We start from the raw sequence: 57,671 nt of genomic DNA on the forward strand, positions 1-57,671 counted from the left end.
AATAGTTTTTGTTAACGTTACTTAATGGGCCCAGATTACGGAAAAAGTCATAACCATCAGGAGTGGTTGAGTCCATGCCTTCAGGCCAATAGGCAAACTGCCCTTCGCGCTGTTTATCGAAAGTATCGAAGAAAATAAATGCCATCGGAGTAGAAAATGCACCATTACGATGAAAATCATCATAAAACCAGTTAGCTATCGGTGCTTGAGGTGAAATCGCTTTAAGTGCTTTATGGCTGTTGATGGCTGCTACCGAGGTATAATACCCTGGGTAAGAGGTGCCCCACATGCCCACTTTTCCATTATTATTTGGAACGTTTTTAACCAACCAGTCGATGGTGTCATAGCTGTCTGTGGCATCATCGGTGGCATTACCACCTTTATCACCGGCGTCTTGTGGACGCATATTAACGTACTCACCTTGTGACATAAATTTGCCGCGCACATCTTGAAAAACAAAAATAAATCCGTCTTTTTCGAAAATTTCACTTGGCCCTAATTTAGTTTTATATTTATCCGCACCATAAGGGGCAACACGGTAGGGTGTGCGTTGCATCATCATGGGATATTGAGTTGATTTGTCGTAGGGGATGTAAACTGCAGTAAATAATTCTACCCCATCACGCATAGGAATTTGATATTCATATTTAGCATAATGAGAACGAATATACTCGGCTCTTTTATCTGGTTCTTTAGTGTCTGCAGCTTGTACGAATGTTGCCAACATGACGCAACAACACAATACGATGAACCCTGATAAGGTTTTCCTATTCATTAAGTGATCCTTTATTATTAAAGTAGCGAATTTTTCGCTATGTAATGAATACTACTATGACTGGTGTTTGTATTCTCAGAAAAAACCAAGAAGTTCATATCAATAACGCACTGAAGGTTGCGTAAAAAGTTTTTATTCAAATGTAGTAGCTTATTCAAGCTTACAGTTTGGGAAAATAGGTTTTAACCTAATCTAACAAACGGCTTTGGGCGAAAAGCGGTCGGTGGGCTAATTAGTTTTTCAACCGTTAATGCCCTTATATTTGCGCTATAAAGTGCCAGCTTACCTCAAAACCGGTCGTTTGGAATATGGCTTTTTGCGAGTACGTTGTGAAGATTGTCATCATGAGCACCTGGTTGCATTCAGTTGTAAACGCAGAGGATTCTAGTCGTGGTCTGCCAGACCCAGCTGTGGTGCGTGGCGAATGGCATAAAGCGCCGCATTGCTGGTTGATGATGTGTTGCCCCATGAGCCCATTAGGCAATGGGTATTGAGCTTCCCTTTTCAACTTAGATTTTTGTTTGCCAGTTATCCTCGCATCATGGGAAAAGTACTGGGTATTGTCTATCGCACACTTGCCACACATATCACTAAAAAAGCAGGCTACAACAAACAGACTGCACAAACGGGTGCGGTAACACTGATCCAACGATTTGGCTCAGCGCTGACAAAATTGCCGGGAGCTATTTTGAACAGCCGGACGCTGGCCTCGGAGGGGCGAAGGGCAGGACGCCCGAAGTAATTTAAATATCCATTTTCATGAAGCACACCCCTGTGCATCACACCTTCGGGCAGCCGCTGGCTGTGTAAATCGGCTATCCTGCCGATTTATCATATGCTCTACCTCGATGGCGTATATGCCGAAGATAACTATGGCAAAACGCGTTTAGATGATAAACATCCGTATTTCTCACCCTACGGGCAACCTTTGGTTGTCCAGCCTGTTTATCTGGAATAAACAGCAACAGCTCTGCTGGCCCTTAGGGTGAATTACATGGATGTGATGAGTAAATTCATTTCCAATAAATTGGTCACCCTATAAAAGCCCCGACAAAAAGTGAACTGAATAGCCTTAATCACCGCATTAGCCAGCGTTGGCGGGTTTTCTTGAGCGCGAGGGGTTATTAGTGAGGGATGATGACAATGACTACCTGGCTTTGGATGGGCTGGAAGACGATCCGATGTTGCAAATTCACGGGTATTCCATTACTTATCGCATCGCTACAGGCAAACAGCAAGGACGAAAGGTCTTTACCTTGCAAACCATTGCACCTATGGAAGAGCAGGGGCTTGCGTCAGGCTGTGCATCAAATATGGCAGGCTTCAGTCTCAATGCAGGTGTCATGAGCAATGCACAGGATAGGGGTAAACTCGAAAGACTGTGCCATTACTTATTTTGAAGAGAGTCCCGCTCTGGGGTATCAGAAAAAAGGTTGGCAATAACACCAGCCTTAAGAAATAAGGCTAAACAAGCATTGCCGACAGGGCAGGAAAAAATACGGACACAAAAGCACCAGTCGATGACCTGGGCGCAAAGACTTAAACGGGTTTTTAACATCGACATTGAAACCTGTGAGCAATGCGGTGGTGGGAGGTTATAGAGAGCATTGACAAATCGGCAGGAAAGCCGATTTGCACAGCGAATGCTGCCCGTAGGGTTAGACACAGGGATGTGTCTAATGAACATCCATTGGTGATCCAAAAGATACTCAGTCACCTGAATACAAAAAATGACGAAGTCGTTGAATTATTGCCCCCACAAAGTCGAGCACCGCCTCAGATAAGTCTGTTTGAATAAAAGCCGTTCATCATCATAAGCAATATTCAGAGCTGGTTTGCACAACAGCGGGAAGCGCTTGTTCTAAATTCTGAATTACTTGGAAACAGCTGATTAATAGATGAAAAATAGCCGACTTTCACTCCCTTAAGCATATAAAATAGATGTCAATATGGAAAGTATGAGGCATCATGTATTTTGATTTTAGGAAAAATGACGTTTTATTTTACCTATACTCTAATAATAAACATGGACTGAACATCAATGAAATATAATCCTGTGGTGCTCTACACCATTATCGTTTCGCTTGGGGGCTTTATATTTGGTTTTGACGCCTCTGTTATTTCAGGAACTATTGGACAAATAAGTGCAGAATTTGGCTTAAGTACCGTTCAACAGGGTTTCGTTGTAGCCGCACCCACTTTGGGCGGCATAGCCGCAACCATTACCGCAGGTTATATTTCCGACACGATAGGTAGGCGTCAAACCCTAATTGGTATTGCGTTACTCTATTTGGTAAGTGCCATATTTTCAGCACTAGCTCCTACTTATGACACCCTTATTGTTGCCCGATTTATTGGCGGATTGGCTTTTTGCTCTTTAATGATCGCACCTATTTATATTGCTGAAATTTGCCCCGCAGAAAGTCGTGGTAAAATGGTCTCCATTAATCAGTTAAATATTGTTGTCGGCATTTCTGCAGCTTACTTCTCAAACTATATGATTTTGCAAATGAGCCAATCAAATACCGATTTAGTTATGCAGTTAGGCATTGCCGATAATACGTGGCGATGGATGTTAGGAATGGAAATAATTCCTGCATTTATTTGGTTAGTCGCTTTATTTTTTGTACCTAAAAGCCCTCGCTGGCTTTTAGTGCAGCAAAAACAAAGGGAAGCTCAGGCATCTTTGAAGCGCCTTTACCCAAAAGCGACTCAAGACGCTCTACTTGCCACAATGACTGAAATAAAAGCCACAACGGGTGACAAAGTGCTACCTGTTGTTACGCGCTTGAAAGAGATTGTAGGGCCTAAAATGCGCTTAGCGCTTGTTATTGGTTTAGTCGTTGGTATTTCTCAACAAGCGACCGGTGTAAACGCGATTTATTTTTATGCTCCTAGCATTTTTGAGCAGAGTGGCGTAGGCACCAATGCGGCGTTTGCACAAGCCATATGGGTCGGGATAACAAACATCATATTTACTATTTTAGCCATGGCCCTTATCGATAAATTAGGCCGTAAACCACTGCTAGTTGTTGGCTTAATAGGCGTTGCTATCAGTATGACCATTTGCACTATTGGTTATAGTATGGCTACTTATCAGTTAACAAGTGCAGACTTAGTTGTGCTTTCAGAGTTATTAAAACATGACTTGCTTAATCCTTTAATTGATCAGGTATTTACTAGCGATGTTGAGTTTAAAAGGGCAGTAATAGGGATTATAGGAGAGCAGGCTTTTCAGACCAATCAGGGCGCGGTTATTCAAGCGGCGGCTACTTTGAATGCCACTTTGATTAAAGTGGGTATACTGGGCTTCGTTGCATCCTTTGCATGTTCACTTGGACCCGTTATGTGGGTTTTGTTTTCTGAGATATTCCCTAACCATTTACGTGGTTTAGCAATTTCAGTTGTGGGTATTGCGAACAGTTTAGTGAGCTTTTTAGTGCAATTAGCATTCCCTTGGGAACTAGCTAACTTAGGCGCTGCGCTTACTTTCGCTATTTATGGCATATTTGCAGTAATTGGACTCCTCTTTGTTATAAAAATCGTGCCAGAGACAAAGGGTAAAAGCTTAGAAGAACTTGAGGTCATTTTGGGCGGGAAAGCAACATAGAACGGTTGGTTTAAGCGAAATGACCTAGCTCAAGAAGCTTAGTAATCATTGCGTGTGCTTTATGTGCAAGCATTATTTACCCGCCGCTTTTATCGCCGCAATTTGTCGTTGAAATGCTCGACTGGCTGTCCATGTCACTTTTTGAGGTTGTAATAGCCCGGTTAAAATTTCACGACTGACATGTTCAACCTGATAGCTAAAACCGGAACAAGGGCGTGGTGCACTGAAATGATCCACACACGTTTCTAGTTTGTAAAGTTTGGCTTCTTTGGCTGCCCAATAGTCAGGAATAGCGATGTATCCTTCGTCACCAATTAAATACAGGTAATTTGGTAACTTACAGCGAAAGGAGGTGGCCAGTTGAGCGCTGGCCGATTGCTTGTGATACTCGTTTAGTATCACCACATCATCTTCTACGCCATTATCAGCCGCGTGAGACCAGACACTCTGTTGATCAGGGTCTTGACCCAGAAATAACCAGGCCATTGCAATGGGATAAATACCCATTTCCAATAAACAGCCGCCGCCTAAACGATTGTCATATTCGCGAAGATCAGGGCGATATGGCAAAGGGTAACCAAAGTCTGCTTTAACATGTATTAACTTGCCAATGCGGCCTGCCTTTATCCAGCTTTGGGCTTTAGCTAGCACCGGCAAAAAATATGACCACATGCCTTCCATAAAGTAGCGCTGTTCTTTTTTGGCTACTTCAATAACCTGTTCAAGCTCATTCAGTGTTACGGTGGCTGGCTTTTCACAAAGTACATGTTTACCTGCCAACATAGCGGCTATGGCCTGCTCTTTGTGCAAGGTATGAGGTGTGGCAATATAGATAGCATCTACCTTGGGGTCTGCAAGAAGCGCAGCATAACTGCCATAAGCAGCCTCAATAGAATACTTAGCTGCAAACGTTTCTGCGCTGGCCAAGTGCCTGGCACCTACGCCATATAGCTTGGCATTTTTTACATGCTGTATATCGCTGGCAAAAGTGTTGGCTATGCGGCCAGTGCCTAAGATCCCCCAATGTAATATTTGCTTATTTTTAGCTGCGTTGCTCATAGGGAAAGCCTTTGAGTCGTAGATTAAATGATCTTGCGTTGATACTTCTCTGACCGCGTCTTGTGGCACTCACATTACTAACATTGCACACCAAGTAACACAGGTCCCTAATAAGGCATGATATTAAGACACGTTCTGAAACTATTAATGCTTATTTAGTCGGTCTTCTATAACTGTGCCAGATGAAAACCGATAACGCATATTTCTATAGACTGCAATATCAGTTATATCGCTAGGCGTGCCTGCAGGACAACAGCGATAATTGGTTGAAACACGATACTTTCCTTTTATATTTAATACTCGATGCCACGTGTGTCCGTGTAATAAAACCAAGGTTCCTTTTTTAGGGCTTAAAACGACTTGATTAGAAAAGTCTTGATTGATATCTCCTACTGTAATGGCACCTTCGAGGTGGGTAGCTGGCATTACCAAAGTTTGCCCGCCAATTTCCTCATTAATGTCCATGGTGTAAACCAATCGATTCAAATTAAACTTAGATTTGTCTTCTGGAGGTGAATCCTGATGCCATGCTTGACCTTTTGAGCCGTGTTTACTAAACATCACCATGGCATAAAGGTTAGACCAATCTTCACCTAAAATTGCTTGAGTTAATGCCTTGAGTCTTTGGTCATTATTTGGAATGTCAAAGTCACCAATGCCCTGCTCTTGAGGAAACCAAGGAATAACATCCGTAGCCGACTTCTTAAGAAATTCTTCATTGTGAACAAAATCAGGATCTTCTCCGAAATGCCTCATGATGTGATGTTGACAGTTATCCATAAGTTCATCTTCAAAAAAATTATCGATAACTAAGTAGCCTTGCTGCCAAAATTCTCTTGCTAGCTTTTCAATATTCATATCTCTACATTAGTCCTATAAAACAGAATTAGTCAGTAGTCCCAAGTGCTGAATATTATGATAAGTTGTTTACCTAGTATTGGTAAGGTAAAATAATATCAATTAGTTATCCAAAACTATCATTTTTTATTCTCAATAATTTTGGTGAGCAACATGGACAACAAAAAGTGGCAGGACAAACTCGAACTAGGTCCTCTGTGCCATGAACAGTTTGTTGATATTGACTCCCTTCCTGAGATAGCGAGGCTGGGCATTCAATTATCGGGTATTTCCACTATGGTCGATACTTTTCATTTACAGCGTTCGGATCCAGATAATCATACAGTAATCTATACGCTAGCCGGTCAAGGCCTGTTAAAGACCCCCGAAGGCGAGTTTTACGCGCAAAAAAATAGCATGATCACTATTCCCGCCCGCTCGCCATTTTCAATTCAAGTGCAGACTTCGCCGTGGAAAATTGTCTGGTTTAATCTCAATAATATAACTCGTTGGCAGTCTCTTTATAATCGCCAGCCGTTGCAGCCTTTCAATTATCGCGCTATGGTTATTTTTCATCTTTTGGGGCTAATTTTTCATGAAAAAAATAAGTCACTAAGTGAAACCTGGCTCAAACAATTAGAAATTTATCTGGATGAAAGCTTAAATAAGGGCGTAACAGCGACCCGCGAACAAGATCGACTAGAGGATCTCTTTCATACAGTAAACAGTCAGCTACACGTCAATTGGACAATTAAAAGACTAAGCGATATGGCCTGTTATTCAGCAGCTCATATGCACCGACTGTGTCAACAACGCTTCGCCCGGAGTCCTATCCAACAGGTCATTTTTTTACGTATGGCACGAGCAAAGTATTTACTCATTTATACTAATTTATCAATATCTCAAATTGCTGAGCAAGTTGGTTATCCAGAACTGAGTAACTTTTCGAAGCGCTTTAAAAAATCGATAGGAATATCTCCTGCGACCTTTCGTAAATCTGTCCTTATCGATCATAAAGTTGATTAAGACCGCTTCCTAATTAAAGAGCCCTGATAATCATCGGCAACATGCCCTCTAAACTTTGTATTAGGCGGCTGTGCATCAGCTATTCAGGATAACAACACCTGATAAGCAATCTACTCTTATAATTACTCGTCAAGTAAGCGAAGTGGGTGTTGTCCATTAACCATTCCCATGAAGGGAGAATGAATAGAATAACCGATTAAAGCACGCAGTTCTGGCGAAAGGACTTTAACCGTTTCTTTATCTAATTCTAACAAGTAGTTTTCCTGTTGCCGCATAAATGCTTCACAATACTGGTGCGTAACAGCAAGTCTGGGAGATTTAGTTCGATTGGCACCGCCGCCATGCCATGTCGTTCCGAGGAAGAATATAACAGAGCCAGCGGGATTGATTGATTGATTTTAGCGCAAAAAATTGGAGTTAACTCATATTATTGTATAATGTTTAGTGCTGGTTGTATGACAAAAACACTAACAACAACCCAGCTAGATAAGTATCAAAATAGGTAAATTTACTAATAGTTAGTATTTTTTTTACGACTAAAATAGAAGACTATCAAGCATCCTCGGTAAAATAAATTGAGTACACATGTTTCGACACATTTAACCCATATTTGTATGCCTACTCTTGCCGTATCTGTTTTTCCAGTAGTTATATCTTAGCTCACGCTTGAGTAGTTTGTCGGTTGGATTACGAGGTGTTTACACGTGGTAGTACATCTCTAAAACTAGCGGTGTTTACAGCACTTTATAAGCGACAATTTTACTTATGGAATAGGCGACTTAATTAGTCATCTTAATTACAGTGGCGCCATAACTGAACGTGACTACTGCATTTCATAAAGTCAAGGATATTTGAATTATTATCTTGCATCAAAGTTTGATGTTTTGGGATGGAGGGATATGATCGATCTAAACGTACTGAAGGCAGCGGTTATGGACTCTCGTGACGGCATAACAATCTCGGACTTTACGCTGCCCGATAATCCGCTGGTCTTTATTAACCCCGCTTTTGAAAGAATGACTGGCTATAGCCTTGAAGAGATTGTTGGTAAAAACTGTCGATATCTCCAAGGAGAAGACAAAGATCAAGAAGACCAGTTGGTCATCATCAGAGCAGCACTCAAAGACAAGCAGCCTTGCCTTGTTACCCTAAGAAACTACAAAAAAGATGGAACCATGTTTTGGAACGAACTGAGCATGTCTCCAATTTTTGAAGAGGATGGGACTCTGACACACTATATTGGCATCCAAAAAGATATTACCGCTAAGGTATTGATTGAAGAACAACTAAAGGGTGATTACAACGAGCTAAAGCGCAGCAAGACTATGCTCGAATATTTAGTCAATGTTGATGCGTTAACCGGCATCAATAATAGACGTTTCCTAGAAGATCAGTTGGATATCCAGTGGAAAATAGCGAAGCGGCAAACGCAACTCGTCACCATCATGATGATAGATATCGATCACTTCAAAAAATATAATGATACCTACGGACACCCTGCAGGAGATCAAGCACTCAAACGTGTAGCTGAAGTTCTAAGTAGCTCGTTTTTAAAATCGACAGATTTTGTGGCTCGCTATGGCGGTGAAGAGTTCATTATTTTGTCTATTGATGGTAAGCCAGAGCAAATAAGACAGTACGCTGACCGAGTAGTAAAAAAAGTAGCCGACTTAGATATACTACATATTGGCTCAGAGCTTGGTAAGCTCAGTGTAAGTTTAGGATTTAGTACCTGGCAGCCAGAGGAACACGAAGCTGCGGCAGACATCATCAAGCAAGCTGACGAAGCGCTGTATCAAGCAAAAAATGCGGGACGAAATCAAGCTATCGCACATGTCGATAGCATAACTTAGTCCACTAGCTTGCCTTAGTCTATAGAAACACGAATCAAAACGGTGCCGGATACATTCTGCAAATACTGTTTATATCAGCCACCGCTATGTCTGCAAATGGCACCTATGCACAGAAGCTAACTATGTATAGTTGTTGTTTTTGAAAATCCAAGACTCTCTATTCTATTGGGCTTCAGGCAAGGCCATGACCCATTAACTTGACATAGTTTTACCCGTATTCTGAAGTGGTAATCCACCCACCTCAGGAGACTGAAATGAACCCCAACTATCACTCAACCACTTGGCTTCTTGAAAGCCAACTGGCGGCATACGTTGACGCTTTCAAGCGTCGCTTTACGGAAGGTCGCTACGTCCCTACAACCGTTGACAATTACTTAGCCAGCATTGCCCACTTCGCTCACTGGTTAACTCAATCTGGAATCGATATTCATGGAATCGATGAACAAATAGTTCATCAGTTTCTTTATGAGCACCTGCCGCATTGCGACTGCGCAAGTCGGGTATACCGTGTTCGCAGAACATTACAAACTGCACTCAACCATCTTCTCAGCGTCCTACGCGCAAATGCAGTCATCGAAAAGCCGGCAATTGGCATGACGCCAGCAGATGAGGAATTACGCCGCTTCGATATGTATATGAGCCATGCTCGAGGGCTTGCGCCAAGTACGTGCCGACAGCGCCTTCGAGTCATTGCGCGTCTGCTGCTTGATAAATTCGCAAATAACACTGTGATAATTTCCGCGATGAATCCCGATGATGTGCGCAAGTTTGTCGCGAAGCAGAGCGAGTTGTGCAGCACCCCACTCAGTATTACTCCCACCATCTCGGCATTGAGTGGGTATTTTCGCTATCGCGCTACGCAAGGCGATCCAGTCCATCATCTAACTGGGGTTCTATGCCGCCCAGCTAAGTGGCAACTTGCTTCGTTGCCAAAGACGCTCAATAGCGTCGAGATCGAATGTTTGATTGGGTCACTTGAGCATGACGGCCCATCTGCACGCAGAGCTGCGGCCATCGTGCATTGTGCGTTGGGTCTTGGGCTGCGAAGTGGCGAAATAGCCAATCTCGGGCTAGATGATATCGACTGGCGTGCTGCCACCATTGCACTGCGAAGAACCAAGGGTTGCCGCGAAGATGTCATGCCTTTACCTGCAGCGATAGGTCGCGCCATTGCCGACTACCTAAGACTTGAACGACCACAAACCTCCAATCGTGCTGTTTTTGTGCGCAACATCGCTCCGCGCGATCAGGCAATTAGTCATCATCTAATCAGTAAAACAATACGACAGGCGTTTGCGCGAGCTGGTCTGCCGCACACACGGCCATACCTTCTGAGACACACGATGGCAAATCGTTTGCTCGAAGGTGGTAGTTCGCTCAAGGAAGTAGCGGATGTTCTGCGACATCGCTCGCTGAATACAACGATGATTTACGCCAAGCTCGACAGTAGAAATCTCGCTGCGGTCGCGCTACCTTGGCCAGGGAGCGCATTATGATTACCCACATTACGATGCAAATGCACGCAACCAATTACCTTGAAGAACGTCGCCGGCTTGGTTTTGATCTGCGCTCGGTAGGCTATTCTGTCAATAGTTTTGCAGGCTATGTTGACTCTCTTAATTTAGAGGGGCCACTGACCATCGAGGTCATGACCGCTTGGGCACAGTGCGACAAAGGAAATAGCGGCAATCCCAAGACATGGGCGCGGCGCCTGGGCAAGTTACGTCCATTTACCCGTTACCTGCAACAATTTGAACCGCTTACAGAAGTGCCTAACGACTTCACCTTTGGCCAAACCGGGCAGAGGCCAGCACCACATATCTATATTGAGCAGGAAGTCATCGAATTGCTGGCTGCAGCACGTAGTCTCGGCCCGTTCCCTGGATTACGAGGTGCAACCTACGAAACACTGTTTGGCTTAATGGCTTCGACAGGACTACGTGTTTCAGAAGCAGTAAATTTACTGGAGACAGATGTTGACCTGAAGGCGGGTATGCTGATTATCCGGATGACCAAGTTCGCCAAATCACGCTATGTGCCGATGCACCCGAGCGTGGTCAACGTACTCAGACGTTATCAATCCTTACGCAATTTACACATTGAATTTACCGAAGAAATGCCTTTCTTTGTGGGCACTCGCGGTCGTCGTAAAGGTCATTGTTTGGGATTGCGCCAGGTACATAGAGTCTTTGCGGGCTTGCGCGATCAATTAAAATGGCTCAATCGCGGCACTAACGATGCCCCTCGCATTCACGACCTGCGACACACATTTATCGTTAATCGCGTGATGCTTTGGCATTCTCAGGGCGTGAATGTCGATCAGCAGATGCTGGCATTGTCCACATATGTGGGGCACGCAAAGGTAACCAATACCTATTGGTATCTCAGCGGTGTACCGCAACTCATGACCGTGGTGGCAAATAAATTTGAAGCGTTTACGCAAATGCAGGGAGGTGAGCCATGTCTGAAATAATAGCGCCACGCTCTGTATCATTTGCATCCTTGATTCAGCAATTTTTTACCGAGTACCTGGTAAAACAGCGTGCAGTGAGTCCACGTACTATTGCTTCTTACCGGGATGCGATGATGTTGTTTCTGGATTTCGCGCATGAACGTTTGGGCAAGTCTCCGACAGCACTTAGCCTGTCGGACTTTGATCCGGATTTGATTCTGGCATTTCTGGATCACTTGGAAATTGACCGACACAATTCGGTTCGTAGTCGAAACCTCCGGCTGACCGCGTTACGTTCATTCCTGAAATTCGCGGCACGGCGTGATGTATCCTCTTTCTACTTCATCGAGAGTGCGCTGGGTGTACCGATGAAACGTTTTGAACGACCGATGCTTGGATTTCTGTCGCGCGAGGAGATGTTGGCAGTGCTGGGTCAGCCAGGCGATACATGGACATCCAAGCGTGACCATTTGTTGTTGACTTTGCTATACAACACCGGAGCGAGAGTCTCGGAAATTATCGGCATACGTGTCTGTGATGTTGTTTTGGATGTAGCAGCCTGTGTACACCTACTCGGCAAGGGACGTAAGCAACGCTCAACACCTTTGTGGAAAAGCACTGTTCAGGAAATTCGGGCTTGGCTTAAATACAACCCAACGTTTGGGAGGGATGCTGCCCTGCTGCCAAATCGTGCTGGACACGCAATGACACGCGGTAACGTATCGCAACGCCTCAATATCGCAGTAGTCAAGGCGACCGAGAAATTCAGCAGCTTATCCAAACGAAGTATTTCGCCGCACACAATTCGGCATACGACTGCAATGCATTTACTGCAATCAGGTGTCGATTTTAGTGTGATTGCGTTATGGCTCGGGCATGAAAGCATGATCACCACCCATCGATACGTAGAGGCAAACTTGGAGATGAAAACGAAGGCGCTGGCAAAGCTTCAAGAGCCCGATACAAAAATGCATCTCTATCATCCCGCAGATGACGAACTGATGCAGTTCCTGCAGTCGCTGTAAAATTATGTACAGTTCGCTACCAGCAGTGTCTAGTAGCGTATGGGGTGACGGGCAAAACTATACATAGTTAGCTTCTGTGCATAGGTGCCACTATGTACAGCTATACATAGTGGCACATGGCCGACGGATAGAGAAGTTGATGTTGAAGGGTTTAAGCAGCAAAATGCACCAATATAACTCTAAGTGCTAATGACCGCTTAGTCGGAAAACCTGCCATTAGGATACCAACCGATAAACATCAAAAAGTCTAAAGGTATACAGATTGCCTGAACGGCTCCTGATCGCTCAAACCGGACGAAACCAGAATAAATCGCTACGTCCGCTATCTTGGGCATAGCAGTCATTTGGGAATTGAATCAGGCTGCTCTGAGCCTAAAAGCGGTCAGTCGAGCGTTAAGTCTGACGGTGAAGTATTTGCCATAAGCGGTCGGTTGGGATTGGCGGTAAGTTGAAGAAGGGCAAGGCTTTCTGGAAATCGAACATCGAACTGGGGCTGAAGTTTTGCCTTAGTGAGTTGCCTTTGTTTGGGCGCGCTTTGGTTTAGTGCAAACTTGATCAGTATGAGGCACAAGTATACTAAACGAGTGATTCTGCAAAAATTCGCACTCGCTCTACACCTTCCGGCGCTGATGATAAGTCGCCGTGATCTACTCCAGGTAACTCTAAAAAATCAGCATTGGGTATTGCATCGGCCATTGCCCGGCCCAAACGTACGGGAACGGACATATCGCCAGAAAAATGTAGCACTAACGTAGGGCATTCTATTTTAGGTAGCATATCCCGTACATCAACATCTTTCATAAACTCGGTTAAGCGTTTTATTGACTCACGCGTCGCTATTAGCCGTTCTAATGCTCGGTACGTCTTATCATCCATCATTTCCTTAGAGATACTAGGAAAGAACATATTCCTTAAGCTCGCCGTTCCCCAAGCGGGCGCTAGGGAGTCAAGCATTGCCTCTTCTATCCCACCGGGAAAGTCCGGTCTCTGTATCCAACTTGCTGTAGAACCTAAAAGAATTAGCCCTTTTACCCGTTCCGGATATTCAAGAGCGAACTTTATACACATGGCTCCGCCCTCGGATACGCCGAACAAAATCGTTTTATCTTGGCCGGCTGCATCCATGACCGCTTCAATATCGTGTACTCGTTCATCGAGGTTAGGGACATGAGGGCACGGGTCAGATAGGCCCTGTCCTCGTTTATCAAAAGTCACTATGTTTGAGAATTCACCAATAGCCGCCGCCGTATCTCTGCTAGGGGGCAAGTGAGACGAAATATTGAGGTGGGAGATAATGCCCGGCGCAAAGAGAATATTGTGCGGGCCTTTGCCGAACTTGGCGTAGGCGATACGCAAGCCGTCGCATTCAACGTAGTGAATTGGATATGGTGCTGGTGAACTTAGCTGAGTAAGGGTGATTGGCTGGTTTTTCAAATTGGCTGTTATATCTGTAGCATTATTACGGCTATCAGTCATTTTCCGCTTCAATCTAATTAAAGCCGTCCACACTAAACCGATCAAAGCGCATATGGCAACCGCGCCGCTGAGTATAACCTCATGCTCGGTAATCCAATTTCCTATGTTGGTGAATATCTCCATCAAACCCTATTATTGTTATTCTAAGTGAAGTGACTAGTTAAGACGATTGTATTCAATTTGTTATAAATAGCGGTAGAAAACCACCTGACTACTTCGTCCGGTACCTGTGTATAGAATAAAAAGTCATTCTTCATAAAATCAAAATACATGTTGCCTCATATTTTCCATATTGACATCTCTTTTATGTCCTTGAGGGAGTGAAAATTGGCGATTTCTCGCCTATTACTCAACTGTTTTCACTTAATGCGGAATTTTAAAAAAGCGCATCCCGCTGTTGTGCAAACCAGTTTTGAATATTGCTTTTGTTTATGATGATGAATGGCTTTTGCTCAAACAGACTTATCTGGGGCGGTGGCTCGATTTTCGCCGTTGTTGCGGTGTTAGATATCTGCTTTCAGCACGCAAGTGGAGTATGAACGATTGAGAAGCTAATCATTCCACCGTCTCCTTTTAGGCTCAAAGTTCCAATTGAAAGAGCCAAACGCGACTGGCAGCTATCTTGGGCATTGCAGTCACAAGGGAATTGAATCAGACAGCTCTGAGCCTAAAAGCGGTCGGTCGCGCGTTAACCCTGACGGTGAAGTTTGTGCCAATAATGGCCGTAACTGTGGCTCGAAAAAACTGGTTTTAACGCTCTTGTTTGCCACCATTGACGTCATTCACGAAGTCGCATGGGATCACTTCAAAGCGCGCTAAGCGGTAGCTAACAATTCGATAATCCTAACGTCTGCTTCATAAACTCAAACCCACTAGTCAGCCAATTAGGCAGTTTGGAGGCAAAGCGATCTGTCAAACTTAACGACCTAACGCCTAGTTTTCATTTTGGAGACTGTCCAAGAATTCTATCAGCAAGGTATTCACCACTGTTGCTCGTTCACGCTGGATCCAGTGTCCCGCCTCTGGGAGAATATGACAGCCGCGTATGCCAGGTAAGGTTGCATTGAAATTGTCGACACTAGCCATTACATTAGGAAACTTAAGTACATCATCACGCTCACCAGCAATAAACAGGGAAGGCTGATGGATCACCTGCCCTTGCCAAGGTTTCATTAGCTCCCATGAACGGGTAATGTTGCGATACCAATTAAGCCCGCCACGAAACCCCGTTCTGCAAAACTCCGCAGCGTATTCTGCGATGTCTTGTTCGCTTAGCCAATCTGGCAGTGTTTCAGGCTCTACTGTATTGTCTAGAATGCCTTTACCAGATTGCAGCATACCAAAGGTTGTTGTGTCCGGCCCATTTCCTGATGCACTGTAATGGATTTGCCTGATTGATGCGGCTACATCTCGTTCCAATTCGGTCTCTGCCACCCCTGGCGTTTGAAAATATTGAAGATAAAAATTTTCAATACCGCCTAGGCGCAGGTTAGACAGAATATCTGTAGCACCGCTAGGTGCAAAAGGCACACTCATACCCACCACTGCGGTAAAAAGGTCAGGCCTTAATAATGCACAATTCCAGGCCACCGGGGCACCCCAGTCGTGACCAATAATAACGGCTTGCTTTTCGCCTAATGCACCGACCAGTTCGACCATGTCACCCACAAGATGCAGCATAGTATAATCACTTACGTCTGACGGGGCGGTGGTTCCACCAAAACCTCTCATGTCAGGTGCAACCGCTCGGTAGCCCGCGCCAGCCAAAGCAGCAATCTGGCTACGCCACGAAATCGCTAATTCAGGAAAACCATGACACAACACCACCAAAGGCCCACTGCCCATGCTGGTGACTTTCATTGTTAAACCGTTGACCTGCAACATTTCAATGCTAGGCTCTGATAATGCTGACACTGTTGATTTACTTTGCTTCAAAATATACTCACTTACAATTTATACGCTCGTTACACTGCCTTAATAGACCTCAGCTGGCCCAACTCAATCAGCCAAGACAATATTCATCATAGATAGCAGCTCGGTTTTCTAAACAGCCGCGGCCAAACGCAGTAAATTCTCTACTGCAGCCTGAGCATTTTGACCGTAGCGTTGAAGTTGACTGTGCTTTTTATCGTCATCTGCGCTGATGTTGGCAAACAAATGGGAAAAACCGTCGAGACGACAATCCACCAGCCACTTGGCTATGTCCGGATGAGCTCGCCACTGCCCCTCATTCATCATCCTATGTGCCTGCGATCTTAGAAAGTCTTTAACTGTGTCACTCATAGGAGTTGGATGAGTCATCGCTTGGCGCAATGCATCGTCCTGTATATTTGCCTCTATATAAGCGATTAATGCGCCGCTAAAACAAGGTTGCCATGAACGGATCATCTGCAGGTTAATTAGGTCATGTTGAAATACGGGCGTGAAATTATTGACGTTGTGCCCCAGACCGGCGGCTGTGCAATCTATATATAAACTATCTGGCTGACAACTTATCTCTCCCTGAGTTAGCTGCATTCCCTTCGAAGTGATGGCTTCAACCCGCCCAAGTCTAACAATGTTTTTTATGCGTTGAATCTGCTCAAGGTCAGCTTTTGTGATGATGGCAGCATGAAACATACTGGGCCACACATTCTTATCTAGGCGCAGCCAGTTACCCTTGGACTCCATGCCTAAACACACATCTTCAAGGCTTTTGGCTGCGGCAAAGGTTTCAGTTTGTCCGGCCAGAAACTCCAATGTCTGATCCAGAAAGGCCTCATCGGGTTGAAATTTACTACGATCATAAAACCATGAATCTCGTGGTATCACCCAAGTGATATTATCGGCCGGATAATCATTAGCCAGTAGCCAAGTGATACTGTCGATACCTGTTTTACCACCACCGAGTACGGTGATATGTTTAAAGTTAGGCGCCAGTCGGCACAAATGGTTAGGGGGAACGCAGTTTACGCCTGCTGCTACCGCGAAATTGGGTGTATGGGTCATGGGAATTTCTGTGGTTATGTGAGTGGCGTTGACCACTTTTTTGTTCACCGTCACATTGTGTTTTTCACCTGACATCAGCGATATGATGTCACCCTCCTCTGTATATTCACATAAAGGAAGATACTGGACACGTTTAGAAGGAATAAACACCTCATCCATAAGTGAATGGTAGTAATGAGTAATCTCAACGCCTGTTGCTAGTTCGAAGTAGCCCTTATTAAAGCCCGTTTCATCCAGCCTATTGCGTCCTAATGGACGCGAAGCAACGCCATAAAAGCTTGATGGCTGGTGTAATCGCACAAAAGGATAGGCATCGTTCCAATGCCCGCCAACTTTTGGTCGCCGGTCAACCATCAAAAAAGTAGCGTCGGTTTCTTTGAGCATAGTGTCGACAAAAGCCATTGCCGTGGCACCACTACCAATAACAAGATAATCTGTTTTATATTCCATTATGTTCCCTGTGACTGTTTTTATTTTTAGAAATGCTAATAATGAGCTGTATGATTAAAGTACAATATCTTTATCATAATAAACGTTGATACACTATTAAATTCATAAACTTCAATAGGGTAGAATTCGCTGCTCTTCTCTAATTCACCTCTATAACAAGCTGGTACTCACAGGCTCCTCTAGCTCTGCTTTCATAGGTGCACGCAATAGTTGTGTCTTTTGACACTTGTTTGAATTTGCGAACGGCCGCTTTTGTTGTACCACTTTTCAGTAGCGTTTGACTCATCCAATGACTACAACTCGCTCATACCTCCCATACAAATGGTTTCATCGACTGTCAGCAATCTTGGGCTAAGCAGTCATTAGGGAATTGAATCAGGCAGCTCTGAGCCTAATACCGGACAGTCGAGTGTTAAACCTGAAGGTGAACTTTGTGCCAAAAGCGGTCATTGGGCACCTTTGATTGTTACTTCGGCTAAACGCCCAAAGCAGACTAACTAACTTATCAGCTCGAACGGGAAAAATGAGCGACCAAAGGACATTGGGGATATTCAGTTTATGATTGAGTTACAGCTCTAAAGCGGACATTAACGCTTTGCTCACCGGCGAGTAAATTGGTGCTGTTTTTGCTGCCTTTTTATTTTAGCAAAAAACGCGACTACTGTATCGAGTCCGCGTGCAGCAACTTGTTATGCAATATTTAAAAATTAGAAACAGGATAGGATCACTTAATCTCAGCTTTGCATTCCTTTAATAATTCTTCAGCTTTTTCTTTGCCAAATTCATTTACCATCTCATCCCACAATGGGGAGTTTCTAATTTGATTTTGGTATTCTTTCGACATTTGATCAATTTCAGATGCTGTGGGTTTTACACCTTGGGAAATAACATGCATGGCTTCTTCATCTCCCCATGTAACTGGTAAATCTGAAGCGTTTTTTAGCATACAGCATTTCTTGTATTTCTGACCGCTACCACACGGACATGGATCATTTCTTCCAATTTTGTCATTCATAATTAGCATCCCTTGTAACGGCAGAATATTTTTGCATAACGTTTATTATCTGTACCCTACAAGGTAGTGTATACCAGAGTCCGTTTATTGCGCGTTTGTTAACTTATTTAGGCCACCAAACAATTTTTCGAAGGTCTATAATTCGCTCAAACCGGACTAAACTACAATTAATAGCTCCGTCCGCTTACTTGGGCATAGCTGCCGTTCGACTAAGATATCTTCTATGTCTCCTGATCGCTCAAGGAGACATACGATACATTCCTTCTCTGTTCGCAATCTGTTAATTAGGGCCGTTCGTTGATTAGTTCGGCTAGCTGTCCGTTAAATCTTTATTTAAGTTTAATAGTTTACATAGGGTATACCCATAGAGACAGTCAAAGTATCCAAGGAGTTAACAGGACATCCAGTGCGCCGAGATAAATCGGTAGAAGATCGGAGCGGAGGCCGCCCCGGATGCAAGTCCTCTACTTGGTAAGGTAAGCACACCGCCAAGACCCCGAGTCATGGGCTTTGCACTGTAAGGTGTCGAGTTAAGCGTTGATAGGGGAAACCATAGGCAGAGTATTGAGCTGCGAAATCCACACTTAAGCGTGCTGACCTTGTTGGGTGAAGGGGAAGGCAATACGACCAATAGATGAAATGCCCTAAACGGCGGTGCTAGTTATTGGTTGACGCTTCGCAGTCATAGACCTTGTGCATGTGGTGATGTCTTTTATGCACAACTCGGGAGATCCAGTGGGTCGGTAGGACATAGTGTCCTACACATTACGGCGATTGTTAATTAATAACAAAGCAAGCTAAATTCCCTCTCTGTCGGCGAAGCCGGTGCTTTTGATTTACCCTCGCATTTATGTTCGCCAATTATTTTTGAGATTTTGTAGGGTGAAACTGGATTCTTTAGAAGCACGGCTTCGTCCAGTTGAACAGCTCGACAAGGAAGTCGAGATTGGGTGCTGATTATCATGGACGTGTGAGTGAATACTTTGAAGGTATACATCGAGTAGGAAAAAACAGTGCCCGCTAGGGCATAACTACACACTAAAAGTTAACTGCAAGCTAACTTTTTCTCTAAAAACATCGCATCACCATAACTAAAAAAACGATACTCTTGTTCAATTGCTTGTTGGTAGGCGCTTTCAATATTTTGCTTTCCACAGAAAGCACTAACTAACATGAGCAAGGTAGATTCGGATAAATGAAAATTGGTTAACATGGCGTCTACCAATTGAAACTCGTAGCCTGGGTAGATAAAGATATCAGTGTCCGAAATAAAGGGTACCAATTCAGTCCCAGCCTTAAGTGACGCTTGTGCTGCTGATTCTATCGAGCGCACTGAGGTAGTACCTACTGCTATAACTCGCTTACCTGCAGCCTTAGTGGCTAAAATGGCATCAACCACTTGTTGTGATACTTCTGCGTATTCAGAATGCATTTGGTGTTCTAGAATATTATCTACTCTTACCGGCTGAAAGGTGCCTGCGCCCACGTGCAAAGTAACAAATTCTGATTTCACACCTTTCTCTTTAAGCATTTTCAGAATATCTTCATCAAAATGCAAACCAGCAGTAGGTGCCGCGACTGCACCAGGCACTTTGTTGTACACAGTTTGATAACGTTCTTTGTCTGAGTCTTCGTCGGGGCGGTCGATGTAAGGTGGCAACGGCATATGGCCAAATTGCTCAAGTAAACTTAAAACAGGCGCATCGTTCAAAAATCTTAATTCAAACAAGGCCTCGTGTCTGGCGACCATTTCAGCTTGCACAAAACCTTCGAGTATCAGTTTACTGCCCACTTTAGGTGATTTACTGGCTCTGACATGAGCCAATACTCGGTGTTCGTCTAACACCCGTTCAATCAGTACTTCAACTTTTCCTCCCGACTCCTTTTGACCTAATAGCCTTGCAGGTATTACTCGGGTATTATTAAAAATAAGTAAATCACCTTCGTCAATCAACTCGACAATATGCGTAAATTGTTTATGAACAACATCACCATTGTTGCCGCATAGATGCATCAGGCGACTACTACTGCGCTTTTCAGTAGGATATCGGGCGATAAGGTTTTCTGGTAAATCGAAATGGAAATCGGATAGTTTCATAGTGGTCTCAACATTATTTGATATGTATTTTACGTATATTTTTTAATACCTGCAATCAAGTATGTATACCCTATTTATATTGCACATTAATTCTACTGAATTATGATTACCCCACAGTTAGATTATTGACGTTATCTCCCAAAACTGTTGTTTGCCCGGCTCATTGATTCAATGTATCCGGGTTTTTTTTGCCAAGATTAACTTGTACTTTCTATCAATAACCAACAACCTACCTCCTAAACAACGATAAAAAAGACCACTTATGGATATTATCCAGTTAGTTACCATGCTAATTATTATATTGATTAGTGGATTGGCGGCCATGGTAAGTGCTCGGTACAGCAGATTACCCTTGACCTTGTGTATTTTGTTTTGGGGCATGTTGTCTTCATTTATTATTCCCATTAGTGGTTTTGATACCGGGCTTAGATCAGATAATTTTCAAGACTTAATCTTGTTTGTGCTAATTCCTATCTTAGTATTTGAAGCCGCACTTAATCTGAATACACAAGTCATGCGTCCTTTAATGGGCTCAATTTTATTCAGTGCCACAATAGGCATGGTATTAGCGGCATTAATCGCTGCGGGGATTTTGTTTTATTTAATTGGTCATGTCCAAGGCTTTCCTTGGATAGCGGCGTTAATTACAGGTTTAGTGATTTCTGCTACCGATCCTGTTGCCGTTGTCACTCAACTTAAAGATGCCAAAGCCCCCGAAAAACTAGCAACCCTAATTGAAGGCGAAAGCTTATTTAACGATGCTACTGCGATTGTGTTGTATGGCATTTTGTTAGCCATTGCCTTAGGTGAACATCAAGTAACAGGTATGGGTGGTGTTTGGTTATTGTTAAAAGTTATGCTGGGTGGTTCGTTAGTAGGTGCAGTGCTGGCAAAACTGGCGATTTTCATCCTGAAAGTTATCCCTGCAACTTCAGCTAACTTTACTGTTACTAGCCTAGCATTAGCCTATGGCAGTTTTTACCTAGCAGAACATATCTTACATTTATCAGGGATCATTGCTGTTTTAATCGCCGCGTTAGTCGCTAAAAATGCCTTACTGGGACTTAGAGCAGACAAAGTAGAGATTCATCAAAGTTGGGAGTTTTTGGCCTTTGTGGCTAACTTATTTGTGTTCTATTTGATGGGCTTAGTGTTTACTTTTGATATGTTTAGTGACCAATGGTTGGCCATGCTAATTGGTGTACTCGCCGCCTTTGCTTCACGTTTGGTTGCTTGTTATGTGTCAATTGGATTTGGCAAATTTGTGTTAAAAAATCCAGTTGAGTGGAATTATGGCCCTGTTATGGTGTGGGGTGGTTTACGGGGAGTCGTCACCATAGCTTTGGTATTGTCGTTGCCTGTTGAATTAGATTACTGGTGGACAATACAATCTATTGGATTTGGTGTAGTACTGTTTACTTTGGTCGTTCAAGCAACAACTAACCCATGGTTAGTGAGTAAAATCGACTTTAAACAGAAACCCAGTTAATTTTTATTCTAATGGACTGCCTAAGTCGCTAAAAATTTCGATGATGTCATCCCGTTCAATTTTGCGCATATTCAACACATACATGATTTGTAACAACAAATCAGCACCCATAATGCCCTTATTAATTTTATTTCTGAGGTTGTCTGCGCTTTGATGTATCCCTATATTAGATAGTCTGTCGCTGAGATCTTGATACTTAGTGCCACGCTTTGACATTTCAGCCTTAAGTAGGCGCTGAACCAGTTGTCGCCAATCGGCAGCAAGCGATGGTACTGTACTATCTTTATTTTCATTTGTTGTTTCATCATTATTTTTAGACATATACTAAGTTTTACCGAATAACCAAACGTGAATTATAATTTACATTTAAAACATATAAATATCAAATGTTGAAAATATAATTTGACATAATAACTTTAAACTGACTAAACTGTGACACGTAATATCACTGATGGCTAACATCTTTGAATTACAGTTTAGTCATTAGCCTTACAGGAGAGTAGCCATGACTTGGGATCTTAACCAACTTGAGACCCTTTTAGCCGACAACCAAGATTTGGTTGTGACTAAAGAAGAAAACTGTTTGTTAATAGCAAACAGTGATGGAATAGACGCTTGGTTAGCCATTAGTGGTGAACAAATACTGGTTGAATCACTATTATTTTCCAAGGCCGAAGTCAAAAACTGTGCCCTACTAAATGAAGAAATTTTAAAAACGCACATGATATTCCCACTAACAACAGTAGGTATATCCCAGGTCGCTGGTGATGAGTATTACACCGCGTTTGGGTCATTAAGTTCACAGTCAAAAGCTGAGAGCGTGATGATTGAGTTGACCACCCTGTTTCAAAATGTAGAAGCCTTTTTAGATGCTTATCAAGATCATTTGCAATAGCATTTATTTTGTTTTTTTGTAAATACTAGGAGAGAAAGAATATGTCAGTTTGGAGAAAATTAGTCACTGCTGTAAAAGGCGGAGCAACTGAAGCAGCGCAATCTGTAGCAGATAGTCAGGCCATTCGTATTCTTGAGCAAGAAATTCGCGAGGCCAAAGATGAACTGCGTAAATCAGATCATGCAAGAACTCAAATATTAGCTAAATGTAAACTGGCTCAACAAAAAGTTGACAGTTTGCAAGCCTCTGTTGAGCAATACGAAGTACATGCTCGCAAGGCAATAGATACAGACCGTCAATTAGCCTTGGATTGTGCACAAAAAGTGGGGGATTTACGCGCTGAGCAAGAAGGTGAACAGAAGTATCTTGACCAGTTTAAGCAATCTGAAAAGCAATTAGCCGTTAATATTAAGCAAGCTAAATCAAACTTAAAACGTTTAGAGCAGCAAGTTGATATGGTAAAGGCGACTGAGTCAGTACAAAAAGCTCAAGTTGCTGTGTCATCTCGTCATTTAGGCGCTAACAGCAAAATGAAAACGGCTACTGAATCACTATCACGTATTCAAGACAAGCAGAATTTACGTAATGCTGAATTACAAGCAGCTGAAGAACTAGCAACAGAAGAATCTAGTGATGATTTAAGCAAACGTTTAGCAGCAGCGGGTATAGCTGGCGGCAATGCATCAGCAGATGACGAACTTAGCCGTATATTAGGCAAATAATTCATTGGCTTTTGAAGTGAAACAAGGCAAATGATGTTTCCAAGATTACGTAAGATGTTGAGTCGAGTGTTTGCCGAGATGCGCTGGTACAGTATTGTACTGGCGCTTCTTTTTTATGGATTTACCAGTTGGATCTTATTGTATCTGGCAGGCGAAGAAACTCTCACCCAATCAGTGGATTTTATATATTGGCTGGTCGTCACTGGCTCAACAGTCGGTTATGGTGATTTATCACCCAGCACCACTGCAGGCAAATATTTAGTCTCCTTCTACATTATTCCATTAGGTCTGAGTATTTTTGCCCTTGTCTTAGGGCGCATTGCTAATTGGGTATCGAATCAATGGCAAAAAGGAGCAAGGGGTTTGAAAAGTTTAGATGTTGAAAATCATATTCTTGTGCTGGGTTGGAATGGTCATCGTACCATACGTTTATTAGAGCTATTAATCCGTGAACGAGCGTCCATCGAAGACGATCCCGTTATAGTGCTTTGTGTTAGAGTTGATATCACAAACCCTCTGCCCGGACAAATTGAGTTTGTCAAAGTGGCCACATTTAGTAATGACGCCGATATGGACAGGGCTTGCGTAGCCAAAGCAAGCGTGGTGTTAATGGATAACCCAGAAGACGACCTCACGATGACCACCGCATTATATTGCAGTCAACGTAACCCTGACGCACAAATGGTGGCTTATTTTAATGATGAGAGCTTAGTTGGCTTATTACAAAAACACTGCCCTAACGTGGAGTGTACTCCTAGTGTCGCAGTTGAGATGTTGGCTAAGTCGGCGTTTGATCCTGGCTCAAGCTTGTTACATCACGATCTGTTAGATATTAATCATGGACAGGCACAATATTCAGTTTGTATTCCAGCTCATATTCCACCTTTGAAAATTGAAAATATCTTTGCAACTCTAAAACGCAAGTATCGCGCTACTTTGATAGGCATGGTCAAAGCAGATGAAAAGTTAAATATTCAAGTGAATCCTGACTTAGATTTGATGCTCTCACCCGGTGACAAAATTTTCTATATAGCCGATAAGAGGATAATTAAATTTCAGTGGAATGACTTTGAAGAAAAGTAAAAAGGCTCGCATATGTTTAGTAAATTATTTGGTAAAAAAGAAACCGAAACAAAACCTAAAGCCCCTGAAATCATGGGGTTGTACTTAGGAGGTTCCTTTGAAATCGATCCTCTTAAACTGCGCTTGATTGAGCCGGAACTGATGATTGAAAAAGCAGCTAGCCAACACCTTATCCAAGCAGTAGGTGAAGTAAATTTAGATACCGGTGGCAAAATTTTGCGCTTTTACACAGATGACGATGCTTTTTTGCAAGTTATCTTAGATGGTGGGGACACAGAAAATTACATCACAGATGTAAAGCTATGGTATTTTTACGAAACAAAAACCATAGGTTCAGAAGCCCAGTGGAAACAAACGATTGCCTCAGGCATATCTAAACCCACTTATCAGCTTGAAGACGAAGAATACCAACGAGTCTGGGATGCAGTAGGAGAAGAATCGCCACCTGTTGCTATGACAGAAAAAACCTATGAACAAGATGGCGATACCAGCGAAACCGATCAATTTGTGATGTTGTATGAACGTCAGCTTGAAGGTGACGAAATGGAAACTTTATTGGTGACAGCAGAAGAGAAATTAGTGAACAATAATTTTGATCGTTGCTTAGTCATCAGTACTGGCTTTAATATTGGCCAAGCAGATATTACAATTAACGGCTAACGCTTACCGAATAACGATCGACACTTATGGTACGCTCAATTACATACCACCCAGTAAAGAAAGGATAAATGATGGACGCAATAATAAATTCAATCTCGGGCTTAGGCAATTTTGCGCTGTATTTTGCAGTTTCAATCTTGTTGTTGTTTGTGTTTAAAGTGGTGTATGCCTTTGTTACTCCTCATAATGAGTGGGAATTAGTTAAGGTACATAAAAATCAAGCTGCAGCCATAGGTTTTGGTGGTGCAATGATAGGTTTTAGTATTGCCTTAGCAGGTGCTGTAGCCAACTCAGAGTTTTTAATTGATTTTGTAGTTTGGGGCGTGGTGGCCATCATTGCTCAATCGTTGGCCTTTGCTTTATTACGTTTTACTTTTATGCCTAAAATTGCTGACAGAATTGATAAAAATGAAATATCTGCAGGCACTATTTTAGCAGCGGTTTCTATTTCTGTTGGGCTGCTTAACGCTGCTTGCATGAGTTACTAGGAGGGCCCTATGCAATCCAATAAAACCAAACGTTCAAAATCAATCAACCTAACCAGTATGCGCAAAAGCTTTAGTGTTAAACCTTTGGCATTAGGCGTCGCGGCTATATTTCTTTCAGCTTGTGGTGACAAACAAGACGCGGCGGTATTTACCAGCGTTAATGACTGTACTGATGCCAATCCTGAGTTTGCTGAGAAATGTAAAACTGCCTATGCAGACGCATTGAAAGAAGCACAGCGTACAGGACCTAAATACAATTCCCAAAGGGATTGTGAGTCTGAATTTGGTAACAACCAATGTAATGTGGTTCGCAATGAATCAGGTTCATTTTTCATGCCATTGATGGCGGGCTACATGTTAAGTAATTTAATGTCGCCTAGAGGTTATTACTCACAGCCAATGTTCACATCTTTTTCTAGAAATTCATCCTATAGAAACAGGTGGATTGGTGCAGATGGTTCTGATTTTGGCGATAATCGACGCAGGACCATGCGCGTTAGTGAAAAGTCACTCAAACCAAAACCTACTGTCTCTAAAACCATGAGTCGTGGTGGATTTGGTAGCAGTGTGCGGGCCAAATCTAGTTGGGGCAGCAGCACTAAAAAAGGTGGTTGGGGTGGTTAACCTCAGTTGTAAAGGCTTTATACTGGGTGATCAATAATAAAAGTATGCTAAGACCATGTTAAGAGTCGCCATCCCTGAACGTGCTAACTGGAAAAGAAAAGCCGAAGAGTTCGGCTTTAAATTTCATACCATGCACGGAGAAGCTTATTGGGATGAGTCGGCTTATTATCAGTTCTCTCTCGAACAAATTGAACAAGACTTAGAAGCGCCCACTGAAGACATTCATCAAATGTGTTTGGCGGTGGTAGATAAGGTTGTCAACTCCCAAGAGTTGTTAGAAAAATTTCAAATTCCACAAGCCTTTTGGCAGCAGATTAGTGACTCTTGGAAAAAGCAAGATCCTAGCCTCTATTCTCGCTTAGACTTTGCTTATCACGGTAAAGGTCCTGCCAAGCTATATGAAAACAATGCCGACACACCCACATCTTTATATGAATCAGGGTTTTGGCAGTGGTTATGGCTAGAAGAACAAGTCAATGCAGGTAAAATCCCCAAACAAGCGGATCAATTTAATTCATTACAGGAAAAGCTGGTCAATCGATTAGCCGTCATTGCTAAACATTATGATATCAGCCAGATGCATTTTGCCTGTTGCCAAGATACAGATGAAGATCGTGGCACAGTGCAGTATCTACAGGATTGCGCCAAAGAGTCAGGATTAAACAATGACTTTGTATTTATTGAGGATATTGGCCTCGCTGAATGTGGCAGTTTTAGTGATTTACAAGACAACAAAATCCAAACCCTGTTTAAGCTCTACCCATGGGAATTTATGCAACGGGAAGAGTTTGGCCAGTCTATCCAAAGCGCACAAGTGAATTGGCTAGAGCCTATCTGGAAATCTATTTTATCGAATAAAGCCTTAATGCCGATGTTGTGGAAATTATTCCCCAACCACCCCAATCTACTTCCCGCTTATTTCGAAGATGAATTAAGCAAGGCTACTGAAACTAAACTGGTTAAAAAACCCATTTTTTCCAGAGAAGGTGCCAATATCAGTGTGATTGAAGATGGCAAAACCGTATTACATGCCGATGGACCATACGGTGAAGAGGGTTTTATTTATCAGGCTTATTATGCCCTGCCCCAATTTGGCAATAATCATACATTGATAGGTTCGTGGTTGGTGAATGACCAAGCGGCAGGCATTTCAGTGAGAGAAGATTCATCGGCTATTACCCAAGACGGGTCACGTTATTTACCACATATTATTTTGTGACAATTGGACATGACTTTTGTAAGATTTATCAGTCACACTGTTGACATACTTTTTAATTGCAGTTTATTTCAATGACCCATTCAATCGCTAGAGTTTCGAATACCAAACAACAGATTCGCTTTGTACTGGTGATATTTTTGTTGATTAGTGCGATCGAAATAATTAACTTGCTGACAGGAAGAGTGCTCAATCAACTCGGTACGATCCCACGCTATGTACCAGGCCTTAGAGGCATTGTGTTAGGTCCGTTTTTACATGGTAGTTTGCAGCACTATTTTTCGAATATCATACCCTTATGTATTTTCAGCTATCTATTGTTGCAATATGGCTTTAAGCGCTATATACAATTAACCATTTGGATAATATTAATAACAGGCTTTTTGGTGTGGTTATTTGGCAGGCCAGCAACCCATATCGGTGCAAGCGGAGTGATTTATGGCTACTTTGGATATTTAGTTTTAGCGGGATTTTTAAGCGGAAAGTTTAAACTTATGCTCATCTCTGTATTAGTTGCATTTTTTTATGGTGGTTTAATTTTCAGCATTTTGCCTACTACCCCCTTTGTCTCTTGGGAATCTCACTTGTTTGGTTTTATTGCTGGATTAGCAGGTGCAAAATTATGGGCAAAACCTTCGCCCTAAGCAGTGAATACGAATATAATGCTCACAAGCAACAATATGCATAACAACGGGTAATCAATGTCAGATCCTAATCCACAAAAAAAAACAGGCCTGCTAGGTAATCTAGCCTTTAATATTATTATCCCTGTGGTGATTTTAACCAATCTCAGCAGTGACGAATATTTGGGGCCAGCCTGGAGTATTGTAGCTGCGCTAATATTTCCTATTGGGTTTGGCATTTGGGATCTGAAACAAACAGCCAAAATAAACCCCTTTTCAGTATTGGGTATCGTCAGTGTTTTCTTAACTGGCGGTATAAGTTTGTTAGAACTACCTGCCGAATATATTGCGATTAAAGAAGCCACTATCCCCGCTATTATTGGCATTGCGGTGCTGATCACACAGAGAACCAGTAAGCCGTTATTGAAGGTGTTTGTGCTAAGCGAACAAATCATTAATTGGCAAAACCTCAATCAATCTTTAGAAAACTCTGGCACCAGTGGCTTATTTGAGAAAAAAATGGCAATTAGCTCCTATATTGTCGCCGGTTCTTTTTTCTTGTCTGCTGCGCTAAATTACATTTTGGCTAAAGTGATATTAGTCAGCGCTCCTGGTACCTCTGAATACACCGAAGAGTTGGGCAGAATGACGGCCTTGAGTTATCCCGTGATTGTGATCCCAAGCATGTTAATGCTGATAACGGCGCTGTGGTATATATTTTCACAGATTAAAAAACTGACGGGTGAAGATCTAGAGAACTTTTTGGCGGACGTTTAGAACTAATACACTGTTTTAGCGTATTGTTAATAACTTTCAGAACTTTCATAGCGACATAATAAGACACAGATGATTGAAGTTAGCGGCTTAGTCAAACAAATTACTGATGGTTATTCGCACAAATGTATCTTAGACAAACTCGATTTTCACCTTGGAGAGCAACAATCTGTCGCCATCGGTGGGGACTCGGGTTCGGGCAAGTCAACTTTACTCCATATTCTTGCGGCTTTAGATAACGCTGATAAGGGTGTAGTGAAGGTCGCGGGTTTGACACTCAATTCAATGAGTGAAACTCAAGCAGATCAGTTTCGGAAAAAACACTTAGGCATCGTTTTTCAGCAGTTTAATTTAATTGACTGTTTATCGGTGTGGGACAACATTACTTTCCCAGCCAGACTTAATGGTTTATCCATCGGCACATACCACAATGATTTATTAGAGCAGTTGGGATTAAGCTCACACAAACACAAACTACCGGTTAATTTATCAGGTGGGGAGCAACAAAGGGTGGCCATTGCTCGCGCCTTATCCCATCAACCCAGCTTAGTATTAGCCGATGAACCTACTGGAAACCTAGACGATAATAACAGCCAAAATGTGAGTGAATTATTATTTGGGTTATGCAAGAAACTAGGTCTAACCTTAGTGGTTGTGACACATAGCCCGAAGGTCGCTGCTTTTGCTGATACCCGGTTACTGTTGCAACAAGGACGGCTGCTCAACACTCCTAATCAGACCTCAAACTTTGTATCAGCCTAACCATGGCACCTTTACTCAAACTTATTTGGGCAAGTTACCAACACAATACTTTACGCTTGGCACTGGTGTTTATTGCGTTAGTCACCGCTTGTGCTGGCCTCAGTGCTGTTCTGGTGATCAATAGCGCCGCAAAAAACAGCTATGCGTCTGCTAGTCAGCCATTTTTACAACAAGTCGAACAACGTATTATTGCCAGAAGTGGACACGCCTTGAGCAAAGAGGATTTTGCTTCACTTCGTCGTTTGGGTTTCTCACAACTTATCCCAGTGTTACGTACTTCACAGCATATTGTGCATCCCATAACAGGTGGATCTCTACAAATATCCTTACTGGGCATAGACACATTTTCGGTTATCAATTATTCCGCTAGTAACGGGCTAAAGCTCGAGCAAAATAGTTCTGAAGCGGTATCAGATGAACTAGGTCAATTATGGCGTCCTCCTTACGCTAGTGTGATCCATCCAGATTTTGCGACAGAGTTAAACCTTATTAGTGGGCAAATATTACCTCTTGAAAACACCCCGTTATTACCAAAACTGACGGTGACAAAGATCAACGGTTTAGGACGAGAGATCGTCATGGATATCGGGCAATTACAACAGGTCTTAGGCACGGATAAAATCAGTGAACTTTTGGTAGTGGGTGAGACAAATGATGTGAGCACTAGTGAGCTAAGGACCGCATTGCCCGACCACCTGCGTCTTGAAAACATCAATACTGGCGAGCAAGCACAGCAGCTCACTGGCAGTTTTCATCTTAACTTGTTGGCTATGGCATGTTTAATGTTTGTTGTGTGTATGTTTGTCGTCATGAACGCCTTACATTTGTTGATAATGAAACGCTGGCAAAATTTACGGATCCTTCGACAGTTGGGTGTATCAAGAAAACAAATATATTGGGCCCAAGGTGCCGAATTAGTATTCATCAGCTTATTGTGCGCGCCGCTTGGAGCTATCTCTGGAATATTTTTAGCTCAATTGGCCTCACCACAAGTGTCACTTACCTTACAAAGCCTATTTGATGTGAGAATAAGTTACACACAGGTCGCTTATGTCACCTTAATTGCCCAGTGTTTTGCTGCCTGTATTTTGGGGGCATTTTCAGCGGCCATTTTACCAATGTGGCAATTAAATTCTAAGTTGGCTTTACGCAATTTAAACGTCACGGTGAACACAAGCCATAGGTCATGGTTGTATGCCTGCATTGTATTGGGCTGTGTTGCCCTAGGGTTAGGCTTTTACTCTATCAATATGTTGATGAGTTTTAGCGCCATCGCAATGAGTATTTTTGCCGGTTGCAGCTTGCTTATTTATGCCCTACCCAAGAGCCTAAATACACTGTTCCACTGTTTGCCAGAGCAATGGGTATTATTTCGCTGGTTGGCTGCGGACGGTGTACGTTTATCACAAAAGAGTAAAATTGCCTGTTGTGCTTTTTTTATAGCCCTCACCAGTAATATTGGTATGAATTTGATGGTGGATAGCTTTCGTCAAGCCACACAGCAATGGTTAGGTCAGCGCTTAGTAGCTGATCAATATATTTCAACCCAATCACCCAAGGTGTTTACCCAATGGCTAGCTACCCAAGACATAGATATGCAAGTCATCGAGCGAAAAGGCCTTGATGCTGTTCTCCTAAATAAACCAGTGAGTAAACCCCAACATCGAACAACCCTAGAGCTGAGATCATATCCCAGTAGTAATCTGTATCAAGAAGCGATGTTGTTTGCTGATCAGCAAGAGGATGTTTGGCAAATATTCACTTCCGGTCAAGGCGTGTTAGTGAATCAACAATTGGCATTACGCCATGGATTAACACTGGGTGAAACCTTAAGTTTTCAAGTTGAGTCAGCTCAGCCAGAAACGAAACAAATAGTCGGCATCTATTACGATTACGGCAATCAAAGTGCTCAGGCTCTGTTACCTTTAGAGCATTTCGCCAAATATAACGCCAACACCACATTATTTGCTTTGCACTTTGTATCCAAGCAGCAACAAAATTTATTTGTCAATCAACTGGCATCTGCCTCGATATCAAACCAAGTCAGATCAATACAAACTCACGAGTTAATGGCGTTGTCGATGCAAACGTTTGAACGTACCTTTGTGATTACCGATGGGTTAAACATAGTCACTTTATTAGTAGCAGCCCTGTCTTTAGCCACTTCAGTGCTGATGATTGATATGGATAATCGACCTCAAAGGGCGTTATTAAGAAGCATGGGGGTCGGTAATTATCAGATGACCGGTTTATCGCTTATACAATATACCCTGCTCAGTTTACTGGCTTTTTTAGTGGCACTGCCTTTTGGCATCGGCTTAACTTGGCTGTTGATCAACTTAATTAACGTACAGGCATTTAGTTGGAGTTATCCCATACTGATTACACCCTCGAAACTTTTTTCGGCTGGAGTGATGAGTGTTATGTTGATTGTAATAGTGGTAGCCCTACCTTTATACAGATTAAGTCGTCGCAAATTAGTTGAGGATATAAAGTGTTTGAGTTTCTAGTCAAATATCTACTGTTGTTGATATTAGCAACAGGTATCGTAGCTTGCTCTAAATATTCTGATGATAGTAATAATAAAAGCGCTGATGACGATGAAGTGCAACAAAGAGACACTATGTTTGATAGCTTAAGTCGGTATTCAATAGAGCATCAAACACCATCAAATAATGATGAAGCAAACACCTCTAACAAAACCTTCCCTAAGGTAGTCCCAGGATACAAGATTACTTTTCCATTTGATCATAACAGTCACCCTGAGTTTGCAGTGGAATGGTGGTATATCACCGCTAATCTAACTGACAAACAACATAACCCCTACGCATTACAATGGACTTTGTTTCGCTTTGCCAGTGATACTCAAAGCACACCTTGGGCGAATGCTCAGCAATATATGGGGCATGTGGGTTTAAGAGACGGTAAACAGGCTTGGTTTGAAGAACGTTTTGCTCGCGGTGGCGTGGGTAATGCGGGTATATCCACTACCCCATTCAATGCATTTATTGATGATTGGCAATGGCTTGCAAAGTCATCACAGATGTTCCCCTCGACCCTTGAATTCACTATTAATACCCAGATTAGGGTTAATTTGGACTTTACAGCAGACAAACCTTTTGTAAAACATGGGGAGCAAGGTTTTAGTCGTAAGCTCAGAGACTCAGAACAAGCGTCATACTATTATAGCCAGCCACATATTCAAGTCTCTGGGGAGATTGAACTGCCAACCGGAAAAGTAGAGGTATCAGGCAATGCTTGGTTTGATCATGAATGGACCTCTCAATATCTAAGTCCACTTGCACAAGGCTGGGATTGGTTTTCTATTCACTTTGACGATGGTGCTAAGTTGATGTTGTTTAATATGCGTCACGAGCAAGCAAAAGACTTCTGGTCAGGCACGTTAGTCACTACAAATGGGGAAGTGGTGCATTTGACTGAGCATGATATTCAAGGACAAGTGACTAAGCGCGATAAAGTTGAAGGACGTTTGTTACCCTTGTACTGGTCGATTCAATTGCCCAAGCATCAAATCGACATTCAGATCGCGCCCATGCAAACTAAACAGTGGAACCCAGGGATATTTTCATACTACGAAGGAGGGACAGTGATTTCAGGCTCCCATTCAGGAGTAGGTTTTATTGAATTGACTGGTTATTAATCATCGCCATGAGTAATTGGTATAACTGGCACCTGTCGAGAAGTGCCAGCTAGAAAAAAATTATAAAAAGTTTTACTTGTTGTCTTTTAATAATTCAAACACAGTTTGTGCAATACGAGTGTTGTCCATATGACCTCGAAAGCGCTCACTGCCCAATCCTTTAGCAAATATTTGTACGTCAACACCAGTATGTCCTGTGGTTGTCCAGCCCGTATTTGAACGGTTATCTAAAATCTTAGAAATAGCGTTATGAAATGGTCTAGGTTTATCAGACTCAATCGCGCTTATGCTGGATACTTCATCTGTGCTCAGCTCGAATCCCAATAAATCGGATGCCAGAGCACCTCTGTCTTTAGCAGTAATTAATTGGGTGCCAATCATAGCTGGTGATACCTTTAGGTTTTTCAGCCACTTGGGGCTCCAACTATAATCGTTATTAGCACCTATACTTAACCCGCCGGTACTATGATCGGCAGTCAATACCATCAATGTGTCAGGATTTTTTACAAGGTATTGCTCTAGCCATTCGAGGGTAACCGCAAGGTCATGCATTTCAGCCATTGCAGAGCCAATATCATTACCGTGCCCTGCCCAGTCGACTTGGCTTGCTTCGATAAGTAAAAAGTAACCTTGATCATTCTCTAACTGACGGATTGCGGCTTTTGCTAATGTTGGAAGTCGCATCTGATTGGCACTGTCTAGCGCCCAAGGCATACCTGAATCTGCAAATAAGCCCAGTAAAGGAGTGCCCGCTTTCACCGTGTCTAGCTGAGTTAACTTATCCACATATTGATAACCCGCCGCTTTAAATTGAGCAACCAAATTACGATCATCTCGAATAAAATACTTCCAGCCGCCACCTAACATCACATCTAGAACAAACTGACCATTGGTTTTTGCATCGAAATAACTGTCGGCTATTTGATTATAATTTTGACGGCTCTCATTATGAGCACCAAAACTTGCAGGCGTGGCGTGATTAATCTGTGAAGTCACAGCGATACCCGTTTTACGCCCTTGCATTTTGGCCAGCTCTAATACTGTTTGAACAGGCTTCTTGTTGGCATCTACACCAATCGCACCGTTATAGGTCTTCACACCCGTAGACAATGCAGTGGCACCCGCGGCTGAATCAGTCACATAACCGGTGTCCATATCAGGATGTGTGCTGGCCATGCCGACTAATAATCGATCAAACACTGTTTCTTCGACTTCAGCAGTACTAGGATCGTCTGCGAACATACGATAGGCCGTGGTATAGGATGGACCCATACCGTCACCTACAATCATGATAATATTTTTGGGTGAATTAATATTTTCAGGTGAATCAGTAGCTAATGCAGATTGACATAAGACGGCGAATAAAAGAGTAGCAATTGGCTTCATCTGGTCTCCAATGATGAAAGGTAAATAAAAATACGCGTGAATTATACGCTAGGTAATAAGAGGATGTTCAGCTTAAATACAGTATAAATGACTTAGATGAACAAAATATGACGGTGAAACATTTGATTAATATATCAACTTTCAGGGTCTAGTATCTCGCGCATTCTCTGTTGTACAACGTCGACTAACAAGTCTGGTTGAAACTTAGAAATAAAGCGGTTACAGCCGACCTTTTCTACCATTGCATCATTAAAGCTACCACTTAAGGATGTGTTCAGTGCGATAAAAAGATTATTCATACGGGGATCTTGTCTCACTTCTGCGGTCAGTCGGTAGCCGTCCATTGCAGGCATCTCTGCGTCGGTAAACATCATCATAATTTCGTCAGTCACTGTTTTCCCTGCATCAGCCCAACTCTTTAAAAGATTCAACGCTTTTAAGCCATCTTTTTCTTCAATAATTTCAATGCCCAACTGGGTAAGTGTTTCTCTTATTTGCCAACGTGCTGTGGATGAGTCATCCACTATCAATATTTTTTTACCCTTGAGATGAGCAGCAACCTCTTGGTCCAAAACATCTTCAGAGATAGTCGTGTCATACTCAATAATTTCGGATAACACTTTTTCTACATCAATAATTTCAACCAATTCATTTTTATCATCAATTTCTACTTGGGTAATGGCAGTTAAATAGTTGTTTTTACCGGCCGTTGAAGGTGGGGGCTGTATATCACTCCATGAAGTGTTGATAATACGCATGACATCACCAATCAAGAACCCTTGAACACTTCGATTATATTCTGTGATGATCACATTGACCGCTTCATACGTGTCTTCATTAGCGGTAATTTTTACTGCTGCACGCAGATCAATAACAGGAATAGAAGCGCCTCTATAATTAGTCACACCTTTGAGATTTTGGTGAGAACCGGGCATTTGACTCATTAAAGGCACGGTAATGACTTCTCTGATCTTGAATACATTTAACGCAAAAGTGTGCCGAGAGCCCAATTTAAACATAAGCAACTCGAGTCTGTTTTCACCGACAAGTTTGGTGCGTTGATCAATTGAAGACATTAACTCTGACATACACGCTCTCTGGTTAATTGTTTAAAATAAAAGACAGGTCATATTACACCTGCAAACACTATCAACAGTAGACACATCAAAACACAATTACCTATTAAACGTATTTGCGTCTCAACACTAACATTCACACAAACTATGATAAGAATACATTATATAGATTATAAATATACACCTTAACTATATAGGATGATTAACAACAGCAGCCCACAACACGTTATCGGTTGTTTTATTTTTTACCTTACTTTTATAGGAATATTCAAATGTCACAATATCAAAATGATGTTAAACAGATTGCAGAACTAAGATCAACCAAAGCAGGTGCTTGGAACGCAATTAACCCAGATTACGCTGCTCGTATGAAAGCACAAAATCGCTTTAAGACTGGGTTGGATATTGCAAAATATACCGCAGCTATTATGCGTAAAGACATGCAAGAATATGATGCTGACTCAAGCCAATATACGCAATCATTAGGCTGCTGGCATGGCTTTATTGGACAACAAAAAATGTTGTCTGTAAAAAAACATCAAGGTACCACGGATAAAAGTTATTTGTACTTGTCTGGCTGGATGGTTGCGGCGTTACGTTCAGAGTTTGGTCCTCTTCCCGACCAGTCAATGCACGAAAAAACCTCGGTAGCATTATTAATAGAAGAACTCTATACCTTCTTACGTCAAGCGGATGCCCGTGAATTGGGTGATCTGTTTAGACAATTAGATGACGCCAAACAAAACGGTAGCGATACTGCCGGAATTCAAGAGTCTATTGATAATTATGAAACTCATGTAGTGCCAATTATTGCAGATATTGATGCAGGATTCGGTAATGAAGAAGCCACCTACTTGCTGGCTAAAAAACTGATTGAAGCCGGCGCATGCTGTATACAGATAGAAAACCAAGTATCTGACGCTAAACAGTGTGGTCATCAGGATGGTAAAGTCACAGTGCCACATGAAGACTTTTTGGCCAAAATCAACGCAGTACGTTATGCATTTTTAGAGCTCGGTGTTGATGATGGGGTGATAGTTGCACGTACCGACTCACTAGGCGCAGGACTGACTCAAAAAATACCTGTATCACAAAAGCCAGGTGATTTGGCGGCTCAGTACAATGCATTTCTTGATGCCAGCGAAGTCACATCAATCGATGATCTGGTAGATGGCGACTCTGTTCTTAAACAAAACGGTAAACTTGTAAAACCGGTACGCTTACCTAATGGATTATACAAGTTTCAGGAAAACACCGGTATCGATCGCGTTGTGCTTGACTGCATAACCTCATTACAAAATGGTGCCGATTTATTATGGATTGAAACAGAAAAACCACATGTTGGCCAAATTGGCGATATGGTTCGTGCCATTAGAAAGGAAATTCCTAACGCGAAGTTGGTATACAACAATTCACCCTCATTCAACTGGACCTTGAATTTCCGTCAGCAAATATTTGATATCTGGTCAGAAGCGGGTAAAGACTTAAGCCAATATACTAGAGACGAATTGATGTCAGTTAAATATGACGACACAGATTTGGCCCTTGAAGCGGATGAAAAAATTAGAACCTTCCAGGCAGATGCAGCGAGAGAAGCAGGTATTTTCCATCACCTTATAACCTTACCTACTTATCATACAGCGGCATTGTCTACCGATGATCTAGCCAAAGGTTATTTTGGTGACCAAGGTATGTTGGCATATGTTAAAGGTGTGCAGCGTAGAGAAATTAGACAAGGCCTTGCATGTGTTAAACACCAAGCGATGGCTGGCTCTAATATGGGTGATGACCATAAAGAATACTTCTCTGGTGAACAAGCCCTTAAAGCCTCTGGCGAAGACAATACTATGAATCAGTTCGACGCGGCATAACGTTCTAAGCCGAATATCGTTCTAAGCCGAATATCGTTCTAAATACGATAGCTTGCAGTATCTGCTGTGAGCTATCGATATCATTCAACAAATCAATATCAGTAATGACTTACTAACATCATTCAATTCACAAGTCCTTTCAAATAAACTATAAACAACTGTTTTTTAACAATAGTTTAATATCTGTAAAAGATATCTAATCCTGATAATATTCTAATATGATATTAATTTTCACAATGAGATAACAACCATGAATATTGCTAAGGTAGATTTAAACTTATTGGTTTATTTAGATGTATTGCTGAGGGAAGGCAGTGTGACTAAAGCGGCAAACCAATTAAGTATTACTCAGCCGGCAATGAGCAATGGCTTGAGAAGACTCAGAGACTTATTCAAAGACCCATTACTGGTGCGCACCAGTGACGGCATGACCCCTACCAAACGTGCCTTAGAATTAAAACCCATTATCCGAGATGTACTGTCTAAACTTGAAACAACGATCCAACCTGAAACTGATTTTAGCCCACTTAAAAGTGAACGTACATTTAGAATAATGGCTAGCGATTACGCAGAATCGACCTTATTAATGGAGGTCATCGGCAGGCTAATTAAACAAGCACCAAATGTTACCCTTGATTTAATCACCCCCAGCGACGTGACCTTTCATGATGTAGAGCAAGGTAGGGTTGATATGGCGATCAATCGGTTTGAAGAATTACCTCTATCGTTTCATCAAAAAGTGGTGTGGTATGACACATTCTCTTGTGTGGTGAATAGCCACAATCCAATAGTGCATAATTTTAATCTGGAACAGTATTTAGACAACAAACATATATGGGTCAGTAAAACCGGCTTTGGGGTCGGCGTGGGTATGGATCCTAAAGAGGTACAAAAATTGGGTTGGGTGGATGCTGAGTTGACAAAAATTGGTAAACAACGGGATATACGGGTGTTTACTCGTCATTATCACGTCGCCTTACAATTAGCCAAAGCACAAAATTTGATCGCAACCTTACCCAGTAGAGCGGCCAATATGTATAAAGATGATCCAGAGGTCGAAATACTCGAACCTCCATTTGATATTCCTCCCATTGCATTAAAAATGGCATGGAGTGCTTTGCTGCAACACGATGCTGGACATATTTGGCTGAGAAGATTGATTGGCGAGGTGGGTGCAGAACTGACCAATACATAACATTAATTTTCTGTGTGAATGGAAAGAATAACCTACATAAATTAATACGTATAATACTAACAAGGTAAACTGAGTCAATTGTGAATTACCAAAGAGTGAAATATGCAACTCACGCCAACCACACAAGTTGAATACGTTCAAAAAGGCCGCTTAAAGGTTGCCAAAAAGCTAGACCAGTTTATTACACAAGATGTTTTACCCGGTGTGGAGTTAACAGCTGATGATCTTTGGGCAAAGTTCGCAAACGCTCTACCGGAACTTTTGTCTATCAATCAAAGCCTTTTGGAAAAAAGAGTCAGCCTGCAACAGCAAATCGATCAATATTGCAGCCCAAGACAATCTATTAATGTGCAAGAGTACAAAACCTTTCTTACTGACATTGGCTATTTGCAAGCTAATCCCGATGATTTTCAAATTAACACCACAAAGATCGATCCTGAAATTGCCACTATGGCTGGTCCTCAGCTAGTTGTTCCCATTAACAATGCTAGATTCGCCTTAAATGCAGCGAATGCTAGATGGGGCAGTCTGTATGACGCGCTTTATGGCTCGGATATAATTGAGCAAACCGCTAGCAGTAAAACCAAAGGTTACGACGCGGATAGAGGGCAAAAAGTCATCGACTATGCCAGAAAATGGTTAGACATCATTGCACCACTTCAAACTGGCAGCCATATTCAGAGTAAAAAATATGTGATTGATAACGGTAAGCTATTAGTCACTTTGGTTGACGATACCGTCGTAGGATTGAAAACACCTTCGCAGTTTGCCGGCTTCCAAGGCACCATTGAACAACCTATCTGTATTCTGATTAAACACAATAACATTCATGCCGAAATTCAATTTGATCAACAGAGCGTGATTGGCCAGCAAGATACGGCGCACATCAAAGATATATTTTTAGAATCAGCATTAACCACCATTATGGACTGCGAAGATTCTGTTGCGGCGGTAGACGCAGCAGATAAAACCTTAGTGTACAAAAACTGGTTAGGGCTCATTAAGGGCGATTTAACCGCTACAATAACCAGCGGCAGCAAACAAATAACACGTAGCTTAAATCCAGATAGACAATATGTATCAGCAGCAGGAGAAACATTGAGTCTGTCAGGCAGAAGCTTGATGTTTATTCGTAATGTTGGCCACTTGATGACAACAGACGCCATTCTGTTTGATGACAAACCTATTTACGAAGGGATCATGGATGCCCTTGTTACCAGTTTAATATCCAAACATGACTTACTGGGTAATGGTCTATTCAAAAATAGTCAGGCAGGCAGTATTTATATAGTCAAACCAAAAATGCATGGACCAGAAGAAGTCGCTTTTGCCGATTTGTTATTTTCTAAAATTGAATCTGTGCTCAGTTTACCCAGCCATAGCCTAAAAATAGGCCTGATGGATGAAGAGAGACGCACCAGTCTGAATTTAAAAGCCTGTATACAAGCAGCAAGGGACAGAGTGGTATTTATCAACACAGGCTTCTTAGACCGTACAGGGGATGAAATACACACCTCTATGCAGCTAGGCGCGTTTGCCACCAAAGCCACCATCAAAACAAGACCTTGGTTAAACGCCTACGAACAATCCAATGTGGCGACCGGCATGAACTCAGGGTTGTCTGGTAAGGCACAAATTGGCAAAGGCATGTGGCCCATCCCAGATAACATGGCCGATATGATGCAGGCAAAAATCGCCCATGTGCGCTCAGGGGCAAACACCGCTTGGGTGCCCTCGCCTACTGCAGCCACATTACATGCACTGCATTACCATCAGGAAAACGTATTCGACTTAAGAATGAATATGACTGCGCCAGTAGATGATTTGTTAGAAAAAATGTTAGATATACCATTACTCAATGACGAAAAATTATCACCTGAACAGATACAACGTGAGCTGGATAATAATGTGCAAGGGATCTTGGGTTATGTAGTCCGATGGGTAAACCAGGGTATAGGTTGTTCAAAGGTGCCGGATATTAATAATGTGGGACTGATGGAAGACAGAGCCACATTGAGAATATCGAGTCAACATATCGCCAACTGGCTGATGCATGAAGTTATAACAACAGAACAAGTTGAGCACTCTATGCAGACCATGGCTAACTTAGTAGACGCTCAAAATTCTGGGGATGCCGAATATACTGCTATGACACCTGATACCCAAAGCTCACTAGCCTTTCAAGCCGCCCAAGAGCTGATATTCAAGGGTAAGGACCAACCTAGTGGTTATACTGAGCCTTTGTTGCATGCAAAAAGAGCAGAGTTAAAACGCTCACTCAATTAAGTAGATTAAGGTTGATCTAACTCTTTTGTAAAAACGTGTTTACCAAAGATGCTTTGTATCACTGATACACCGCCTTTACACAACAAGTGATAAATAAGGATATGCAAGGGCATTTTTTGAAAGTGCCCTCGGATCAATACAGCAAACTCAGCGAGTGCAAAAAATTTAGGCTTACACAAAGGGTGATTAGGTTTTAAGGTCTTTTCGTAGATAAAGTCTACAAACGCTATATTCCAAGGGCAGAATTGACTTATTTCTTTTTGTACAGACTCAGGGACCTCAGTCTTCAATATTTTTTGTGTATATCGACAAGCTAAGAACAACTCCAAACCAAAATCCGTTTCTTTAGCTAAAGTAATAAGGTCTAACCAAAACGCTTCATTATTGTTTGTGGTTATTAATGTATGTAAATCAATCAGATCCCTGTAACCTTTTTTAACCTCTTCATTAAAAAACAAATGTATCAGACTATGCAACGTCATGGCTGCAAAAGAAAGAATTTGAAAACCATCTTCAGTGGTGACCGTGTTGGTAGCAAATTTATCAGCATCTAGATGCCTACCGGAAATAATCGGTACTATATTGTGGTGAACATCAACAATGGTGCCACGCTTGCCGTGTCTTAAGGGGGGGATTTCGTGGGCCCACTTTCGATAGTATTTTTCATCGTGTTCGGTTAACTCTTCAGACAACCAACCAATTAGACATAGTCTTTTTTCAATCGCATCGATGGATTTTTTATCAGCCAATATGTCGATATCATTATAGATACGAGTATCACCTACTGGTGCGCCTGAAAGTGTATATCCTGCCCCCTTCAAAAAAATCAGGTATTGTGGCTTGTCAGCTAACTCTCGTTTTAGTTCAGCAGCTTCAAACACCACTTGTTTTTTATGGTTTTGTGCAAGCACATCAGCATTTAAAAAATGTCGTTGAGTTTGCTTTGGAATTTGCTCAAAAATACCTGCTTGTTTAAACGTTGATGAATAGCAAGCCAATAACTGTTGATGACGTAAAATCAGCACCAGTTGTTGCCATTGTTTAGGTGTAAACGCCAGTGTAGATTTTGGTGCGATAAATGCCTGGCATACATCGTCAGCAGACAGCTTATTCAAAATCTATTATTTCCTGCTCTAAAAACGCGGCCACTTGGGCTAAATCATTATGAAATATTTCAAAGGTTTGCACGTTTTCAATAACATTGGTCAAAGTACTAAAAGCAGTTTCTCTCAATACACTGTAATTAAAAGCATTGTCTACTAACTGCATAAAAGCTTGAGTTTTATCCAGTTGATAAATTTGTAAATCTTGATTGGCACGGTAATTTGGAAAAACCACCCCCACCAGCTCTGCAGTGTTCGTTTGATTTTCCCAACTGGATTCAGGTGGTGAAAGATGGATCACGTCCCCTTTATGGGTATCTTTGGCAATATCCGAAAACTTACCATCAGGAAATAACGTCTTGGCAATATCGATAGATTGGTTTTTCAAACAAATGGGCCTTACAAAAGGTACCACTGTTTGGGTATTTGGAATGATGAGCGCCATTTCATCAGATAATAGCCGCCAGCCATTATGGGCCAAGTAGGCGGTCAGTGTGCTTTTTCCTGAGCCAGGGGGGGCAGGAAATAAAATGGCTTTATTACCTTTTGCCAATACAGCCGAATGAATAATCACATGTTGTACTTCATTACCCGCAACTGTCCAGTTCATTCCCCACTCTAAAAACGCATAAGCCTTTTGAAAACTCAGTGGTTTAAAGGGCTCTTGTTGATCGCAAAAAAACCGCGCTTGAGGCTTGATAAACGAACGAATACCAGAGGACTTTTGTACCGACAATTCATAATCTGCGACTTCCGTACTCAGCTTTCTAAAACGACTACCATATATAGTAGACAGGTTCTGAATAACTTGAGGAAGAGCCGTATTAACTGAAAAAGAAAAAGGATGTAAATCGATAAAATAATTATCAGACATCAGTATTTTTACAATCTAAGGGTAACAAAATATTTTTTTGGATGAGCGATCTAATTGCAATGTTTTGCGTGGTTTTTTTATCTAAAATAATCTCACCAGACAGCACTTTTAAAATGTCAGCTTCTGACATTAAAACACTTAATGTTTCCCCGGAGTGTACGTCTAGAAACACACAACCAGATTGATCAGAAAAGGAGTGCATTTGTACTCCTTTGTGTAAATAATTATTCAACACTAAATTTTTTATTAAATAGCTGGGCAAATGACACTAGATCCGGACAAACTATTAGTACCGATTGTACTCCAGAGCAAGCTCGCAACACCACTTGGATCAGCAGAAGCTTGGGTATATAAGTAATCAGCAAAATTAGATGGAATGTTGTTGTGTTGAGATAATACTGGGTAATTGATCCCATGTGAACCGTGGTTTACCGCGTTAAACAACATGATTAAAATCGCAGCATTTACATTGCTAGGATCGGGGTCTCCATCTCGCAATATATATTCAGCACTAAGGTCACCGGTGCCATTAATTGGGCTTACACCAAAACCAAAATAAGAGGAGAAGGTACCAGTAATCCGATCAGCCACCTGACATGCATCAAGTAGCATGGTTGCAGCACCACCATTAAAATCAGAACCATGGCCTGAAGCCACTATTGAACCTGCAATGCCAGCCCAAGCTGAACGCCCCGGAATAGATGCAATCACAGCACCTGCTGCTGTACGTTTCAAAAACGTACGGCGTTGTTTGGTATTTTTAGAAACCGAAGATTCTATTCCTTTTGGATTATCAAGACTCATAAAATTCCTTAATTTAAATTATTTTTACTAATCCCTCATGTATAGCATAAATTATGCCAGACTGCAACTCATTGAAATACATGACAAAAAAAATAACTAAAAACCAATTGTGTAAAAATACCTGACAATATATCCATATACCGAGATCCTAGCCTTGAGTAATTGTATCTAGGGTGATCTAATTTACAATTTAACTTTTAGTGTTCGTAATTGTTTTAACTGTGCCCTAGTTGCATAAAATGAGACAACACATAAAAAAACACTTATCATAAAAATTAAAGGTAATGCAGTCATCCAAAATGAAAAGAAACTGTCAGTATTTTTTACAATCTACAAGTAAAAAATTATTTTGTTTTTCATAACCTGTTGTTTTATTTAAATACATTTATTTTGGCGCGATTTATGCTTATGAATAATGTTCAAAATTTATGGCTTCATAACCTATATTCGAATTGTTTGGTTACTTGTTTATAACGGAGAAAATAATGTCTACTCAAGGCGAGAATAACAAATTGGTCCAAGATTTTGGATTAACTACAACTCGACGTCAATTTGTGAAAGGAGCAGCGATTGCAGCGCCTATCATTGCAGCGGTGTCTTCTCGCCCAGTGTGGGCGAATACTGCATCAGCTGTATCGGGTAATTTATCAGGTAATCTTTCACAACCTACCGAAAAAATCGACCCTTATAATGGTAAGAGCCCCGGTTACTGGCAAGGCGGTCAACCCACTGGTGGTAGAATTGATGACCTACTAGGTGTTAATAGTAACACCCCATTTAGTTCAATCTTCACTCAAGTTACTCCTCCAGCCTATACAGCTACTTATCCAAAGACTCTTTTAGAAGCGATTCAAGACTCAGGCGGGACTAATCAACCTGAAAGATTTGCTGCAGCTGCTTATTTGAATTCAATCGATGATTTTAATTATCCATATACTCCTGCAGAAATTGTTGACTTTTATGGTTATTACGCTAGGGGCGAGATTACATACGCTGAAATTCATGCTACTTTTGTTAAACTAACTCATTGCGGTACAACAGAAGCTTTAGCTACTTGTTAAAGTAAGTTCGGCTAGTGGCCAATCGAAAGTATAAGTTGAGCTCATTTGTATTAATGAGCTCTCTTAATGATTGTTTCTCGGTGTATGATGAAAAATATTCTAATACATATGTATTAGATAAACGTTATAAGTGGATTCTTGAGAATTTGAAATTTGATTGCTTTTTATTGGAAGAACTCTGTAATTCTCAGCAAGAGAGTCAATTGAGCTCTGAAGAATTGTTAAGTGTTATCGAACAATTTTTAGATTCCAATATTGTTGTGCAAATATCATAAGTAGTATTTTCGTAAATTCTCTAACTCTTAGCGAATTTGCGACTCGCTTAAGGTCAGGTATAAAATTCAATATTGGAACTTTTGTCTTTTCACTTCGCACAGATATTTCAAACGTTGCCGCTGAGATACACAGTTTATATTCTGAATATTCGTTATTACCTCCATCCACATTTAGCGATTTTCAAATTGTTCTAAGGCGCCCTTACAATCTGCGTCGTTGGTTATATCCTAAAGTTGACTTTTATTTTGACGGTAGAAAACCTTTTAAGCCACTTCCATTAAGACAAGCTTATGCCATGTTGGAATGGGGAATGAATTGGTGTATTGCGAATCATGCACATCACTATTTAATTTTACATTCTGCAGTGCTAGAAAAAAATGGTAAAACAATTATTTTTCCAGCCCCTCAAGGTTCAGGTAAAAGCACCTTGTGTGCTGCTTTAGCGGGAAAAGGCTGGAGATTGTTTTCAGATGAATTGGCGCTAATATCATTAAAAAATGGTGAACTTCATCCCTCTACGCGCCCCATAAATCTTAAAAACAACTCTATTAAGGTCATTAAAGAATTCATTCCAGAGAGTATTAACAGTGGTTTACATCTAGATACCCATAAAGGCACAGTTTCATTGTTTAAGCCCTCTAAAGAAAGTGTACAGTCTAGTAAAATAGCTGGGCAAGCCCATTTTGTTGTGTTCCCAAAATATGAAGTAGGCTCACCATCTTGCATGAAAGAATTAGACGACTCCAAATCGCTTCCAATGCTAATTGAAAATAGTTTTAATTATGATGTGTTGGGAACTGAAGGATTTACAGCTATGTGTGATTTGGTAAATAAGGTGGATTGCTATGAATTTTCTTACAGCGACTTGAATGATGCCATTGCTACCTTCGATAAATTAATTAATGAATAAATGACGTTATTAACAACCACCCTTATATCACCATTTAGCGTTACCGCTCTTTCAGAAGAAGACTGGGAGTTACTGATTAGGCAAGCAAGGGCGGCGAACCTTTTAGGGCGGCTGTATTATTTATTCAGTTTTAACAAGCTCACTCAGAATATAGAAGAGAAATACCTTTGGCATTTTGAGTCAGCATATAGACTTTCAGACCGGCTAAAAAAAAACGCGCTCCGAGAAATTGACGAACTGACTTCGGCACTGGGTCAAATTAATGTCAAACCCATATTTTTAAAAGGTGCAGCTTACCAAGCTGCCGACTTACCTTGTTCAAATGGTAGGTTAATGTCAGACATTGATTTATTGGTTGATGAAAATGTTCTTTCACAAGTACAAAGTCACTTACGAAAGCACAGCTGGATCCCCACTGCTATTGACGACTATGACGAAAAATATTACAGAGAATGGATGCACGAAATTCCGCCTCTAAAACACGCTACACGTCAGACAACACTTGATGTTCATCATAATATATTGCCTTTAACTAACAAAAACACTATTGATGCAAGTCGCTTAGAGTTTAGAAAGGTTTATCATGAATGGTTCGGCGAAGTCCAAACATTGAATCCGTTAGATACTGTGATCCACAGCTCTGTTCATCTATTTACAGAAAGTGAATTTGATAATGGCCTGAGAGATTTGTCAGATTTAGACATGCTAATTCGACACTTCACATCTACTAATAAGAATTATGTCAACGAGCTAGTAATCAGGGCAAACGAACTTGAACTTGCTGACTATCTTAGCTTGACTCTGAGATATACAAAGATGGTTTTGAATACGCCCATTGCCCCTAACGCGATTTCATCACTCAATATCAGGCATCAATCACGATTATCGCAAATATTCTGGGACTTTTGTTTTAAAAATATATTTAAGCCTCACCACTCATCAACTAAAAATATTGACATGAGGTTGGCGAAATTCATCTTGTATTGGAGAGGTCATCTAATAAAAATGCCACTTCGAATTCTGCTTCCTCATTTAGCGATTAAAAGTTATATGCAACTAAAAGACATGGTTACGCAATCCAATTCATCCAAAAAGACCGTTTAAATGTTTTACAATTTAATACCTTTTTTCTTTGCCAATTCAATTAAGTATTTAACCGGTATGGCGTAACTAATACCAGATGGTTTTTCAAGCACTGTTTCTTTCGATTCTTTTACAAAAACTTTGTTTAATATGCCAACAACCTCGCCGCTTTGAGCATCATATAACGGGCTACCACTGTTGCCAGGATACGCAGTAATATCTAGCTGATAAATCATAAATTTTTTATCCAGTCTATCTAAGATATTCATAGACAACTGGCTTGAATGTTGTGTTGGAATAACGTCAGGTGTCGTTGCTGCAATGATGCCTCTATGTGTGGCTGGGTAAAGCCCCAACACGGCCCCTATTGGAAAACCAGTTAATAAAACCTCGGTACCATCTTCTACATAATTGGGTGACGACAGTTTGAGGGGAGTCAAAGGGCTAGGCAATTTTAAAATGGCTAAATCGTGTTCACGATCTCTAGCAATTATTTCTGCTTTGGCTATTTTGGGCTTGCTACCCGTACCTGTAAATACAATATGGTACTGCACTTTTTGTGGGTCTAGCTCTTTATCAATTACGTGATAATTGGTAGCCACTAATGTACCGTCGCCAAAAACGAAACCCGTACCTTGCAATTGATGGGTTTGAACACCTAACGCATCATATAAACCAACTCCTACCACTGAAGGTTTTACTTTGGCTACAATTTCGGTGATTGAATGGCTATGGGCATTGGCACTTAATACCAATGAGATCCCTAGCAAAGCCTTCAAAAGCAATAATTTACGTATAAACATATATTTACAATACTGTCCGTGGGATATCTGAGTATAATCACAAATATCATAGCGTTATGCGAATGATATTTATACATTATGATTACTAGGCTACAAAGGTTCGATTTATGAAGGTGTTGGTAACGGGCGCAGCAGGTTTTATCGGTTTTCACGTGGCGAAGGAGTTATTAGCACGGGGAGACACGGTTGTAGGCATAGATAATATAAATGATTATTACGATGTCACACTGAAAGAAGGTCGCTTAAACGCCCTTGCTGAAGATGCACTGTCAGGAAATTTTACATTTATTAAAATGGATATTGCTGATAGAAATCAAATGGAAATATTATTTGCGTCATCCGCTTTTGATAAAGTAGTGCACCTTGCTGCTCAGGCTGGGGTGCGTTACTCAATCGAAAATCCTCACGCTTATGTTGACAGTAACTTAATTGGCTTTATGAACATACTCGAAGGATGTCGACACAATAAAATAAAACACCTTGTTTACGCTTCTTCTAGCTCAGTTTATGGTTCAAATGAGTCAACACCGTTTGCGGTTACTGATAATGTTGACCATCCCGTTTCACTGTATGCGGCGAGTAAAAAAGCCAATGAATTGATGGCTCATACATACAGTCACCTTTATCATTTACCAACCACAGGACTACGTTTTTTTACTGTTTACGGTCCGTGGGGCCGCCCCGACATGGCGTTGTTTAAATTCACTGAAGCAATCTTGAACCAAAAACCAATCCAAGTGTTTAATTATGGCAATCACCATAGAGATTTCACTTATATTGATGATATTGTCAGTGGCGTTATTCTCTCATTGGATAATGTAGCCGAAGGCAATGAAAATTGGGACGGAAAAAACCCAGATCCAAGCAGCAGTAAAGCCCCTTGGAAAATTTATAATATTGGCGCTCATAATCCAGTAAACCTGCTTAAATTCATTGAAACCCTTGAGGCTGCCTTGGGCAAAGAGGCGATTAAAGAGATGCTCCCTATGCAGCCAGGAGATGTTCAAAATACCTATGCTGATGTATCAGCACTAACCAAAGATACTGGATACCAACCCAAAACAGATTTAGTTGAGGGAATTGGCAACTTTGTAGCTTGGTATCACGCTTTTTATTCATAAGCTTCTGTAAAATCATAGCTGGCAATAGCAGCATCTCAGTTTCACTATAAAGGATTGTCTTATGACGTTAGCCTATGTTGCCTCTATTCTAAGTTCTCCTCTCATTCATGCGCCTATTCTTTTCATCATTATTAGAATTATTGGCCATTTCAGACATAATACTAAATTATATAAGTATCTTTCGATTGGCCCTGTAGCGTGGTTGCTTTTTTGTTCTATGACCTACCCCAGCGTTCTTTTAATTAAAAAGCTAGAAGATAATTATCCAGTTGTATCGCTGCAATCAGACCAATGGAAAAAAACAGACGCAATTGTTGTGTTGGCTTGTAACCACTTTGAAGATGATGAATTGCCTTTTGTTTCCCGCTGGCCAAATTGCTCACTGCAAAGAAACCTGCATGCCGCACTAATGTATAAAATACATCCTATGCCTATATATCTCGCTGGAGGAATTTTAGGTAAAAAAGACAATTTTTCACAGGCTAGTCACAATAAAGCCTTTTTTGAATTGATGGGAGTTGATGGTGCAGATATTTTTATTACTCCAAAAGGCTCTAATACCGAATCAGAAGCCAAAGCATTAAGCCCTCTTTTGCAAGGTAAGTGGATTTCATTGGTTACTTCTGCAAGCCACTTACCCCGTGCGGTAAAATATTTCGAAGACCTTGGGATTAAAGTACTACCGATCCCAGTTGAACATTTTAGCCGACGAAAAATAGAACCTATGATTGACTTGCCCAACGCGTCGAGTTTGTATAGAAGTGAGAGAGCCATTCACGAATATCTTGGGCTAATTTACCAAGGTTATTTTCGCTAATTTATTTATTCCAGCCATACCAACTATAATGATTAATCTAGCGTTATGATCTTTTAAGGGCAACAACATGACAAAACTGATAGTTCCGATTTTATCAGGCGGTGGAACTAAGTTAGCCGCACATATTGGAATTTTAGATGCCATTTACACTTTGGGCATCGACTTTCAACATATAGTGGGCGTTTCTGGTGGCTCTATTGTTGCCGCTTTACATAGTAGTGGTATGCCATTAGAACAAATAAAACAATTAGCTTTGGATACAAACTTTAAAAAATTTAGAGGGTTTAGCCTCATAACGTTAATTTTTCATGGTGGTCTGAGTTCAGGAAATGCGTTTGAACGCTGGATTGACACGCAATTACAAGGCAAACAATTTAAAGACATTAACAAAGATTTACACATTTTAGCGACAGATGTTAACGGTGGTGGTCCCATTGTTTTTAATAAACAAAATTCACCTGACTTAAAAGTGTCAAAAGCTGTCCGCTTTTCTTTAGCTTTCAGTCATATAAGGATCATATACTGGTCGACGGTGCAGTTTTGTCAGAAGATGCCTTGTTTAAAGATTGGTCTGGCGATGGCACTAGGGTTATATGTTTTAGGCTAAAAAGCGACCAAATTACAGGTCAAAAATTTAAAAAAAGTTGGTTACCCTTAGGTCAGTATGTGATGATGCTAATAAGAACGTTTATGACTGCGATGTCTAGGGAATACGTACATGACAACTATTGGAAAAATACTATAGTTGTAAATACCGGCGCACTTTCGCCTGTTGACTTCAATATTTCAATAGAACAGAAAGAAGAGTTGTACCGAATCGGATATCAAACTGCGCTAGAATTCATCCCCAAAAGAATACGTTTGCAATTAATCGATCACGGTAAGATAGTAACGGACACACATTTTGAAGAAATTTAGAAAATACGCCGACAAACCATTTATTGGACCAATAGTAAAAAAAGTCATTAATTTTGCCGTTAGCAGACAAGCGGATCAAATTTCCCAACATTTTTCAGAATACTTATCTCCGGTAGTAGCATTTAGACAAGAGCTTCAAGAAGAGTCATTTAAAATTCGTCATAATGTGTATTGTGACGAGCTGAAGTTTGAAGATAAACGGATAAATTGCATGGAACAAGATGCTTTTGATAAACAATCAACACACTGCTTAATTCAACATTTACCCACGGGGAATTATGCAGGCACAGTAAGAATAGTGAAATCTAACAACGACCAAGAATTATTGCCTATAGAAAAATACTGCAGTAGTTCAATAGATAATGAAAAAGTCCATCCTAAAAACTTTCCTAGACATGAAATATGCGAAATATCGAGATTAGCCGTACCGGCACAGTTTAGAAAACGTCAAACTGACCGATATGCAGGTTCAGCGACAGGTGTCATAAATGAACAGATTTATTCTGAAAGAGAACTAAGGTGCTTTCCTTTTATAGCCGTAGGACTATACCTCTCTGCGGCCTCTATTTGTTTACGGCAAGATATAAACCATTGTTTTGTGATGATGGAACCAAGATTAGCAAGAAGTTTGCGGTTTGTTGGGATCCCATTTGAAAAAGTCGGACCTGTTGTAGAATATCATGGCCAACGTGCCCCCTATTATATCAGCCGCAATTTATTAATGACGGGACTTACACCTGGCTTTAAGAAAATGCTATATAACATCGATAAAAAGATAACCTGCCAATTTAAAATCAATCAATAATCCAAAAACATGTCAGGTTTTTTTACAATTTCGATTTTATCAAAACAACAAAAAAACATAAACCCTGTATTAATGACGGGACTTACACTTGGCTTTAAGAAAATGCTAAATAACATCGTTAAAAAGATAACCTGCCAATTTAAAATCAATCAATAATCCAAAAACATGTCAATTTTTTTTACAGTTTCGATTTTGTAAAAACAAAATAAAAATATAACCCATTGTTTTTAATATAAATTTTATTTTTGGCACGATGGCTGCATTGTTATTTATAGAAGTCATAGTGGTCAATAGAAGTCATAGCGGTAACAAATTAATTTAAAAGGATAAAAGGATAAAATTATGAAAAACAAGTTATTTACAAACATCAAAGTTCTATCGTCTAGCGTATTGTTAGCGATGGCAGTAGCTAGTAGTGCTAATGCAGCAACATTTAACTTCGGAAACGCGGGCAACCTTAATGGTGTTGCTCAATTATCATCGGATGATTCTAAACTTACTAGTGTTAATGTTCCCGCTAGTAATCTTACAAATGGTGCCAACGGTTTTTTCGTTGAAACTTTTGACCAAGCGACTCAAACTCTGCAACCTGATTTTTTGGCAGATGGCATCACCCCAAATCTAAGTGCAGGTGTCCCATTCCCAGGTGGTGCTACTACATTTAACGAAGGTGTTGGTTCTGCTGGTTGTGCCGTTAACGGCACTGGTGCTGGAATTACAATAACAGAAAGTAATATTGGGTCTTCTTTTGGAGTTCGTAAATTATCAGGCACCGGTGCAGCGGCTCCAGCTGGTGACACTAGTTGTTTTGGTTACACTCCTAAACAAGGTGGAACAATCCCTTCTTGGGTTGAAATTGATTACGCCCCTTTCTTACTCGGTGCAGGTGATGTAGGTATTACATTCCTTGGTTTTTATTGGGGTTCGATTGATACATTTAATGACTTTACGTTCTATGACAACCTTGGTGCTCCAATACAGACAATCACAGGTTCATCTTTGCTAACAGCATCTGGTGGTACTTCTGGTAACCAAACAGCAGACAGTTCAAACCTTTATGTAGCAATTGATTTTGCCTTAGCAGAAGCATTTACAAAACTAAGAATCACTACAAATGGTATTGCCGGTGAATTTGACAATGTCGTAATTGGTCTACAAGGCAGACCTGGTGTTTCAGTTCCTGCTCCATCTGGTGTAGCGTTATTAGGGCTAGGTTTATTAGGCCTAGGTTTGAGAAAAAGATTACGTAAGTAAAATTATACTAGAAAAAAAAAGCCAACTAATGTTGGCTTTTTTGTAACTACTCAGCACATAATCTAGTTTATTTTTAACGATCAAAAATTAAAAAATGATCGACTTGCTTGATCATTTCTAAGCGTTATCATACTGTTTTATTTCGATAATTACGTGGCTAAATGAAAGTAAGCGGCATTGATATTGAGTCGAATATCAATAACATTAAAGCACAAATTGAAGCGGACAATACATTGTCACCTTCAATGCGTACTGCTATGGATTTATTGCTTCTTATTGTCACGTTACTCTGTCAACGGCTTGGGCTTAACAGTAATAACAGCAGTATACCGCCCTCGTCCGATCAAAATAGAAAGAAAAATTCAAAAGGCAACAGTACTAAAAAATCAGGTGGACAAAAGGGGCATAAAGGCACAACGCTACCACTTGATGACAACCCTGACATCACACATAAATTAATCGTTGATAGCACACTTTTACCGCCCGGTAACTATACTGATATGGGTGAAGAGGTGCGGCAAGTGGTCGATATTGAGTTTAAGCGTGTCGTCACTGAATATCGCGCACAAATACTTGAGAATGAGTTAGGTCAACGCTTCGTTGCCCCATTTCCCCAAGACGTTAATAGCCGTATTCAATATGGTATTGGGTTAAAAGCTCATGCGGTTTACCTGTCCCAATATCAATTACTGCCTTATGAGCGCATTCGTGAGTATTTCACTGACCAGCTTAATATACCTTTGAGCAGCGGCAGTCTTTTCAACTTTATCAATACCGCTTTTACCAAACTGGAAGAGACGCAAGCATTAGATATTATCAAAGCGAACTTGAGAAAAGAAAAGACATTACATACCGATGAAACTGGCATCAATATCAACGGAAAAAGACAATGGCTACATAACGCTTCGTCTCTGGATTGGACGTATTTATCAGCCCATGAAAAACGAGGCCATGATGCCATGGATGAGATTGACATATTACCCCAGTTCAACGGTGTGATGTGCCATGACCATTGGAAACCTTATTATCGTTATGAGTGCCTACATTCATTATGCAATGCGCATCACCTGCGAGAATTAACTCGAGCGTATGAGCAAGATAATCAAGCTTGGGCTGAGGAAATACGGGTGTTTTTAGTTAAGCTCAATCAAGAGGTAGATAAGGCTGGCGGGTTACTCAGTGTTGAAAGACAAGACACCTTGCGACGTCACTATCAAGCGATTTTAAAGGCAGGAGAAAAAGAAAGTCCTGCGCCGATACCAGTGAAAGGTAAGCGAGGACGGCCTAAAAGAACTCAATCACGTAACCTACTTGAGCGATTACAAAACTATGAAAGCGATGTACTTAGATTCATGACGGATGAGGCAGTGCCATTCACTAATAATCAGGGCGAAAATGATTTGAGGATGGCAAAGGTTCAACAAAAGATATCGGGATGTTTTAGAAGTGCTAACGGAGCCAAAATGTTTTTTGGATTACGTAGCTATCTGTCGAGCTGCAAAAAACAAGGGATCAGTGGGTCCACGGCATTAACGTTATTATTAAATGGCATGCTGCCTAATATCTTTATACCCGCTGAGTAGTTACGCTTTTTTTATGTTTAAAAAATGATGTTGCCCCATAAATCCCCCCCCCCAACCCACTCCTGATCTTACCATCACTAAATATGAATGTTCTCCAATGAGGAGCTTGTAAAATAAATCAACAAATGTCTTAATCTTATCCAGTAGAGGATCTTCTATATGAATTTGAGAGTTTTATGCACATCATTGACGCACTAAAAAAACAGTTTACTTTAGAAGACAACGTGCTTTTGATTGAGACTAAAGAAGCAACAGAACACTATGGAAAAACAACATTTTCAACCCCAGTAAACATTGATTGTGTAATCATAATCAAAAAAGAGATAACAATAGGCAAAGTTCTGAAGCTTGCCAATGCGTTGCAGTTTAATCTATACCCAGTAGGTACTAATAGAAATTGGGGATATGGCTCTTTTAATGTTTGCTCAGACCGCCCAAACGTCATCCTTGATCTAGGTCAATTATGTGAAATAACTGGCACTGATAAGGAACTTGGACTGGTTACCCTTGGTCCGGGCGTAACCCAGAAGCAACTGTATGAATTTTTGATTAAGAATAATTGGGAATACATGGTACCAGTTACGGGTGCAGGGCCAGAAGCTGGCATTGTGAGCAATGCGCTGGAAAGAGGTTATGGGATTACTCCACATAATGATCATTTTTATGCTTGCACAGCCTTAAAAGCATTTATCCCACACCCAGAACTTTGTGAGCGCCAATATGAATCGGCTCTTTCTTCATTCGATCAATCTGATACTGATTTCATTGATAAATCCTATAAGTGGGGCTTAGGCCCCTATATTGATGGTCTTTTTACTCAAAGTAATTTAGGTATCGTTTCTGAGATGACAATTAGACTAGCGCCTAAACCTGAATATTTTAGTGCTTTTTACCTGAGAGTATTTAAAGAAGAGCAGTTTGAAAAAACAGTTGAACTGGTCAAAGATATCCTAAAAAATTATGCAGGTATTGTTGGCTCGATAAATTTAATGGATAGACGAAGACTGATATCTATCACTACAGAAAATCCAAATAGATTTGACAGCAACGTTCTCATGAGCGAACAACAAATTCAGGATATAGCTTCAAAAAACCAGCTGCCATATTGGTTGGTGGTAGGGTCTATTTATGGTGATAAAGAAGTAGTTAAGGCAACTAAAAAAATGTTTAAAAGAAAAGCTAAAACTATTGGCACAGTGCTGTTTTCAGACTCAAAACGTATTAAAGCCGCCACATACTTTTTTAAAAGATTACCTAAAGTCACATTTGTTAAAAAAATAACGGCACAATTGGCGTCGTTGCAAGAAGGCATAGACATTATGCAGGGTATTCCAAACCAGGTAGCCCTGCCTCTCCCTTATTGGCGTAATCCAAGGATCAGACCAAATAAAAACAACGAGTTATCACCGTCGAAGGATAATTGTGGGCTACTTTGGTATGCTCCTCTGATTAAAATGACAGCATCGTCTCTAAACAATTTTGTTCGTTTTATCAGAGAAACCACACCTAAATATGGTATTGAACCACTTATAACATTTACAAATCTTAAGCATGACTGCGTTGATTCAACTGTTCCAATTGTATTTGATTTACATCAACCTGAACAAATAAAAAATGCCCATGATTGCCTCAATGAATTGATACAAAAAGGCGCCAAATACGGTTTTGTACCTTATCGATTGGATGTAAAACAACAAGAAAATTTGGATGCAGAGCACATGTTTTGGCAAACCACGAACCTAATCAAAGATGCCTTTGACCCTAACAGAATATTGTCTCCTGGTCGCTACAACCCAATTGCAACGAAAGAAAATCCAATTAATTTAAAGGATTAATCGACATGAATTGCTAATGCAACATATTTACATTCTAGACTTTAAATTAAAAAACAGTATAGTGAAATCGTTATTTTAAGACTAAGTATTAATAACAAAGGCGCATTAATATGAGATTAGAAATCGATAAAAGAAAGCTCTCTGATCTGCCGTACGAAGAGTTTGTAGAAAAGTACTTATTACCTGAAAAACCTTTGGTCATTCAGAACGTAATGACGTTTAATAAAGAAGTTTTAACCCCAAGCTATATCTTAGAAAACTTTACCGACGAAAATAAGCGAGAAGCAGGATGGTTTGACGCCGATTTAGTCGATAATGCAATGATTAAAATACCTGAAATTGTTAAGTCAGTTTTGGATAGACAAGATATGTCCGTGCGTAAATCTCCGATGCGACTATTTATGCAGCCTGGTGGGCATGTAACTCTCCCTCACTACGACGGCAATAGTCTGCACGGACTGAATCAACAGATTATTGGCAAAAAGAAATGGATTGTCACTTCACCGAACACTCCATTGCCAAATATTCCATTTATGTTTGCTAGTATGGTTGGGAAAAATTTTAAATACAATGCAACTGTTCATGATTTTTATGAATTTGAAACCGTACCTGGGGATCTGTTATTTTTACCTCGTTATATGGTACACGAAGTACATTCTTTGGAGCCTGTTAACTTAAATTTAAACTGGGTTTGTACGCCAACTTACCCTAATGAATCAAGTTTACTTGGGCGTAGAGAAGTAGAAATTGTGAAGTTAAGGAAAACGCTGCCATTAATTAACAAAGCTTTTTTCCCTGATAAATTTTCAAATTATGGTGGCCAAGGGCAAGAACTCATTGATAGATATAGTAGAGACGTAAGTACTATTAGGATGTTTAAAAGATTAGTTAAAGAATTAGCCAGGTATCCTAGACTGTTTTTGCTTGCCAAACAGTTGAAAGAACGAGC

General features: G+C 41.1%; 51 protein-coding genes and 4 pseudogenes (2 of these 55 running past the window's edge). 37 read left to right on the forward strand and 18 right to left on the reverse strand.

Annotated features, from left to right (window positions below):
- Window positions 1–775, reverse strand: the 5' end (the start) of a protein-coding gene (locus CXF95_RS28695) for a CocE/NonD family hydrolase (protein ID WP_101201800.1). 1,127 nt of this gene lie to the left of the window's left edge; 775 of the gene's 1,902 nt are visible here — the first part of the coding sequence; the start codon lies at window positions 773–775; its stop codon lies off the left edge, out of view.
- 286 nt (window positions 776–1,061) lie between these two features.
- Between CXF95_RS28695 and CXF95_RS28700 the strand changes: the two are divergent.
- The 4 genes and pseudogenes from CXF95_RS28700 to CXF95_RS28710 form a co-directional block, all read left to right on the forward strand.
- Window positions 1,062–1,442, forward strand: a pseudogene (locus CXF95_RS28700) (transposase zinc-binding domain-containing protein); the annotation flags it as partial.
- A 168-nt stretch (window positions 1,443–1,610) separates the two neighbouring features.
- Complete coding sequence (locus CXF95_RS31255) at window positions 1,611–1,733, forward strand: hypothetical protein (protein ID WP_255418971.1); 123 nt, start codon at window positions 1,611–1,613, stop codon at window positions 1,731–1,733.
- A 169-nt stretch (window positions 1,734–1,902) separates the two neighbouring features.
- On the forward strand, window positions 1,903–2,175 hold the full coding sequence (locus CXF95_RS28705) for a hypothetical protein (protein WP_157828295.1): 273 nt from the start codon (window positions 1,903–1,905) through the stop codon (window positions 2,173–2,175).
- Window positions 2,176–2,816: 641 nt separating this feature from the next.
- Entirely contained in the window at window positions 2,817–4,385 is a 1,569-nt protein-coding gene (locus CXF95_RS28710; RefSeq protein WP_101201802.1) for a sugar porter family MFS transporter, read from the forward strand.
- A gap of 72 nt (window positions 4,386–4,457) precedes the next feature.
- On the opposite strand, the gene CXF95_RS28715 is transcribed toward CXF95_RS28710, so the two are convergent.
- Window positions 4,458–5,513, reverse strand: coding sequence for a Gfo/Idh/MocA family protein (locus CXF95_RS28715; RefSeq protein ID WP_232788098.1), 1,056 nt, complete (start codon window positions 5,511–5,513; stop codon window positions 4,458–4,460).
- Between the two features lie 75 nt (window positions 5,514–5,588).
- Window positions 5,589–6,302, reverse strand: a complete 714-nt coding sequence (locus CXF95_RS28720) for a phytanoyl-CoA dioxygenase family protein (protein ID WP_101201804.1) — start codon at window positions 6,300–6,302, stop codon at window positions 5,589–5,591.
- 153 nt (window positions 6,303–6,455) lie between these two features.
- On the opposite strand from CXF95_RS28720, the gene CXF95_RS28725 reads away from it, so the two are divergent.
- Entirely contained in the window at window positions 6,456–7,307 is an 852-nt protein-coding gene (locus CXF95_RS28725; protein ID WP_101201805.1) for an AraC family transcriptional regulator, read from the forward strand.
- Window positions 7,308–7,429: 122 nt separating this feature from the next.
- On the opposite strand, the gene CXF95_RS31040 is transcribed toward CXF95_RS28725, so the two are convergent.
- Together CXF95_RS31040 and CXF95_RS31645 are read right to left on the reverse strand one after the other, a co-directional pair.
- Complete coding sequence (locus CXF95_RS31040) at window positions 7,430–7,582, reverse strand: hypothetical protein (protein WP_232788099.1); 153 nt, start codon at window positions 7,580–7,582, stop codon at window positions 7,430–7,432.
- A gap of 39 nt (window positions 7,583–7,621) precedes the next feature.
- Window positions 7,622–7,696: pseudogene (locus CXF95_RS31645) on the reverse strand (phytanoyl-CoA dioxygenase family protein); the annotation flags it as partial.
- A 510-nt stretch (window positions 7,697–8,206) separates the two neighbouring features.
- Here CXF95_RS31645 and CXF95_RS28735 point away from each other — a divergent pair.
- From CXF95_RS28735 to CXF95_RS28750, 4 genes are all read left to right on the forward strand, one after another.
- Window positions 8,207–9,160: a diguanylate cyclase domain-containing protein gene (locus tag CXF95_RS28735; RefSeq protein ID WP_198556753.1), complete on the forward strand. Its 954-nt coding sequence runs from the start codon at window positions 8,207–8,209 to the stop codon at window positions 9,158–9,160.
- Between the two features lie 254 nt (window positions 9,161–9,414).
- A complete protein-coding gene (locus CXF95_RS28740) occupies window positions 9,415–10,656 on the forward strand; it encodes a site-specific integrase (RefSeq protein WP_101201089.1) in 1,242 nt (413 codons plus the stop codon).
- Entirely contained in the window at window positions 10,653–11,633 is a 981-nt protein-coding gene (locus tag CXF95_RS28745; RefSeq protein WP_101201090.1) for a tyrosine-type recombinase/integrase, read from the forward strand. The genes CXF95_RS28740 and CXF95_RS28745 overlap by 4 nt, the downstream gene beginning before the upstream one ends.
- Window positions 11,621–12,637, forward strand: a complete 1,017-nt coding sequence (locus tag CXF95_RS28750) for a tyrosine-type recombinase/integrase (RefSeq protein WP_101201091.1) — start codon at window positions 11,621–11,623, stop codon at window positions 12,635–12,637. The genes CXF95_RS28745 and CXF95_RS28750 overlap by 13 nt, the downstream gene beginning before the upstream one ends.
- 576 nt (window positions 12,638–13,213) lie before the next feature.
- On the opposite strand, the gene CXF95_RS28755 is transcribed toward CXF95_RS28750, so the two are convergent.
- Window positions 13,214–14,113, reverse strand: a complete 900-nt coding sequence (locus CXF95_RS28755) for an alpha/beta fold hydrolase (protein WP_157828296.1) — start codon at window positions 14,111–14,113, stop codon at window positions 13,214–13,216.
- 591 nt (window positions 14,114–14,704) lie between these two features.
- Between CXF95_RS28755 and CXF95_RS30180 the strand changes: the two genes are divergently transcribed.
- On the forward strand, window positions 14,705–14,932 hold the full coding sequence (locus tag CXF95_RS30180) for a hypothetical protein (protein ID WP_198556754.1): 228 nt from the start codon (window positions 14,705–14,707) through the stop codon (window positions 14,930–14,932).
- A 114-nt stretch (window positions 14,933–15,046) separates the two neighbouring features.
- Here the strand turns inward: CXF95_RS30180 and CXF95_RS28760 are convergent, their stop codons facing one another.
- From CXF95_RS28760 to queA, 4 genes and pseudogenes are all read right to left on the reverse strand, one after another.
- Window positions 15,047–16,048 (reverse strand): alpha/beta fold hydrolase, encoded by a 1,002-nt coding sequence (locus CXF95_RS28760; RefSeq protein ID WP_232788100.1) that lies wholly within the window; start codon window positions 16,046–16,048, stop codon window positions 15,047–15,049.
- A 108-nt stretch (window positions 16,049–16,156) separates the two neighbouring features.
- Window positions 16,157–17,551, reverse strand: coding sequence for a hypothetical protein (locus CXF95_RS28765; protein ID WP_101201807.1), 1,395 nt, complete (start codon window positions 17,549–17,551; stop codon window positions 16,157–16,159).
- Between the two features lie 937 nt (window positions 17,552–18,488).
- Window positions 18,489–18,557, reverse strand: a pseudogene (locus CXF95_RS31650) (SEC-C metal-binding domain-containing protein); the annotation flags it as partial.
- 1,054 nt (window positions 18,558–19,611) lie between these two features.
- Window positions 19,612–20,664 carry a tRNA preQ1(34) S-adenosylmethionine ribosyltransferase-isomerase QueA gene (queA, locus tag CXF95_RS28775; RefSeq protein ID WP_101201808.1) on the reverse strand — a complete coding sequence of 351 codons (1,053 nt, stop codon included), beginning with the start codon at window positions 20,662–20,664 and terminating at the stop codon, window positions 19,612–19,614.
- 262 nt (window positions 20,665–20,926) lie between these two features.
- On the opposite strand from queA, the gene CXF95_RS28780 reads away from it, so the two are divergent.
- Window positions 20,927–22,153: a sodium:proton antiporter gene (locus CXF95_RS28780; protein ID WP_232788101.1), complete on the forward strand. Its 1,227-nt coding sequence runs from the start codon at window positions 20,927–20,929 to the stop codon at window positions 22,151–22,153.
- A 3-nt stretch (window positions 22,154–22,156) separates the two neighbouring features.
- On the opposite strand, the gene CXF95_RS28785 is transcribed toward CXF95_RS28780, so the two are convergent.
- Window positions 22,157–22,474, reverse strand: a complete 318-nt coding sequence (locus CXF95_RS28785; protein WP_101201809.1) for a DUF6471 domain-containing protein — start codon at window positions 22,472–22,474, stop codon at window positions 22,157–22,159.
- A 184-nt stretch (window positions 22,475–22,658) separates the two neighbouring features.
- Here CXF95_RS28785 and CXF95_RS28790 point away from each other — a divergent pair, with 184 nt between their 5' ends.
- The 12 genes from CXF95_RS28790 (at window position 22,659) to CXF95_RS28845 (ending at window position 33,661) form a co-directional block, all read left to right on the forward strand.
- Complete coding sequence (locus CXF95_RS28790) at window positions 22,659–23,048, forward strand: YjfI family protein (protein WP_101201810.1); 390 nt, start codon at window positions 22,659–22,661, stop codon at window positions 23,046–23,048.
- A 41-nt stretch (window positions 23,049–23,089) separates the two neighbouring features.
- Entirely contained in the window at window positions 23,090–23,770 is a 681-nt protein-coding gene (locus tag CXF95_RS28795) for a PspA/IM30 family protein (RefSeq protein WP_101201811.1), read from the forward strand.
- 33 nt (window positions 23,771–23,803) lie between these two features.
- Window positions 23,804–24,853, forward strand: coding sequence for a potassium channel family protein (locus tag CXF95_RS28800; RefSeq protein ID WP_101201812.1), 1,050 nt, complete (start codon window positions 23,804–23,806; stop codon window positions 24,851–24,853).
- 12 nt (window positions 24,854–24,865) lie between these two features.
- Entirely contained in the window at window positions 24,866–25,513 is a 648-nt protein-coding gene (locus CXF95_RS28805) for a YjfK family protein (protein WP_101201813.1), read from the forward strand.
- A 71-nt stretch (window positions 25,514–25,584) separates the two neighbouring features.
- A complete protein-coding gene (locus CXF95_RS28810) occupies window positions 25,585–26,001 on the forward strand; it encodes a DUF350 domain-containing protein (RefSeq protein ID WP_101201814.1) in 417 nt (138 codons plus the stop codon).
- A 9-nt stretch (window positions 26,002–26,010) separates the two neighbouring features.
- Window positions 26,011–26,625 carry a DUF1190 family protein gene (locus CXF95_RS28815; protein WP_101201815.1) on the forward strand — a complete coding sequence of 205 codons (615 nt, stop codon included), beginning with the start codon at window positions 26,011–26,013 and terminating at the stop codon, window positions 26,623–26,625.
- A gap of 55 nt (window positions 26,626–26,680) precedes the next feature.
- A complete protein-coding gene (locus tag CXF95_RS28820) occupies window positions 26,681–27,844 on the forward strand; it encodes a glutathionylspermidine synthase family protein (RefSeq protein WP_101201816.1) in 1,164 nt (387 codons plus the stop codon).
- Between the two features lie 71 nt (window positions 27,845–27,915).
- Entirely contained in the window at window positions 27,916–28,485 is a 570-nt protein-coding gene (locus tag CXF95_RS28825) for a rhomboid family intramembrane serine protease (RefSeq protein ID WP_101201817.1), read from the forward strand.
- 57 nt (window positions 28,486–28,542) lie between these two features.
- On the forward strand, window positions 28,543–29,241 hold the full coding sequence (locus CXF95_RS28830; protein ID WP_101201818.1) for a VC0807 family protein: 699 nt from the start codon (window positions 28,543–28,545) through the stop codon (window positions 29,239–29,241).
- Window positions 29,242–29,310: 69 nt separating this feature from the next.
- Window positions 29,311–30,000 carry an ABC transporter ATP-binding protein gene (locus CXF95_RS28835; protein ID WP_101201819.1) on the forward strand — a complete coding sequence of 230 codons (690 nt, stop codon included), beginning with the start codon at window positions 29,311–29,313 and terminating at the stop codon, window positions 29,998–30,000.
- 2 nt (window positions 30,001–30,002) lie between these two features.
- The gene (locus CXF95_RS28840) at window positions 30,003–32,510 is read left to right on the forward strand and encodes an ABC transporter permease (protein WP_101201820.1); all 2,508 of its coding nucleotides are present in this window, start codon (window positions 30,003–30,005) and stop codon (window positions 32,508–32,510) included.
- Window positions 32,495–33,661 (forward strand): lipocalin-like domain-containing protein, encoded by a 1,167-nt coding sequence (locus tag CXF95_RS28845; protein ID WP_101201821.1) that lies wholly within the window; start codon window positions 32,495–32,497, stop codon window positions 33,659–33,661. The genes CXF95_RS28840 and CXF95_RS28845 overlap by 16 nt, the downstream gene beginning before the upstream one ends.
- A 72-nt stretch (window positions 33,662–33,733) precedes the next feature.
- Here the strand turns inward: CXF95_RS28845 and CXF95_RS28850 are convergent, their stop codons facing one another.
- Together CXF95_RS28850 and CXF95_RS28855 are read right to left on the reverse strand one after the other, a co-directional pair.
- Window positions 33,734–35,047: an alkaline phosphatase gene (locus tag CXF95_RS28850; RefSeq protein ID WP_101201822.1), complete on the reverse strand. Its 1,314-nt coding sequence runs from the start codon at window positions 35,045–35,047 to the stop codon at window positions 33,734–33,736.
- Window positions 35,048–35,181: 134 nt separating this feature from the next.
- Window positions 35,182–36,135, reverse strand: a complete 954-nt coding sequence (locus CXF95_RS28855; protein WP_101201823.1) for a chemotaxis protein CheV — start codon at window positions 36,133–36,135, stop codon at window positions 35,182–35,184.
- Window positions 36,136–36,395: 260 nt separating this feature from the next.
- Between CXF95_RS28855 and CXF95_RS28860 the strand changes: the two genes are divergently transcribed.
- From CXF95_RS28860 to CXF95_RS28870, 3 genes are all read left to right on the forward strand, one after another.
- Window positions 36,396–37,994 (forward strand): isocitrate lyase, encoded by a 1,599-nt coding sequence (locus tag CXF95_RS28860; protein ID WP_101201824.1) that lies wholly within the window; start codon window positions 36,396–36,398, stop codon window positions 37,992–37,994.
- 250 nt (window positions 37,995–38,244) lie between these two features.
- Window positions 38,245–39,189: a LysR family transcriptional regulator gene (locus tag CXF95_RS28865; RefSeq protein ID WP_101201825.1), complete on the forward strand. Its 945-nt coding sequence runs from the start codon at window positions 38,245–38,247 to the stop codon at window positions 39,187–39,189.
- A gap of 102 nt (window positions 39,190–39,291) precedes the next feature.
- The gene (locus tag CXF95_RS28870) at window positions 39,292–41,475 is read left to right on the forward strand and encodes a malate synthase G (protein WP_101201826.1); all 2,184 of its coding nucleotides are present in this window, start codon (window positions 39,292–39,294) and stop codon (window positions 41,473–41,475) included.
- A gap of 5 nt (window positions 41,476–41,480) precedes the next feature.
- On the opposite strand, the gene CXF95_RS28875 is transcribed toward CXF95_RS28870, so the two are convergent.
- The 4 genes from CXF95_RS28875 to CXF95_RS30190 are packed head-to-tail and all read right to left on the reverse strand — an operon-like array spanning window position 41,481 to window position 44,256.
- Complete coding sequence (locus tag CXF95_RS28875) at window positions 41,481–42,590, reverse strand: nucleotidyltransferase family protein (protein ID WP_157828298.1); 1,110 nt, start codon at window positions 42,588–42,590, stop codon at window positions 41,481–41,483.
- Complete coding sequence (locus tag CXF95_RS28880; protein ID WP_101201828.1) at window positions 42,583–43,452, reverse strand: HprK-related kinase A; 870 nt, start codon at window positions 43,450–43,452, stop codon at window positions 42,583–42,585. Before CXF95_RS28880 ends, CXF95_RS28875 begins: the two co-directional genes overlap by 8 nt.
- On the reverse strand, window positions 43,445–43,654 hold the full coding sequence (locus tag CXF95_RS28885) for a hypothetical protein (RefSeq protein ID WP_101201829.1): 210 nt from the start codon (window positions 43,652–43,654) through the stop codon (window positions 43,445–43,447). Before CXF95_RS28885 ends, CXF95_RS28880 begins: the two co-directional genes overlap by 8 nt.
- Before the next feature lie 44 nt (window positions 43,655–43,698).
- Entirely contained in the window at window positions 43,699–44,256 is a 558-nt protein-coding gene (locus CXF95_RS30190; RefSeq protein ID WP_198556757.1) for a hypothetical protein, read from the reverse strand.
- Between the two features lie 485 nt (window positions 44,257–44,741).
- Between CXF95_RS30190 and CXF95_RS28895 the strand changes: the two genes are divergently transcribed.
- The 3 genes from CXF95_RS28895 to CXF95_RS28910 all read left to right on the forward strand — a co-directional run bounded on the left by CXF95_RS28895 (window position 44,742) and on the right by CXF95_RS28910 (window position 47,607).
- Window positions 44,742–45,317, forward strand: coding sequence for a hypothetical protein (locus CXF95_RS28895; protein WP_101201830.1), 576 nt, complete (start codon window positions 44,742–44,744; stop codon window positions 45,315–45,317).
- Between the two features lie 346 nt (window positions 45,318–45,663).
- Window positions 45,664–46,503 (forward strand): HprK-related kinase A, encoded by an 840-nt coding sequence (locus tag CXF95_RS28905; protein ID WP_255418974.1) that lies wholly within the window; start codon window positions 45,664–45,666, stop codon window positions 46,501–46,503.
- Entirely contained in the window at window positions 46,504–47,607 is a 1,104-nt protein-coding gene (locus tag CXF95_RS28910) for a nucleotidyltransferase family protein (RefSeq protein ID WP_101201833.1), read from the forward strand.
- 5 nt (window positions 47,608–47,612) lie between these two features.
- On the opposite strand, the gene CXF95_RS28915 is transcribed toward CXF95_RS28910, so the two are convergent.
- A complete protein-coding gene (locus tag CXF95_RS28915; RefSeq protein WP_101201834.1) occupies window positions 47,613–48,389 on the reverse strand; it encodes a serine protease in 777 nt (258 codons plus the stop codon).
- 107 nt (window positions 48,390–48,496) lie between these two features.
- Between CXF95_RS28915 and CXF95_RS28920 the strand changes: the two genes are divergently transcribed.
- The 8 genes and pseudogenes from CXF95_RS28920 to CXF95_RS28955 form a co-directional block, all read left to right on the forward strand.
- Complete coding sequence (locus CXF95_RS28920; protein ID WP_101201835.1) at window positions 48,497–49,510, forward strand: NAD-dependent epimerase; 1,014 nt, start codon at window positions 48,497–48,499, stop codon at window positions 49,508–49,510.
- 61 nt (window positions 49,511–49,571) lie between these two features.
- Entirely contained in the window at window positions 49,572–50,327 is a 756-nt protein-coding gene (locus CXF95_RS28925; protein ID WP_101201836.1) for a YdcF family protein, read from the forward strand.
- Window positions 50,328–50,394: 67 nt separating this feature from the next.
- A pseudogene (locus CXF95_RS28930) lies at window positions 50,395–51,245 on the forward strand (patatin-like phospholipase family protein).
- A complete protein-coding gene (locus CXF95_RS28935; protein WP_101201837.1) occupies window positions 51,232–52,050 on the forward strand; it encodes a PEP-CTERM/exosortase system-associated acyltransferase in 819 nt (272 codons plus the stop codon). The pseudogene CXF95_RS28930 and the gene CXF95_RS28935 overlap by 14 nt, the downstream one beginning before the upstream one ends.
- Window positions 52,051–52,392: 342 nt before the next feature.
- Complete coding sequence (locus tag CXF95_RS28940; protein WP_101201838.1) at window positions 52,393–53,304, forward strand: PEP-CTERM sorting domain-containing protein; 912 nt, start codon at window positions 52,393–52,395, stop codon at window positions 53,302–53,304.
- Between the two features lie 161 nt (window positions 53,305–53,465).
- The gene (locus CXF95_RS28945) at window positions 53,466–54,887 is read left to right on the forward strand and encodes an IS66 family transposase (protein ID WP_101197251.1); all 1,422 of its coding nucleotides are present in this window, start codon (window positions 53,466–53,468) and stop codon (window positions 54,885–54,887) included.
- 176 nt (window positions 54,888–55,063) lie between these two features.
- Complete coding sequence (locus CXF95_RS28950; protein WP_101201839.1) at window positions 55,064–56,722, forward strand: FAD-binding protein; 1,659 nt, start codon at window positions 55,064–55,066, stop codon at window positions 56,720–56,722.
- A gap of 110 nt (window positions 56,723–56,832) precedes the next feature.
- Window positions 56,833–57,671: the 5' portion of a JmjC domain-containing protein gene (locus CXF95_RS28955; RefSeq protein WP_101201840.1), read on the forward strand. 37 nt of this gene lie beyond the right edge of the window; 839 of the gene's 876 nt are visible here — the first part of the coding sequence; its start codon is at window positions 56,833–56,835; its stop codon lies off the right edge, out of view.

This window comes from Paraglaciecola sp. MB-3u-78, from assembly GCF_002835935.1.
In the GTDB taxonomy this organism is placed as follows: domain Bacteria; phylum Pseudomonadota; class Gammaproteobacteria; order Enterobacterales; family Alteromonadaceae; genus Paraglaciecola.

Bases quoted from the DNA above. Each gene is read 5' to 3' on its own strand.
- CXF95_RS28805 (WP_101201813.1), top strand. From the start codon at position 24,866: ATGTTTAGTAAATTATTTGGTAAAAAAGAAACCGAAACAAAACCTAAA.
- CXF95_RS28820 (WP_101201816.1), top strand. From the start codon at position 26,681: ATGTTAAGAGTCGCCATCCCTGAACGTGCTAACTGGAAAAGAAAAGCC.
- CXF95_RS28765 (WP_101201807.1), bottom strand. From the start codon at position 17,551: ATGGAATATAAAACAGATTATCTTGTTATTGGTAGTGGTGCCACGGCA.
- CXF95_RS28835 (WP_101201819.1), top strand. From the start codon at position 29,311: ATGATTGAAGTTAGCGGCTTAGTCAAACAAATTACTGATGGTTATTCG.
- CXF95_RS28750 (WP_101201091.1), top strand. From the start codon at position 11,621: ATGTCTGAAATAATAGCGCCACGCTCTGTATCATTTGCATCCTTGATT.
- CXF95_RS28815 (WP_101201815.1), top strand. From the start codon at position 26,011: ATGCAATCCAATAAAACCAAACGTTCAAAATCAATCAACCTAACCAGT.
- CXF95_RS28885 (WP_101201829.1), bottom strand. From the start codon at position 43,654: ATGCACTCCTTTTCTGATCAATCTGGTTGTGTGTTTCTAGACGTACAC.
- CXF95_RS28725 (WP_101201805.1), top strand. From the start codon at position 6,456: ATGGACAACAAAAAGTGGCAGGACAAACTCGAACTAGGTCCTCTGTGC.
- CXF95_RS28745 (WP_101201090.1), top strand. From the start codon at position 10,653: ATGATTACCCACATTACGATGCAAATGCACGCAACCAATTACCTTGAA.
- CXF95_RS28740 (WP_101201089.1), top strand. From the start codon at position 9,415: ATGAACCCCAACTATCACTCAACCACTTGGCTTCTTGAAAGCCAACTG.
- CXF95_RS28870 (WP_101201826.1), top strand. From the start codon at position 39,292: ATGCAACTCACGCCAACCACACAAGTTGAATACGTTCAAAAAGGCCGC.
- CXF95_RS30190 (WP_198556757.1), bottom strand. From the start codon at position 44,256: ATGAGTCTTGATAATCCAAAAGGAATAGAATCTTCGGTTTCTAAAAAT.
- CXF95_RS28785 (WP_101201809.1), bottom strand. From the start codon at position 22,474: ATGTCTAAAAATAATGATGAAACAACAAATGAAAATAAAGATAGTACA.
- CXF95_RS31040 (WP_232788099.1), bottom strand. From the start codon at position 7,582: ATGCGGCAACAGGAAAACTACTTGTTAGAATTAGATAAAGAAACGGTT.
- CXF95_RS28880 (WP_101201828.1), bottom strand. From the start codon at position 43,452: ATGTCTGATAATTATTTTATCGATTTACATCCTTTTTCTTTTTCAGTT.
- CXF95_RS28865 (WP_101201825.1), top strand. From the start codon at position 38,245: ATGAATATTGCTAAGGTAGATTTAAACTTATTGGTTTATTTAGATGTA.
- CXF95_RS28855 (WP_101201823.1), bottom strand. From the start codon at position 36,135: ATGTCAGAGTTAATGTCTTCAATTGATCAACGCACCAAACTTGTCGGT.
- CXF95_RS28710 (WP_101201802.1), top strand. From the start codon at position 2,817: ATGAAATATAATCCTGTGGTGCTCTACACCATTATCGTTTCGCTTGGG.
- CXF95_RS28940 (WP_101201838.1), top strand. From the start codon at position 52,393: ATGAAAAACAAGTTATTTACAAACATCAAAGTTCTATCGTCTAGCGTA.
- CXF95_RS28790 (WP_101201810.1), top strand. From the start codon at position 22,659: ATGACTTGGGATCTTAACCAACTTGAGACCCTTTTAGCCGACAACCAA.
- CXF95_RS31255 (WP_255418971.1), top strand. From the start codon at position 1,611: ATGCTCTACCTCGATGGCGTATATGCCGAAGATAACTATGGCAAAACG.
- CXF95_RS28925 (WP_101201836.1), top strand. From the start codon at position 49,572: ATGACGTTAGCCTATGTTGCCTCTATTCTAAGTTCTCCTCTCATTCAT.
- CXF95_RS28920 (WP_101201835.1), top strand. From the start codon at position 48,497: ATGAAGGTGTTGGTAACGGGCGCAGCAGGTTTTATCGGTTTTCACGTG.
- CXF95_RS28895 (WP_101201830.1), top strand. From the start codon at position 44,742: ATGTCTACTCAAGGCGAGAATAACAAATTGGTCCAAGATTTTGGATTA.
- CXF95_RS28780 (WP_232788101.1), top strand. From the start codon at position 20,927: ATGGATATTATCCAGTTAGTTACCATGCTAATTATTATATTGATTAGT.
- CXF95_RS28840 (WP_101201820.1), top strand. From the start codon at position 30,003: ATGGCACCTTTACTCAAACTTATTTGGGCAAGTTACCAACACAATACT.
- CXF95_RS28950 (WP_101201839.1), top strand. From the start codon at position 55,064: ATGCACATCATTGACGCACTAAAAAAACAGTTTACTTTAGAAGACAAC.
- CXF95_RS28860 (WP_101201824.1), top strand. From the start codon at position 36,396: ATGTCACAATATCAAAATGATGTTAAACAGATTGCAGAACTAAGATCA.
- CXF95_RS28825 (WP_101201817.1), top strand. From the start codon at position 27,916: ATGACCCATTCAATCGCTAGAGTTTCGAATACCAAACAACAGATTCGC.
- CXF95_RS28850 (WP_101201822.1), bottom strand. From the start codon at position 35,047: ATGAAGCCAATTGCTACTCTTTTATTCGCCGTCTTATGTCAATCTGCA.
- CXF95_RS28755 (WP_157828296.1), bottom strand. From the start codon at position 14,113: ATGACTGATAGCCGTAATAATGCTACAGATATAACAGCCAATTTGAAA.
- CXF95_RS28830 (WP_101201818.1), top strand. From the start codon at position 28,543: ATGTCAGATCCTAATCCACAAAAAAAAACAGGCCTGCTAGGTAATCTA.
- CXF95_RS28910 (WP_101201833.1), top strand. From the start codon at position 46,504: ATGACGTTATTAACAACCACCCTTATATCACCATTTAGCGTTACCGCT.
- CXF95_RS28795 (WP_101201811.1), top strand. From the start codon at position 23,090: ATGTCAGTTTGGAGAAAATTAGTCACTGCTGTAAAAGGCGGAGCAACT.
- CXF95_RS28915 (WP_101201834.1), bottom strand. From the start codon at position 48,389: ATGTTTATACGTAAATTATTGCTTTTGAAGGCTTTGCTAGGGATCTCA.
- CXF95_RS28800 (WP_101201812.1), top strand. From the start codon at position 23,804: ATGTTTCCAAGATTACGTAAGATGTTGAGTCGAGTGTTTGCCGAGATG.
- queA (WP_101201808.1), bottom strand. From the start codon at position 20,664: ATGAAACTATCCGATTTCCATTTCGATTTACCAGAAAACCTTATCGCC.
- CXF95_RS28810 (WP_101201814.1), top strand. From the start codon at position 25,585: ATGGACGCAATAATAAATTCAATCTCGGGCTTAGGCAATTTTGCGCTG.
- CXF95_RS28735 (WP_198556753.1), top strand. From the start codon at position 8,207: ATGATCGATCTAAACGTACTGAAGGCAGCGGTTATGGACTCTCGTGAC.
- CXF95_RS28945 (WP_101197251.1), top strand. From the start codon at position 53,466: ATGAAAGTAAGCGGCATTGATATTGAGTCGAATATCAATAACATTAAA.
- CXF95_RS28720 (WP_101201804.1), bottom strand. From the start codon at position 6,302: ATGAATATTGAAAAGCTAGCAAGAGAATTTTGGCAGCAAGGCTACTTA.